Source organism: Qipengyuania aurantiaca (genome assembly GCF_019711375.1).
GTDB lineage: Bacteria > Pseudomonadota > Alphaproteobacteria > Sphingomonadales > Sphingomonadaceae > Qipengyuania > Qipengyuania aurantiaca.
Map to the genome: position 1 here is coordinate 2367769 of NZ_CP081295.1, position 57671 is coordinate 2425439.

Sequence of the window (57671 nt, forward strand, 5' to 3'; positions counted from 1 at the left end):
GTTGTAGACGTAGCCGCTGTCGTTCAGCGCGCCATCGGGAACAGGCAGGCCCGCTTCACTCGGCGTGCTACCCTGCAGCAGCGCCAAACGCGCCTGCGCCATCGAGCGATAGGCGGGCGAAACGCGCACGATTTGGCGCGTCGCGGCTTCGAGATTGCCCTGCCACAGCAACGCGTCCATACGTGCGTCCTGGTCGGCAGGCGTCAGGTTCTGGGCGAAAAGCCCGGCCATATACGCTTCGGCCGGACCGCTCATGGTCCCGCCGCGCCACGCTTCGCGTGCCACATCGTTCGCCTCGGGGCGGCTCATGGCGGCAAGCGCCAGCGCATAGCGCGCTTTGGCCGCATTGGTAATCGGCGGATGCGCGTCGAAGAACTGAACCAGCGCCTGCGGGGTCACCGCATCGCGGTCGAGCGCGTTCTCGGCGCGGCGCTGCAACAGCTCCTGCTTGGGGAAGCCGGGATAATCCGTAATGAAGCCTGCGTATTGCGCGAAGGACAGGTTGTCGGCCTTGGTGAGGTACTCCCACCGGTCGACCGCCTGGCCGATCCTGCTCGGCTGCTGGGCCACCATGCTGTTGCCCCGATCCGGCCAGCTGGTCGGCGTCTGCGCCTGCGCGGCGAGGGGGAACGCCAGCGAAGCGCCAGCCATAAGTGCGAGTGAGAAATAAGTTTTTCGGCCCATGCTGGACATACTGCCCGGCCCCTCCTTATCAGGCGGTGAATGAAATGTGTCGGCGGGTGCCTAAATCGCCCGCTTTTCATACCTCTAACGCAGGACTGACGTAAATGTTCTCAGGCTCGATACCGGCTCTGGCGACTCCTTTTCGCGATGGATCGTTCGACGAGGCCGCTTTTCGCAAACTCGTCGACTGGCAGATCGAAAACGGCAGCAAGGGACTGGTGCCCTGCGGCACGACCGGCGAGGCTTCGACCATCTCCAACGCGGAGCATCACCGGGTCATCGAAGTCTGCATCGAACAGGCCGCGGGCCGCGTGCCGGTGATCGCCGGTTGCGGCAGCAACGATACGCGCAACGCTCTCCTCCACATGCAGTTCGCCAAAAAGGCCGGTGCGGCGGCGGGTCTGTGTGTCGCGCCCTATTACAACCGCCCCAGCCAGTCCGGCCTGATCGCCCATTTCAGCCATTTGGCCGAGAACAGCGATTTGCCGATCGTGCTCTACAACGTGCCCAGCCGCACCGTGACCGACATTGAGGACGAGACGGTGTGCGAACTGGTCAACAAATACCCCGACCGTATCATCGCCATCAAGGATGCAAGCGGCGACCTGTCGCGCGTGGCCGACCATCGCATGGGCATCGGGCGCGACTTCTGCCAGCTATCGGGCAATGACGAGCTGTGGCTGCCGCACTCGGCGGCGGGCGGTTCGGGCTGCATCTCGGTGACCGCCAATGTCGCGCCGAAGCTGTGCGCCGAATTCCACGAGGCGATTGCGGCGGCGGACCTCATCAAGGCGCGCGAGATCAACGACCGCCTGTTCCCGCTGCATTACGCCATGTTCTCCGATGCCAGCCCCGCACCAGTCAAATACGCGCTCAGCCGCGTTCACGACTGGTTCTCCGAAGACGTCCGCCTGCCGCTGTGCAACGCCAGCGAGGCTTCCCGCAAGCAGGTGGACGAGGCGCTGGAGCACGCCGGGCTGATCTGAGCCAGCCCGGCGCGATCCGGTCTTATTCCGCCGGGTTGTGCTTCTCGACGAAACCGACGGCCGCCTCGAGCATCTGCAGGCGCGTTGTCGATAGCGAGAGCCAGTGGTCCTCCCCTTCCAGGGCGATCAGTTCGTAAGGCTTGCCCGCATCCTTCAGGGCGTCGGCCATCTTGTGCGAGTGCACATAGGGCACCACCGTGTCGTCCTTGCCGTGGATCAACATGATCGGCGCGTGAGCGCGCTCTGCGTGACGGCGTGGAGACACGTCATCCCAGCCTTCTCGCGGCCCGAGCTGCTCCAGGAGGGCGGCCCGTGTCAGGCGGTTGTTGCCGGAGGCACGATAATCTTCGGTGTACATGGACTGGAGGTCCGACACCGGAGCCACAGCGACAGCACAGCGATAGATGTCCTGCTGCAGGGTCACACCCGCAAGCGCGGCATAGCCGCCATAGCTGGCGCCGACGATGCAGGCGCGTGACGGATCGACGATCCCTTTTTCGGCAAGCGCTGCAAGGCCATCCGATATGTCGGTCTGCATCTTGCGACCCCACTCGCCATAGCCAGCCTTGCGGAAGGACTGTTCGCGGTGGGTCGAGCCGCGGAAATTGGGTTGGAAGACCGCATAGCCGCGCGATGCAAACGCCTGGGCCCACCAGTCGAACTGCTCGTGATCGAAGGAGTGCGGGCCCCCGTGCGGCAGGAGGACCACCGGCAGACCAGCGGCTTCGCGGCCCGGAGGCAGGGTCAGGATGCCATCCATCTCAAGACCGTCGGAGGCGACATAGTCGAAGGTAGAAATCGCACCGACTTCCTCGAGACCGATGGCCATGCGTTCGTAGGCGAAGGCCTCAGCCTGTCCGGTTCCGAGATCCACGACATACCACGAACCGCTGTCCTGGTTGCCGCTGGTGCGGACCAGCACTTTGCTGAAATCGGGCGTCCAGTCTTTCATCTGGACGTCGAAATCGGCGAATGCGGCGCGGATTCCCTTGGCAGACGCCTCTTGTGACGGATCGACGAAGACCGGTCCTTCGTCGGCATCGAGATAGCCCATGAGCTGCCCGGTCAGATCGTTGAAATAAAGCCGATCGATATCCTTGCCCTTCAGGAAGGGCTGCGGGGTGCCTCCCGCTAGCGGCACTTCGAACCATTCGCTGATCGCTTCATCGTTGCGCCTGCCATAGATCACCGTCTTTCCGGCGGAACCGAGACCGACAAGCCATACCCGTCCGTTGCCCTTTTCTCCCGAAACAATTTCGGACCCGTTGGCGCCGTGCAGCGCCCACATGCCGTTGTTGCCGTCGATATCGAGGCGGACCACGATCTCGCCTTGGTGGTCGAGAAGCCAGTCGCGACGCACGCCTTCGTTGGCGGCCGGGGCGAGACGGGTTGCTCTGTTCTTCTCCGCATCGACGGCATAGAGATAAGGCCGACTATGCTGGAAACTGTAGCCGCCCAGCCGAGAGCCAACGCCTCCCTTTTTCAATTCGAGCGCGCCGAAGTGGAGCCGCCATTTCCCGTCGATGAATCGCTTGCCGTAGTTTCCGTATATGGAGTCGAGCAGGTGGGCTTCGTTCGAGAAAATGATCTCGGCCGGGCCGGAGCTGGTGACAGGCACCAATTGCGCAACGGCGAATTCCGCCTTGTCGGTCGTGAAGCCCCTTAGGTCCTCAGTCTGGCTGGTAACCAGAAGCAGGTCATCTTCGCCGACCCATTCGAAATAGCGAACCTTAATGTCCCTCATCCCCATCCTTCGGAACACCTGCATTTCGGAGTTGAGGAAGATGAACTGGCGCACGCCATCTTCGGTCAGCAGGACCGCGATACTCTCGCCGCTTGGCGAAATCGCGGCATTTTCTACCTCGGGCAGCATTCCGTAGGCCGTGAGCGGAACCTGCTTTTGTGCGAAAGCCGCCGGGCTAACGAGAACCAAAAGAAATGCCGTAAAGGCAACGCGCAAAATATTCATACCAGACATAAGACCCCTTTTAGACCGGGCTACGCTATCATTTCAGTATTGCCGAAGTCACCGGTCGTAATTCCGACGGTTTTCGTCAATTCGCCGGATTGTGCTGTTCCACGAAGGCGACCGCTTCCTGCAGCATCCGCATCCGTGTGGGCGAGAGCGAGAGCCAGTGGTCCTCGCCTTCCAGTTCCACCACGCGGTAGGGCTTGCCGCTGTCCTTCAGCTTGTCGGCCATGGCGCTGGTGTGCGAATAATCGACCACCGTGTCGTCGCGGCCGTGGATCAGCAGGATCGGCGCGTCGGCGCGGTCGGCCAGCCGCCGGGGCGAGACGGCGGCCCAGCCTGACTGGGGGCCGAAGCGGCGCAGCAGGTCGGTCTTGTCGGTCTTGCGCCGTCCGACGTCCTCATAGCCTTCCTCGAAGATCGCGTGGAGATCGCTCACCGGAGCGACCGCCACGGCGCAGCGATAGAGGCCTTTCTGCACCGTCACCCCCGCCAGCGCAGCGTAACCGCCGTAGCTGGCGCCGACGATGCAGGCGCGCTTCGGATCGACGATGCCTTCTGCGGCGAGCGCGGCGAGGCCGTCCGAGATGTCGGTCTGCATCTTGCGCCCCCATTCGCCATAGCCGGCGAGCATGAAGGGTTGGTCGCGATTGGTGGAGCCGCGGAAATTGGGCTGGAACACGGCGTACCCGCGCGAGGCGTAGGCCTGCGCCCACCAATTGAAAGCGGCAACGTCATGGCTGTGCGGGCCCCCATGGGGCAGCATGACGACGGGCAGGTCTTTCGCCTCGCGGCCCGGGGGCAGGGTGAGGATGCCGCTGAGCTTCATCCCGTCGCCCGCCTCGTAGGCGAAGGTGGAGATCGGGCCGACGTGCTGCTTCTCGATCTTGCCGCGCTCGAAAGCGATAGCGGCGGCCTGCATGGTGGCGACATCGACGATGTACCAGGTCCCGCTGTCGCGATTGCCGCTGGTGCGGATGAGGATCTTTCCGAAGTCGGCGCTCCAGTCCATGACTTCGAGATAGGAGCGCGAGAAGGCGGTGCGGACCTTGTCAATCGCAGCCTGGTGCGCTGGATCGTTGAAGTGCAGCTGCCCCGCCGTGTCGCGATGGCCGATCAGCCGGCCAGTGCCTTCTTCGTAGAACAGGCGATTGATACCGGTGCCGGTAAGGAAGGGGACGGCGTCTCCGCCACCAAGCGGGACTTCGTACCACTCGATGATGCCGTTGTCGGCGCGCTCCTGATAGATCACCGTGTCGCCGCGGTAGCCAAGACCCACCAGTGCGGCAGATCCGGTTGCGTCCCGGCCCTGGGCCAGGGTTTGTGCGCTCCCGTTCGAAACCGTCCAGCTCCCGCTATCACGGTCGACGTCGATGGTCGCGGCGACCGCGCCATTGGGGGAGAGCACCCAGTCGCGCCATGTGTCGTCATTGGCGCGATTGGCGATGCGGCGCGCCTTCCCGGTGGCGACGTCGACTTCGTAGAGGTAGCGGCCCGACCATAACAGGCCCTGCACCTGGCGGCGGTTGCGCTCCCACGCGCCGAAATAGGCCTTCCACTGGTCGCCGTGGCGGCGGGTGCCGAAAGAGCCGAACACCGCGTTGAACAGCGACTTGTCGCCCGCGAACACGGTCTGCAATTCGCCGTCGAAGGTGGCGGGCACGATATGGGCGGTCCAGGCTTCCATCTTGTCCTGATTCATGAAGCCCCAGATTTCGGCGGTGCTGCTGGTGACGAGCAGGATGCGATCGTTGCCGATCCAGTCGATGCTGCGCACCTTGGCATCGTCCAGCGTCATCTTACGCATCAGCTGCATGTCGGGGCCGACGAAGAGGATCAGCCGCTCGTCGCCGATAGTGGTGATGAGCGCAAAGTTCTGCCCGTCGGGCGAGATCGCTGCGTCCTCGACATCGGGCAACTCGCCATAGGCCGACAGCGGCGGCGGGCTGGACGTTTGGGCCTGCGCGGCCCCGATACCGGCGATGCCAAGCGCAATGGATATGGCGAACGAAAAGAAACGACCCAAGATAGACATACGACCCCCAAAGTAATCGCCTGTCTTCTCGCGCATAAATGGTAAGCGTTCAACCTCTGTGCGCCTTGCCCCTTTCCCTTTTGCCCAGCCTCGACTAGACGCGCCCATCCTATGGCCAGACCCAAGCCCGCCACCTTCGACAAGCAGAAGACCGTCGCCGACAACCGGCGCGTGCGGTTCGATTACCATGTCGAGGAGACGTTCGAGGCGGGTCTCGCGTTGCAGGGCACCGAGGTGAAGGCCCTGCGCGCGGGCGAGGCGAGCATCAAGGAAAGCTACGCCGAAGTGCGCGACGGGCAGGTGTGGCTGATAAACGCCAATATTCCCGAATATTCGCACGGCAACCGCCTCAACCACGAGCCGCGCCGGCCGCGAAAGCTGCTGCTTCATTCGCGCGAGATCGAAAAGCTGTTTGGCGCGGTCGAGCGCAAGGGCATGACGCTGGTCCCGCTGTCGATCTATTTCAACTCGACGGGCCGCGCGAAGGTCGAGCTGGCGCTGGCCAAGGGCAAGCAGGCGCACGACAAGCGCCAGACGATCAAGGATCGCGACTGGAAGCGCGACAAGGCCCGGTTGATGCGGGAAAAGGGCTGAGAGCGCTCCGCTACCCCTTTCGTAACGCCTTCGTGCTAACCACATCGACTGTCATGCAAGTTTCGTCGTACACTCCTTGCAATACGCCCTTGCGCGCGCCAGTTGGGCGGCGCATGGCAGGATCGTGGCAGTGAGCGGGTTCAAGTCCAAGACTTTCCTTGCGGATTTCCTCCGCAAGCACATGCCCACGCGCGAAGAAATGGCGAAGAACCGTTTCCTCAAGCCGATCGCCCACCGTTTCCTGACACCCGAACTCTGGCGCTTCACCCGGCGCAGCGTACCGCGCGGCGTGGCGCTCGGACTGTTTGCGGCCTTCATCGTGCCGATCGGCCAGATCTTCCTCGCCGCCTTCCTTGCTCTGCCGGCTAGAGCGAACGTGCCGCTGTCCGCGCTTGTGACTTTCGTCACCAATCCCTTCACGCTGCCCTTCTGGCTGATAATCGCCAACAAGACAGGGCGGTTGGTGCTCAACATTGACGCGGCCATGGGAGCAGGCGCCGGGCAATTGGCCGATGATGGCGGCGCGCTCGCCCGCTGGCTCGAGGTCGGAGGGGTGACCGCTTTCGGCTTCCTCGTCCTCGCCATCGTCAGTGCGGCGGTGGGATACCTCCTGTCCAGCTTCATCTGGCGCATCGTCATTGCACGCCGCCGCACGAAGCGCCTCGCCAGGATGGAAGCGCGGCTCGACGAACGGCTGCGGGAGCGGGGCGAGTGAGCCTGCTTACCGAAACCGAGAACGAGGGCTTGCCGCCGGTCCCGCTGTTGCTGGGCATATTGCTCGCCTTCGCGGTGTCGGTCGGCCTCGTCTGGCTGGCCGCCGACAGTTCAATCACCGCGCTCGCCTATGGCGGGGCGCTTATCGCCATCGTTCTTGCGCTCTTGCTCGCCCCGCGCTTCCGCCCGGCGCAGGCTGCCGACGGATTCCAGCAGCCCGACTGGACGGTGACCGCCGCCGCGATCCAGAACCGCCGCCGCGCCGTGGCGGTGCTCGACCGCGCCAATCGCCTGACCTGCGCCAACGACACTTACGAGAAGTGGTTCGGCGGCGACCTCGCCCCGCACGAATTGCCTTTCGACGAAGAGGCCAAACGCAAGCTCGCCGAGGCCGCCCGCTCGGCCTGGCGTGAGGGCGAGGGTTCCAGCGGCGAGCTCGCGCTCGAGGGTTCGGACCGCCGCTTCGAACTCGCGATCGAACGGGTCGGTCGCGGCGAGGACTACCTCGTCTGGCGTTTCAGCGAAGTCGTGCGCACGCGCAGCTATGACGGGATGAACGAGAGGATTTCGGGTCCGCTCGGCCAGATCATGTCGCGCTCCGGCATCGAACTCGCCATCGTCGCGCCCGACGGCATCGTGCAGTCGGCAACCCCGGGCCTTGCCGAGCGCGCGCTGGGCGAACGCGGCGCGAAGCTTGCTGGGCAGGAATTCGTCCAGCTTTTGCGGTCCGATGATCGCGATCGCATCTTCTTCGCGCGCGAGGGGCAGCAGGGCTCGCCGCAGACGCTGGTGCATGTTCCGCTCGATCCGCCCGGCGGCAAGGACGCGCAGGGAGGCGAAGCGGCGCCTGCGCTCATGCTGCTGGTCGACAGCACCGTCGGCATCGGTGGGGGATGGCAAGGCAGCGGCAAGGCGGCGATTCCGCAGCTCGAAGCGCTCCTGTCCGCGCTCCCGCTTGGCCTTGCCCTGACCGACCGCGACGGGAGGTTCCTTTTCGCCAACAAGGCTTTCCTGCGCGCGGTGGAACGCGAAGGATCGGGCTTGCCGCAATTCCCCTCCGACCTCGTGGTGCGCGAGGACAAGGCGGCCATGGCCGATACCGTCCGCCGCTTCGCCAAGGGTGCGACGGCAAGCGGCGACATGGCGGTGCGCCTCGCCAACGACAAGGAAGAGCCGGTCTCCATCGGCCTAGCCGGCGTGCGCGGGCTGGGCGATGCCGCTGTGCTCCTGTCGATCAGCGATTCCACCGAGGAAAAGCGCCTGCGCCGCCAGGTTGCACAGGCCACCAAGATGCAGGCCGTCGGCCAGCTTGCCGGCGGTGTCGCGCACGACTTCAACAACGTGCTGACCGCCATCATCGGCTATTGCGACCTCATGCTGCTGCGCCACACGCCGGGCGACAGCGACTATGACGACATCCAGCAGATCAAGGCGAACTCGAACCGCGCCGCCTCGCTGACCCGCCAGCTGCTCGCCTTCTCGCGCCAGCAGACGCTGCGCCCCGTCGTGCTGCAAATGCCCGACGTAGTGAGCGAGGTGAGCCAGCTGCTGAAGCGCCTGATGGGCGACAAGATCGAGTTCTCCGTCCGCCACGACCGCGAATTGGGCCCGGTCCGCGCCGACCCGCAGCAGCTCGAACAGGTCATCATCAACCTGGCCGTGAACGCGCGTGACGCGATGCAGAGCCATGCCGCGCGCCTCGGCAAGCAGGACTGGAAGGGGCGTCTGACGCTCGCCACCCGCCGCGTGTCGGCGCGCGACGTGCGCAAGATGGGCATCGATATCATGCCCGCCGACGACTATACCGTCCTCATCGTGCAGGACACGGGCGGCGGCATCCCGGGCGAGCATCTCAACAAGATCTTCGAACCCTTCTTCACCACCAAGGAGCAGGGGAAGGGCACTGGCCTCGGCCTTTCCACGGTCTACGGCATCGTGAAACAGTCGAACGGCTTCATCTTCGCCGACAACGTCACCGATTCCAGCGGCGAGGCGGCCGGCGCGCGCTTCACCATGTACCTGCCGGTCCACAAGGGCGAGATGCCGGCCAACCAGCGTGGTGAGGATCGCGAGGATACCAAGGCCAGCGAATGGGCCGGCGGCGGCACGCTGCTGCTGGTAGAAGACGAGGACATGGTCCGCGCCGTGGCCGAACGCGCGCTCACCCGCGCCGGCTATTCGGTCACGACCGCGCGCGATGGGGAGGAGGGCCTCGCCCAGATCGCCAATGGCGAGATCGAGTTCGATCTGATCGTGTCGGACGTCGTCATGCCGGCGATGGACGGCCCGGCGATGGCGCGCGCGATCCGCAAGGTGAAGCCCGATGTGCCGATCCTGTTCATGTCCGGCTATGCCGAGGAGCAGCTGCGCAACGACATCGATATCGACAATATGTACTTCATTCCCAAGCCCTTCAGCGTTCAGCAGATCAACGCGAAGGTCTCGGAAGTTTTGCAGGCGCAGGCCAAGGTCGACGCCTGACAGGGTGCGGAAGCCCCAGATTTCTGCGCTTTTTGACCCTGTTGAAGAAAATTTCGTTCCACTCTTGTTCTATGAGAACAAATTGGGTACACCTCTTCGCAGTTGATGAGTTGGAAACGGCTCTGGAAATGCGAAAGGGGAATATGTCATGGCGGCCAGTCTGAAGCTTGTAGGGGATAAGAAAGTGGACGCAGACCGCCAGAAGGCATTGGACGCCGCGCTTGCGCAGATCGATCGCGCATTCGGCAAAGGCTCGGCGATGAAGCTGGGCCAGAAGGAAGCGATGAATGTGGAGGCGATCTCCACCGGCTCGCTCGGCCTCGATATTGCATTGGGCATCGGCGGCCTGCCCAAGGGCCGCGTGATCGAAGTCTACGGTCCGGAAAGCTCGGGCAAGACCACGCTGGCGCTGCACGCCATCGCCGAAGCGCAGAAGGCGGGCGGTACCGCGGCTTTCGTCGATGCGGAACACGCTCTCGATCCGGTCTATGCCAAGAAGCTGGGCGTCGATGTGGACGAGCTGATCGTCTCGCAGCCCGACACCGGCGAACAGGCGCTCGAAATCACCGATACGCTGGTGCGTTCGAACGCCATCGACATCCTCGTGGTCGACTCGGTTGCCGCGCTGGTTCCCCGCGCCGAGATCGAAGGCGAGATGGGCGACAGCCACGTCGGCCTCCAGGCGCGTCTCATGTCGCAATCGCTGCGCAAGCTCACCGGTTCGATCAACCGCTCCAAGTGCATGGTGATCTTCATCAATCAGCTGCGCATGAAGATCGGCGTGATGTACGGTAACCCCGAAACCACCACGGGCGGCAACGCGCTCAAGTTCTACGCCTCGGTTCGTCTCGACATCCGCCGCACCGGCCAGATCAAGGACCGTGACGAGGTGATCGGCAACTCGACCCGCGTGAAGGTCGTCAAGAACAAGGTCGCCCCGCCGTTCAAGCAGGTCGAATTCGACATCATGTATGGCGAAGGCATCTCCAAGATCGGCGAGATCCTCGATCTGGGCGTGAAGGCGGGCCTGGTCGAGAAGTCGGGCAGCTGGTTCAGCTATGACAGCGTCCGCATCGGCCAGGGCCGCGAGAACGCCAAGACCTTCCTCAAGGAAAACCCCGAAATGTGCGCCAAGTTGGAAGCTGCGATCCGCGGCAAAACCGACGAGGTCGCCGAAGAGATGATGACTGGTCCGGACGCGGAAGACTGATCACATCGCTTCAAGCGGGGGCGCGTGCGGCACCTCATTCCCCGCCGCACGTCACAGCCGGACTGTCCCCCGGCGCTCCCGGAAACACGGAAAGCCGGTGCGCGCGCTCTCTCCTATTGCCGCCGCACCGGCTTTTCGTGTGTCTGGGCCTGATCCCGAATTGAGGCTGGCCTAGTGCGCTCCGTCTCCCTAGGCAGGAGACAACCAGCAGGGGAGAGCGCATGACTATCACCGTCCACCACCTCAACAACAGCCGCTCGCAGCGGATACTGTGGCTGCTCGAGGAACTCGGGGCCGATTACGAGATCGTGGCCTACCAGCGCGATGCGACGACCAATCTCGCGCCGCCCGAACTCAAGCAGGCGCATCCGCTGGGCAAGTCGCCGGTCATCGAGGACGATGGCCGACGGGTCGCCGAAAGCGGTGCGATTATCGAGTATCTGTGTGAACGGCACGGCGGCGAGAGCTGGCTTCCCGATCGATCGTCCAACGCCTGGATCGACCACCTCGAATGGATGCAGTTCGGCGAAAGCTCGTTTTTCGTGCCCGTCATGCTAAAGCTGGTCGCCGGCCGCCTGGGCGAGGCTGCAGCTCCGGCCATGCCGCGGATCGACGAGCAGCTTGCCGCGCATATCGAGTACGCCGAGAACAACATCTCCGACGACCTCCATTTTGTCGGCTCCGACTGGTCCGCCGCCGACGTCATGATGAGCTTCCCTGCCGAAATCGCGGTGATGCAGGGGTATGGCGAAAAGGCGCCCAAGCTGGCCCGTTTCGTCGAGGCGATACATGCACGCCCCGCCTGGCAACGCGCCCGCGAACGCGGCGGCGCCTATTTCGGATGGTGAGCGAATGACTTCGGGTTCGGAATGGAAAGACCGTGTCGGCCAGAGCTGGGCGAGGGAGTGGTAGCGAACGGATCGCAGTTTCGGTGAGCTAACCTCTCGGCTTCTCGAAACGGCAGTGGCCCACTCCTATGAAAGGGCGCTCGATATCGGTTGCGGTGCGGGCGAAATTACCCTCGAACTGGCTCAGGCGAACGCCGCTGCATCGCATCTGGGCATCGATATCAGCCCTGAGCTTCTCGTAGTCGCGCGCGAGAGAACGACCGGCCTTGCCAACACCGCATTCGAACTTTGCGATGCATCCGGTTGGACCTCGGACACCGGTCGAAAGCCCGATTTGCTGGTCTCCCGCCATGGCGTGATGTTCTTCGGCGATCCCGCAAAGGCGTTCGATCACCTGCGTTCGCAGTCAGAACCAGATGCCCGCATGGTTTTCAGTTGCTTCCGCACTCCGGCGGAAAACGGATGGATCCGTGAACTCGCTGCCATCGTCCCTCCCGGTGGCGAGGCGCCTGACCCCCGTGCGCCGGGACCCTTTGCTTTCGGGGAAGCCAACTATGTCAGGGATGTGCTCAACGAGGGAGGGTGGCAATCCGTCGAGCTCACTCCGGTCGATTACGCCATGATTGTCGGAACGGGCGAAGACCCGGTTGCGGACGCGGTATCCTACTTCCAGGCGATCGGCCCCAGTGCCCGCGCCCTTGCGGAAACGGAAGGCGAGGAGCGCGAAGCCATGCTTGCCCGTCTCGCAGACATGGCCGCAGCGAACCGTGATGGCGACACCGTCTCGCTCGCGGCAGCTTGTTGGATCGTTACCGCCAGCGCTGGCTGACCATCGCCGCTTTCGCCCACGGTAAACGGGCTTTTGCGGCTTGTCGGGCGGGCCGCGATTGCCTAACTGCGCCCGCATGACGTCGACCAATGAAATCCGCCGCTCCTTCCTCGATTACTTCGGCAGCAACGACCATGCCGAGGTTCCGAGCGCGCCGCTCGTGCCTTTCAGCGATCCCACGCTCATGTTCGTCAACGCGGGCATGGTGCCGTTCAAGAACGCCTTCACCGGCCTCGAAACCCCGCCCGCACCGCGCGCCACCAGCGCGCAGAAATGTGTGCGCGCCGGCGGCAAGCACAACGATCTCGACAATGTCGGCTACACCGCGCGGCATCACACCTTCTTCGAGATGCTCGGCAATTTCAGCTTCGGCGACTATTTCAAGGAACAGGCGATCGACCACGCCTGGACGCTGCTGACCAAGGAATGGGGGCTCGACAAGGACCGACTGCTGGTCACGGTCTACCACACTGACGACGAAGCCTTCGACCTGTGGAAGAAGCGCACCGGTTTCGCCGACGAGCGCATCATCCGCATCCCGACCAAGGACAATTTCTGGGCCATGGGCTCGGACGGTCCGTGCGGCCCGTGCTCGGAAATCTTCTACGACCACGGCGACCATATCTGGGGCGGCCCTCCGGGATCGCCCGAGGAAGACGGCGACCGCTTCGTGGAGATCTGGAACCTCGTCTTCATGCAGTTCACGCAGGAAAACGACGAGATCGTTGGCGACCTGCCCAAGCCCAGTATCGACACCGGTATGGGGATCGAGCGCGTCGCGGCGGTGATGCAGGGCGTCCACGACAATTACGACACCGATACTTTCAAGGCGCTGATCGGCGCGAGCGAGGCCCTGACCGGCGTCAACGCCGAGGGCGACCAGACCGCCAGCCACCGCGTTATCGCCGACCATCTGCGATCCACCAGCTTCCTGCTCGCCGACGGCGTGCTGCCCAGCAATGAAGGCCGCGGCTATGTCATGCGCCGGATCATGCGCCGCGCCATGCGCCATGCGCACCTCTTGGGCGCGAGCGAGCCGCTGATGCACCGCCTGGTGCCTGCGCTCGTCACCGAGATGGGCGCGGCTTACCCCGAACTCGTGCGCGGACAGCCGCTGATCCAGGAAGTGCTCGAACGCGAGGAAACGCAGTTCCGCCGCACGCTCGACAAGGGTCTCAAACTGCTCGACGAAGCCACCGGCGACATGGGCAAGGGCGGCACGCTCGATGGCGCGACCGCGTTCAAGCTCTACGACACCTACGGCTTCCCTTACGACCTTACCGAAGACGCTCTGCGCAATCGCGGGATCGCGGTCGACAAGCCCGGCTTCGATGCCGCCATGGCCGAACAGAAAGCCGCCGCGCGCGCCGCGTGGAAGGGCTCGGGCGAGGCGGCCAGTGAGGAAGTCTGGTTCGACATCGCCGAGCGCGAAGGTTCGACCGAATTCACCGGCTACAGCTCCGACACGGGCGAGGCCGCAGTGGTCGCACTGGTGAAGGACGGCAAGGAAGTCGACAGCGCGGGCGAGGGCGACGATGTAATCGTCCTCACCAACCAGACCCCCTTCTATGGCGAAAGCGGCGGCCAAACCGGCGACGCCGGACGCATCTGGACGCCCGAAGGGCTGGAAATCGCGGTATTGACCACGAACAAGCCGCTCGGCCGCCTGCACACGCATATTGCGAAGATCGCCAAGGGCAGCGTGAAGGTGGGCGATGCCGTCCATCTCGAGATCGATGCCGAGCGCCGCGATCGCATCCGTGCCAATCACTCGGCAACGCACCTTGTTCATGCCGCGCTGCGCAATCGCCTTGGCGGCCATGTGACGCAGAAGGGCTCGCTGGTTGCGGACGACCGTTTCCGCTTCGACTTCTCGCATCCCAAGCCGCTGAGCGACGAGGACATCGCCGCGATCGAGGCCGAAGTGAACGAGGAAATCCGCGCCAACGAAACCGTCGGCACGCGCCTGATGACGCCCGACGATGCTGTGGCCGCAGGTGCACTTGCCCTGTTCGGCGAGAAATATGGCGACGAGGTCCGCGTCCTGTCGATGGGCCGCAAGGGCGGCGAGGGCAAGAACTACTCGGTCGAACTGTGCGGCGGCACGCATGTCGAGGCGACGGGCGATATCGGCCTGTTCAAGATCGTCTCCGAAAGCGCCGTAAGCTCTGGCGTACGCCGGATCGAGGCGCTGACCGGCGAAGCCGCGCGCCTGTGGCTGCTCGCCCGCGACGAGACCGTGCGTGCCATCGCAAGCGCGCTCAAAACCTCGCCCGACGAGGCGGCTGCGCGCGTCTCCGCACTAGTCGACGAACGCAAGAGGCTTGAGAAGGAACTCGCCGAGGCCAAACGCGCACTGGCGCTGGGTGGCGGCGGCTCGGGTGATGCCGGACCCGCGGATGAAGATATCGGCGGTGTGAAATTCTCCGGGCAGGTCATCGATGGCCTCAACCCCAAAGAACTGCGCCCGCTGCTGGACGAGGCAAAAACCCGCATCGGTTCGGGCGTGGCCGCGATTTGTGCGGTCAACGATGGTAAGGGGGCCTTCGCCGTCGCCGTGACGGACGACCTCACCGAGCGGTTCAGCGCGGTCGACTTCGTGCGCGCCGGTGTCGAGGCATTAGGCGGAAAGGGTGGCGGTGGCCGTCCCGATATGGCGCAGGGCGGCGGTCCGGACGGATCGAAAGCCGACGAAGCCATCGCCGCCGTGCGTGAGGCGCTCGCAAAAGAAAACGCCTGACCGGCACGAGACTGGTCAGGCGCTGATTCTCCTCTCCGGAGATAATCAGGCGTTGGGCGTGCTCTTGGTGACGCCGCTCGAGCCCTGCTCGATGTCATAGCCTTCGGTGTCGCCCGGAGCGCCGCGCTGGTCGGTCGGTGCTTGGTCCATCTGCGGCTCGGCCACGTTTTGCGGCTTGAACTTCTCGTCGTTCGGGGTCGGCTTGGTCGGGTGTTGTTGGCTCATATTCGCTCTCCTTTTGCATAATCAACGGCTTGGGAGAGCGATGGTTCAACCGTTCGCCGTGCTTGAGCGTAGCTTCGGCTTGTAGCCCAGTGCGCCCTCTTCCTCGATCTGTTCGCGAAACTCGTCGCGCTTTTCGTGGATCGAGGCGATGACCGGCCCCATCGGGACGCCGATATCCACCAGCACGGCTTCCGACAGTTGCAATGTGGCTTCCAGCGCCTCGGGCACGGCGTGGCTGGCCCCGGCGCGGTAGAGTTCGGCGGCGTGCGCGATGTCGCGGGCGCGCGCGACGATGAGCAGGTCGGGGTATTCGCTCCGCAGCTTTCGGACCAGGCGTTCGGCGAGGACGGGCTCGTCCATCGTCAGGACCACGGCGAGCGCGTCCTCGATACCGAGATGATGGAGCGCATCGCCGCGCGCGGCATCGCCGAAAGTGGCGCGATATCCTTCGCGCTTGGCGTATTCGATCAGGTCTGCATCGGAATCGATGGCGACATAGGGCTTGTCGTGTGCCTTGAGCATTTGCGCGACCAGCCGTCCGACGCGGCCGATGCCGACGATGATGACCTTGGCCTCGCCCTCGTCTTCGGGGGGCAGTTCGGGGGCGGGCTCCACCCGGCGCGCGACCACGCGGCCAAGGCGCGCCAGCAGCGGCGTGATGGTGAGGCCGATGGCGGTCACGATCTGCCAGAACTGCGCCGTGCCGGGCTGGATCAGCAGCGCCGAACTCGCGGCGGCGAGCACGATCAATGTGGTTTCCGAAGGGCTCGCCATGAGAATACCGGTCTCGGCCGCCGTACTGCGGCGCGCGCCCATGAGGCGCAGCAGGACGCCCGTTAGCAGCGCCTTGAAAACGAGGACCCCGATCACCGCCGTCGCGATGGAGCCGAGATATTCCCAGATCGTGGCAAGGTCGATGCTCATGCCGACGGTGATGAGGAAAATGCCAAGCGCGAGGCCCTTGAAGGGCTCCATGATGCTTTCGACTTCGGTGTGGTATTCGGTCTCCGCGATCAGCAGGCCTGCAATTAGCGCGCCGACGATGGGCGAAAGGCCGACCGCGGCCGTGGCAAGGCTCGATCCGATCACCACTAGCATGGCGGCGGCGAGGAACAGCTCCGGGCTCTTGGTGCGGGCGGCCTGTGCGAAGAGGCGGGGAAGGGCGTAGCGCCCCGCGATCATCATCACCGCGATGACCGCTGCGCCCTGCCACATGGTCGTCAGCAGTCCTTCCCAGCCTTCCGATGCGGCGTTGGGAGCCATGGCGCCGAGAATGAAGACGATCGGCACGATCATGATGTCCTCGAACAGCAGCATCGACAGCGCGGCGCGACCGACGGGACTGGTGCTGCCCGAAATCGGCAGGACGATGGCGGTGGACGAGAAGGCGAGAGCAAAGCCCAGCGCCAGTGCGCCGATCCAGTACTGCCCCATCATCGAAAGCACGACCGCAAGGCAGAGGCCACCGATGAGCAGTTCTGCCGCGCCGAGGCCGAAGACGAGCCGGCGCAATTGCCACAGTCGCTTGAACGAGAGTTCGAGCCCGATGGCGAAAAGGAGCAGGATGATCCCGAATTCGGCGAAGAGGTCCAGGGACCCGGGATCGGATATGGTTATGTGTTCCAGCCATGGTCGCTCGAACACCATCTGCCCGAGGCCATAGGGGCCGACGAGGATGCCGATCAGGATAAAGCCGATGACCGGCGTAATGCGGAACCGCGTGAAGACGGGAATGACCAGCCCCGCCGCGCCGAGAATGACCAGCGCGTCCGAAAGTGCAGGTGATGCGAGTTCGCCCGAAGCCATGGGGTTGCTCTAGCCAGCCTTTTCTAAGGTGTCACCAAGCCGCAGGCGCTTAGCCACCGCCTGGCCCGGTCGGACCGAGCGGTTCGCGGCGCGGGCGCGGCTTGCCGGGGTGCTTCCCGTCTTCGTCCCACTCGATGCGGTAGAGGTCGAACCGGCGGTCGGCGAGGTTGCGCACCGTGCCTTCCGCGCGCGCCCACTGGAGGTCGGCGAGGTTGATGTCGCTGATGGTGAGCGTTTCCACGTTCTCGGTCGCTTCGGCGGCGATACCGTCACGCGCGAAGGGAAAGTCGCAAGGGGTCAGGATACAGCTCTGGGCGTACTGGATGTCCATATTGCCGACATTTGGGAGGTTGCCGACATTGCCCGAAAGGACCACGAAACACTGGTTCTCGATGGCGCGCGCCTGACCGCAATAGCGGACGCGCAGATATCCTTGGCGGCTGTCGGTGCAGAAGGGCACGAAGATAATCCGCGCGCCTTCGTCGGCAAGGCGCCGGCTGAGTTCGGGAAACTCGCTGTCATAGCAGATCTGCACACCGATCGGGCCGCAGTCGGTCTGGATCACCTCGACCTTGTCGCCGCCCTTGATGTTCCACCAGTAACGCTCGTTGGGAGTGGGGTGTATCTTCTCCTGCGCGTGGACCGAGCCATCCCGCAGGCAGACATAGGCGACGTTATGGATGTCGCCATCCTCCATCCGCGTAGGGTGGCTGCCGGCGATGATATTGATGTTATAGCGCATCGCCATTTCGGAAATGTCGGCCTGCAGGCGCGGCGTGTATTCCGACAAGCGTTCGATCGCTTCGACGGGGGAGAGTTCCTTCTCCTCGAAACTCAACAGCATGAGCGTGAAGAGTTCAGGAAAGACTATGAAGTCTGCCTCGTAATCGCTTGCAACATCGACGAAATAGGTGACGTGGCGCATGAACTCGTCATAGTCGGCGACCTGCCGCGCCTGCAGCTGGCAGGTGGCCACGCGGACCGCCTCCACACCGCGAGGGAGGCGCTTCTTTACGGGCTGGTCGCGCTCCACATAGGGGTTGCGCCAGACCATCATGATCGCATTGGCCATGCTGGCCTTGTCTTCGGGCAGGTAGCCTTCCATCACCCGCTCGGGCTCGAACCCGTTTGCAAGCTGGAAACGCAACACGGGGTCGTGCAGCTTCCCGGCGACCACTTGGTCGAGATAATCTTGCGGGCCATCAACCTTACGGCGCAGGCGCCGATAGTTCGGCATCCGTCCAGCAAAGACGATGCCCGTCAGATCCTTCTCTTCGGCCAGTGCGCGGCGCTCTTCGTAAAGGCGGCGCCCGATGCGCACGCCGCGGACCTTCGGGTCCACGCACATTTCGTAGCCGTATAGCCAGTCCCCGGTCGGATCGTGACGGCTGCCATAGCCATTGCCGGTGATCTCGTCCCAGTCATGCTCCTGGAAGGCCAGCGCTTCGGCGAGCTGCATCGTGGCGCAATAGCCCACCACCTCGTCATCGAGCAGCGCAACGAAGCAGCCTTCGCGGAAATTGTTGATCTGGCCGCGGATCTCGCCGTGGGTATAGGCGGGCATGTCCTCGTAGACCCGGCGCACGAGGTTCGCGATGCCCGGAATGTCCTTGATCATCGCGCCCCGGACATCGAGCCGCTTCTGCCCGAACTTTTCCGAACCCTTGCGGCGAGTGGTGCGCTTTTTCGCTGGCTGCTTGGCCATCAATACCCCGTCTTCAATGTGTCGACCCCAAACGAAAACGGGGCCGGCTTTGCGCCGACCCCGATGATCTGGCTTATCCGGGTAACGAGCCGGACAGCATAGGGTTTCAGCCCCAGTTCGCCATTTCGGCTTCGAGGCCTTCCACGATGGCTTCGAAGAATTGTTCGGTGGTCATCCAGCTCTGGTCCGGACCGATCAGCAGCGCGAGATCCTTGGTCATCTTGCCGCTTTCGACGGTCTTGATGCAGACCTGCTCGAGCGTCTCGGCGAACTTCACCACCTCGGGCGTGTTGTCGAACTTGCCGCGATACATGAGGCCGCGGGTCCAGGCGAAGATGCTGGCGATCGGGTTGGTCGAGGTCGCCTTGCCCTGCTGGTGCTGGCGATAGTGACGGGTGACGGTGCCGTGCGCGGCTTCCGCTTCCACCGTCTTGCCGTCGGGCGTCATCAGGACCGAGGTCATGAGGCCGAGCGAGCCGAACCCTTGCGCGACGATATCCGACTGCACGTCGCCGTCGTAGTTCTTGCAGGCCCAGACAAACTTGCCGTTCCACTTGAGGGCGGCGGCGACCATGTCGTCGATCAGGCGGTGTTCGTAGGTGAGGCCGTGCTTTTCGAACTCGGCCTTGTATTCGGTGTCGAACACTTCCTGGAACAGGTCCTTGAAGCGGCCATCGTACTTTTTGAGGATGGTGTTCTTGGTCGACAGATACACCGGCCACTTGCGGTCGAGACCGTAAGCGAAGCTGGCGCGTGCGAAGTCGCGGATGGAGTCGTCGAGGTTGTACATCGCCATGGCGACGCCGGGGCTCTGGAATTCGAACACGTCGAGATCGATGTTCTCGCCGTTCTCGCCTTCGAAGACGAGGCGCAGCTTGCCGGCACCCGGGATCAGCGTGTCGGTGGCGCGATACTGGTCACCGAAAGCGTGACGACCGACCACGATGGGATCGGTCCAGCCCGGCACGAGGCGCGGGACGTTGTCGATGACGATCGGCTCGCGGAAGACCACGCCGCCGAGGATGTTGCGGATGGTGCCGTTGGGCGAGCGCCACATCTTCTTGAGGTCGAATTCCTCGACGCGCGCTTCGTCGGGAGTGATCGTCGCGCACTTCACGCCGACGCCGTGTTCCTTGATCGCGTTGGCCGCGTCGACCGTGATCTGGTCGTCGGTCTCGTCGCGCTTCTCAATCGAGAGGTCGTAATATTTGAGGTCGACGTCGAGGTAAGGAAGGATCAGCCGTTCGCGGATCCACTTCCAGATGATCTTCGTCATTTCGTCGCCGTCGAGTTCGACGACCGGGTTGGCTACCTTGATCTTGGCCATGGTTTTCCTGTTGTTTCGAATGCAGTTGCGCGCGCTCTAGCAGAGTGGCGCAAGAGGGCAAGGTGGGGGCGGCCGGCGCACCGTTGCAGTAGCGTTAACCCTATGGGCTTTTAGCAAATTATATTGCGTCGGGCCGTGACGCTGAGTAAGACTGCGCGAGAGTGGGGCGCGCTATTCGCCCATGTTTCTTAACAGCGAATGGACCCGTCCACGGGCCGGTTTGAACCGGAACGAAGCATGCCTTTGAAAGACTTTATCGAGCAAAACCAGCGGCCGGCGATGGAGCATCGCCGGATACAGCTTTACGCAGCGCTATTCCTGTTCGACATCGCGATTCTGTTTGGCAGCTTCTGGTTGTCGGCAGCTATCCTGGTTGGTCAGACACCATCGATGCGCGCGATCCAGGTGATGCAGTTCACGATCCCGATCTTCGTCGTCATCGCGATCTACAATCGCCTCTATTCGATCCAGACCCTCGAAAACCTGCGCCATGCCTTGACCAGGCTCGCCATGACGCTTGCTGTTTCGGCGATGCTGTTCCTGGTCATGACCTTCTACGTGGGATCGACCACTGACTTTGCGCGCCTGACCTTCTCGACAGCGATCGTCATGGCATTCGTCGCCATGTTGCTGGTGCGGAGCGTGTTTTACTGGAACGTGCGGCGCAATTTTGCCGGGAGGGTCTCCAACGTTCTCATTATCGAGGACGGCGGTCCCCACATCGACTTGCCGGGTGCCGGCCGGGTCACTGCTGACAGTGCCATGGTCGAGAACGCCCATACGGACCCCGAAGCGCTTGATCTGCTCGGGCGCACCATGCGCGATATGGACCGTGTCATCGTCAGCTGTCCGATCGAGCGGCGCGTGTTCTGGACCCGGATAATGCGCGCGGCCGGGGTGCACGGCGAAGTCGTTTCCGAGGCGTTGCAGGAACTCGGCGCGCTGGCGCTCGAGCGTGAGCACGGCTGGTCTTTCCTGGTCGTATCTGCAGGCCCATTGGGGTTGCGTGCGCGCCTGACCAAACGCGTGATCGATCTCGCCTTCACTCTGCCGGCGGTCATCCTGCTCTCGCCGCTCTTCCTGATCGTGGCGCTGTTGATCAAGCTGGAGGACGGCGGGCCGGTGTTCTTCGTGCAGCCGCGGATGGGGCAGGGCAATGTCATGTTCGACATGCTGAAATTCCGTTCGATGAAAGTGGCCAAGCTCGATTCGGAGGGCGCACGCTCGACTTCGCGCGATGACGACAGGGTGACGCGGATCGGCAAAATCATTCGCCGCACAAGTATTGATGAGCTTCCGCAACTGTTGAACGTGCTGCGTTCCGAAATGAGCCTTGTGGGGCCACGCCCTCATGCGCTCGGATCGCTCGCCAACGAGAAGCTCTTCTGGGAAATCGACAGCAATTACTGGCAGCGGCATTCGCTGAAGCCGGGTCTCACCGGACTGGCACAGGTGCGCGGATTCCGCGGCGCGACGGAGACCGAAGGGCATTTGACGGACCGCCTGGGAGCTGACCTCGAATACATCCGGAACTGGTCGCCGCTGGGCGATTTGAAGATCATATTCGCGACCGCTAAAGTACTCGTGCATCCGAATGCATACTAACCGTAAGGTGATGCAAAAATGTCAGTTTTCACTAAATTGTGAGAACTCAGGAACAATCCGGGCTTGGCATCTTTGGTGTCCTGTGCGAGCGCAAGGAAAGCGCTCGTAGTCGGAATTTAACCGGTTGCGCTTAGGGCGTAATGTTGCTAGCGAGCCAATTGAATTCTCGTAAGAAGAAAAAACTAGGAGATTACCTATGAAGACCAGCCGCCTTCTTTCGGGCCTCGGTGCAGTCGCAATGGCCGTTGCGCCCGTCGCGGCTCAGGCCGGTACCCGTGCTGCCGACACCGGCGCCATTGCTGTCCAGCCCGTCAAGATGTCGAGTGTTGAGCGTGGTGCCGAAGCTGCGACTTCGGAAAGCGAACTTGGTGGCTCGGCCACCATCCTCGCTGTTCTCGCTGCTGTCGCTGTGATCCTCGGCATTATCATCGCTGTCGATGACGATGACACTACCGATTAATTGAACGGTTTTCGATTCGAACCCCGCTGGTTATAGAAACCGGCGGGGTTTTTTATGCCCGCTAGCAACGTCGGCGATAATCAAGTTCAGAACGGGTTGATGCGAAGCAAATCGTCTTCAGATCGAATCTATGCCCAGATCAGGGAATTCGGGTTTTCGCTCGCTATATTTCTTTTGATTGCACTTATTTTGGGTGGTGGTGGAATTCGTCATGGTCTGACCAATCTGTTCGTGCAGCTTGGTGGGCTTGCGCTTCTTCTGTTGTGGCCGGACAAGATCGGTCAATTCCTTTCAAAAGCGCCGAAGGGCCTGATTGTTCTCGTTGCAGCCACAGTGCTTTTGCCTGTGATGCAATTGGTGCCTTTGCCGCCTGAGGTCTGGAAGGCGCTGCCTGGGCGTGAAATGGCGCTTGAAAGCCGGGCACTTGTCCATGCCGAAAACGACTGGTTCCCGCTCACGCTCGACCGAGGGCGAACTATAACAGCCTTATTTGCGCTGGCGGGTCCGCTGGCAGTGATAGTAACGTATCGCTTTGGCTCGAAGAAAGCGTCCCATGCGGGGCTGGGAATTTTGGCCGGACTAGCAATTCTGCAGCTGGCATACGGGGTTCTTCAGCTTGCCGTGGGCGGAGACGCTCTGTTGCTCTATGAAACGAATAGCGAGGGCCGCTTTTATGGCTTCTTTGTGGGCCACATCGCCAGCGGTCTTTTCCTGGTGATCGGCTTGTGCGCGCTCATCGGCCTGTACGAGGTTTCGAATAAATCCACAGTGCGGACCACGTTGTTTATTGCCTTCAGCATTTTGCTGGTGATCGGGGTCATTTTGACGAATTCTCGATCGGCTGTTGCCTTGCTGTGCCTGCCAGGCCTTTGGGCTCTGATAATCGCGGTGCGGCGCGTTATGGCCTTACCTTCCAGAAAACGATGGGTCTCACTTGGCGCAGCTCTATTTGCTTTAGTCGGGGCGGGAATGCTGATGGCAACCAACAACCGATTGGATCAGACGTGGGAGCGCTTCGAAGACTTCGAAGATTCGCGGCCCGACATCTGGGCAGATACAGTGGTGGGAATTGAGCGTTACTGGCCTGTCGGAAGTGGAATGGGCACCTTCGACGAGGTATTTCAGGTGGAAGAATCACTCGAGGCGCTAATCACCAAAAAAGCGGCTCGGGCCCATAACGAATATCTGGAGATATTGCTCGAAGCGGGCATTTTCGGAGTAGCACTCGTCATCGCTTGGCTGCTTTATCTGCTTTACGCGATCATCTGCGGTTTGAGGACTGTTCAGGCTCCCGTCACGCTTGCGGCGGCATTGGCTGGATCGTGCATCGCGCTTCAGGCTCTGCTCTATTTCCCGCTGCGGAATATGGCCGAGTTATGCGTTGCAGGACTCCTCGTGGCTCTGCTAACGGCGCCATTGACGACGAAGAGGGATCGTAAAATTGCCTAAGACTACCCGCGCTGCTCTTGCCGCATCGACACTGCTGCTTGCTGGCTGTTTTAGCCCGTCCAGCGACTTACCGAAGGGCGAACTCGCTTATCGGACCATGCCCGCTGCGAGTGATAAGATCGGGGCTCAGGAGTACAGGATTGGTGTGCTGGATACCCTCTCTATACGCGTCTTCCAAGAGAGTGAGCTTACGTTTGACGAGCTCTCAGTCAATTCGGCTGGAACGATCAACTTCCCTTTCATTGGCGAAATGACCGCGATCGGTAAAACGCCAATCGAACTCAGTCGAGAAATCGAGGCGGGCTTGGGGTCCCGTTACATTCGCGACCCACAGGTCGTGGTTGGCGTGGTCAGTTCCGCGGCGCAGCGTGTGACAGTAGACGGTGAGGTGGAGCAGCCTGGTGTCTACGAAATTGCAGGTACATCCTCATTGCTTGAATCGGTGGCGCGTGCGCGAGGGATAACTTCAGTCGGAGTAGATGATGAGGTTATCATTTTCCGCATGATCAATGGTGAACGTCATGGAGCCATCTTCGATCTGAAAGCAATTCGTGAGGGGCGGGCAGACGATCCCGAAGTGCTGGGTGGAGATCGTATTGTGGTTGGCTATTCGGCTCTGCGGGGAACTTGGCAAAGCTTCCTGCGAGCTGCACCGCTTTTCAACGCGTTCACAAGGTTCTGATAATTGACAACTGGCTATCTCATCGAAAACTCGCAGGGTCACGATCCTATGAGAGATGGAAGTGCTCGGGATTCAAGTGGCTCGGCCGGGGTGACTGACGATGTCTTTTTCGACATCGATTTGCGCCGCGTCGGTGCTGCGGTGCGTCGCAACATTCTCGGTATAGTTGCGTTCATCGTTCTCGCACTCGTTGCTGGGGTTTTGGTTACCCTATTGATGCGTCCGCAATACGTTGCAACCTCGCAGGTCCTGATTGAGCAAACTACTGACGCGATTATCGAAGGGGCCGAAACACAATCTAGTGTTCCAATGCAAGAAACCGAAAGGTTCCTGCAGACGCAGGTCGATGTGATCCAAAGCCGAAGTTTGGCGGAGCGGGTTGTCGAGGCTGAAAACCTCGCTGCCAGGGAAGACTTCTATACCGCTCAGGGCAAAGACATTCCACAGTTGGAATCGCTTCCAGGAACTGGTTATGGTGGCAGCGAAGGTCTCGCTCGCTTTCGTCGTGATATGGCGACTGATATGGTGCTGGAAGGCCTTACTGCTACTTTGCCGATCGACAGTCGTTTAGTATCAATCAATTTCCAAAGCGGTGACGCTGCGATCGCAGCTGAATTGGCAAATTCGATTGCGCGGAATTTTATCGAAAGTAATCTAGCCCGTAAATTCGACAGTAGCGCATATGCGCGCGAGTTTCTCGCGCAACAGCTCGAGGACGCTCGCAATAAGCTCGAGCAGAGCGAAAAAGATCTTAACTCCTTCTCCCGCGCGGCGGGCCTGATCCGCATAAGTGGCAGGGGGCAGAACGCTGACCAGGAAACCACTCTTTCGGTTACGAACGAGACATTGCAACAGCTCAACTCCGCTGCTGCACAAGCAACCGCTGATCGCATAGCGGCCCAGAACACATGGGAGGCGATTGAAAGTGAGCCAATTGGTTCGATACCGCAAGTTCTACAAAATCCAGCGTATAGCCAGTTGGTACGCGAGCGCGCCGTAGCTGAATCACGCCTCGCCGAAGAGCGGACGCGACACCTAGATGAACATCCGAATGTCCAAGCGCTGCAGGCGCAAGTTGACCAAATAAATAGGCAGCTACAACAGGTCGGAACTTCGATCAAAAATTCGGTTGAATTAAATTATCGATCCGTTCGCGATCGAGAATCGCAGATCAAAAGTCAAGTCTCGGAAGTACGCGACTTTGCTCTCGATGAACAGGATCGGGGAGTACAGTACAACGTTTTGAAGCGTGTCGCTGAAACTGACCGCGCGCTCTACAACACTTTGCTAACCCGATTTAATGAACTAAGTGCCACAGCAGGTGCGACGTCGAACAACGTTTCGTTGGTGGACTCAGCCCAGACGCCACGGGTACCCTCCTCACCGAGCCTCTTGCTTAATATGCTGATTTCCTTGCTTGGCGGGGTAATGCTGGCAGCCGCGTTTGTTTTCTTGCGAGAGCAGTTCGACGAGGTCCTCCGCACACCGGAAGATGTTGAACGCAAAGTTGGTATTCCGCTGCTCGGGCTGATTCCCTTGGTTCAAGGTGGTAATCCGGCCGAGGATCTTGACGATCCCAAGTCCCCGGCCAGCGAATCTTATCAATCACTCGTTACGAACCTTCGGTACAGTACGGGGGAGGGCATACCGCGCACGCTTATGGTCACCTCGGCGCAAGCTGGGGAGGGCAAGACAACTTCGGCAGGAAAGCTCGCACTGGAATTTGCGGAGTTGGGCCGTAAGACGCTGCTGCTCGATGCAGATTTGCGCCGACCGACCCTTCATCGCAAACTGCCGAACAAGGACCAGGTGGGTTTCACCACCGTTCTTGCCGGAGAACGGACTATCGACGAAGTTCTTGTTCGCTCGGACAATCCGAACCTGACCTATATGACAGCGCTTCCTATACCGCCCGATCCAGCCTCTCTGCTTGCCAGCATCAATTTCAATGAATTAATTGCCGATTTGCTCACGCGTTTCGACAGCATCGTTTTTGACGCTCCGCCGATGCTCGGACTGTCTGACGCACCCACTATTGCCGCTCATACCGATGCTGTTCTTATCGTGATTGACGCTGAGAAGGGCAATCGCGGCGCGGTCAAGACAGCGCTCGGCCGCCTGGCTATGGTCAAGGCGAACGTGATCGGCGCTATCTTAACCAAATTCAATCCGCGCAATGTTAGCGGCGAATACTCTTATTACGGCACCGATTACTATACATATGAATCGATGGCGGACGAACGGTGATCGAGGGCCGGAGCTGGCTTGGTTGGGGCTCAAGAGTAGCAATCTTTTTGGTGTTGGCTGCGGTAGCTGCGGTCTTTCAGATCGACCGTCATTCCAACACACGGCCAACATTGATGGTTTACGTGCCTCCAGGGATTGGTGGCTTTGCCGACGCAAAAATTGGACGCTTACTCGCAATGCCTGCACCTCAGCTTGCGCTGGAGCGAACAGAAGCCTCACTTCGTCATCGTCCGATTGATGCGGGCACGCTGGCCGCCTTTGCCATGGCTGCTGTCGAAGCGGACGATCCCGATAGGGCTGGCCGTGCCTTAGGGTATGCAGCGAGCCGAGGCTGGCGTGATACCTACACGCAAATTATGGTAATCGGCAGCGCGATTTCAGAAGAAAACTGGATCATCGCTGCGCAGCGAATTGACGCTCTCACCCGGCTGCAGCGAGAGAAAGAAGCTATCTTTGCCTCATTAAGCATGATGCTTCCGTCCGCGCATGGGCGAGAGGCACTAGCAGCACGGCTCGAGGGAAGTAACACGCTTATGTTTGCGCTTGCCGATTTTCTCGGTGCCTACCCTAATTTCAGCGCGGAAGTGGCGGATACCCTAATCACCGCACGCGAGCGAGCGCCCCAAATGCCCTGCGCGCGGTTTGCTCGTGTTACGCGTACATTGCTGGCTCGCAACCGCGGGGCACTGGCGATCGCTGTGTGGCCTGAGGGCTGTATGGGTTCGGAGGGTCGGGGATTGGCATTCACTCCAAGTCTCGGGGAAAATTACCCTTTTTCTTGGATCTATCCTCCTTCTCCCGGGGTCGTGGTTCGCCAAGTCGACACAAGCGGTGTCCTAATAGTGCAAAACCGTGATCGCCTCCGGCATCCCTTCGCGACGCGTTATACCGTGTTGGAACCTGGGGAGCGGCGACTTACGCTGCAGAAAGATGAGCAATCCGACGCGCGACTTGGAGCTTATCCACGAGCAGGTGATCTCCATATCGAACTTCGCTGCGATCGAAGCAGCAAGAGCCGGTATTCGGCTCTGGTCTCCCAAGTTTACAGCGAGCCGATTGCATTCAAAGTGCCCGCTGACTGCCCAACCCAATTTTTGACCCTATCGATCTCCAGCGGATCGGCCAAAAATCTTTCGATCTCGATCGATTAGAAATGAAAGTCTCTACCTCTTTGCCTTTGGCTTTGGCGATGGCGGTGCCTCGGACTGCATTCAGTTACGCTGGCTATGTCGCTGCACCGCTATTTATGATAAACTGGTTGTCTTCGCGGACATACGCGAAAGCTTCTTTTCTCTTCTCAATTCTCGCCATTTCAGCGATCGTCAATCTGTCACTTGGCCTCAGCTTTTCGATTACCGCTTGGGCACTAGAGCTTCTACTCCTGTTTCCTTTCATGGCCGCAGCGCTCGGATTTTTGGCGGTCAGATACTTGAATGGGCGGAAGTTCATCCGAATTCTAAATACACTGGTATTCGTTACTAGTATTTTCAGTTTGGTACAGCAAGGTTTCCCCTTCCGGCTTCCCTACATCCACTATCTGCCGGACTTCTGGAACGGGGGTTTTGGCAATGGCGGAGCGAAGATTGTCACAATCATCGGTTTTTTCGGCATCGTCGAGGCGCTGACTCGCAACCGCACTTTAAGAATCGTCAAAAACTATTCCTTGATCATCGCACTAGCAAATTTCCTCGTTCCAAATTTCATCCTCGGTATGCTAGCTGGGTTCGCCGCGCTGGTAATCTTCGTTCGTAAGAATCGTGCATTACTTTTTGCAGGGGCTGCGCTGGCATTGGTTTTGGTGCCGTACGTGCAGTATCGAATTGAACAGAAAAACGACGCTTTCAGTGAGGCCTACGGCTCCAGTCCAAAAGTTTACGCTTTTGCCGCGGTCGGGCAATTATATTTAAACGAACCTCACGCGATCATTGTCGGGACAGGTCTTGGACAATTCACGAGCCAGCCAGCAATTTGGTCAAGTCCCATCAATAGATACATCAGTTCGCATGACACCCCGCAATTGCCGGGAATGTTTTCGGCCGAAGTTCATGACGAGTATATTGCGCCTGCTATGTTGCGGTTCCGTACGCAAAAATGGGCCGTGCTGTCTTCCGCGAACAAACCTTATAGTGGACTTAGTCAAGCGCTCGCCGAGTTGGGTGTCCCTCTTACTTTCCTACTCTTTTACTGCTTATACCGACTTTTCTGGCGGGGTGGCACAGGTGAGTTCGGCAAGGCGGTTTTTCTCTTTGCCGTATTTGTCAATTTGCTCGATCCTCAGATCGACTCGCCTTGGTTCGGCGTGATGATGATCGCGTCGCTAGAGGTTATTAGGCGGACACGAGCTAAAGAGGTTCTTGATCTACGACCGCAAGGGTTCGACGCCGGGAAGCGCGCACCATTAACGGACCGTATGTCGCCGAACCGATATACGGCGACGCAAATGCGGTGAGCCCCCTGCGCGCTCATCGAGAGCATCCGGTCACGCGCTATTTAGGGTCGATTGGAAGCGGCGTGATAGGATAACCAGGTAATTGGACTGCCAAGTCTTAAGTTCATCAGTTAAACGGCTTACCTTGCTATCACTATCCTTTCGCCGCTCGTACTTCCTCGCGATTAACTTTTAAGATACTAAGATTCCGAGATGCCGAGGTCATCGATGGTTGTTGAGGGATTTAACATTTCGCTAGCCATCGACAAGATTACCGTGTGACGATTCGCGGGGATCCGTCTGTCCCCACAACCATGAGCAGGCGATTAGTGTGGCCAAAGATCGTTCGAGTTCTCTGATCCATGCACGGAGGTGAAATGCGCGCCTTCAATCCGTGACCACGGCCCTCGTTACCGGTGCGCCAAGAAGCGGCACCAAGGCTGTTGGTGAACTTCTGAGCCCCGTGCCTCGCGCGGTTGAGCCTTACGAGCCAACGAGTGATATTGTCGGTGATAGTGCCGTGCCCGATCGGTTTCCAATTTCAGGCCAAAATGGTTTTGAACTCCCGATGGTCGATGATCTTGTCGATTGCATTCTGCGGCGCCGACTGCGCATCAGTTGGCGACTGGAGGCGATACAGGGTACACAAGGTCGCAATCGCTATCTCAACCGGACCCGCAGGACCTGTGCGCTTGCGCGACTCCAACCATCGAAGGTATTTCACGGATGGAAAGATCCTACCGCGCTGATGCTGACTCCGCGTCTTGCAGCCCATTGTGACATTCCGATTATCATCACTGCGCGTGACCGGCTCAGCTTCGCATCTAGCTATAAGCGAATGGGCTGGCTTCCCCCTGTGGAGGGGCTAGTTCATAGTATCGAAATAGTCGGACTGCGCGTTGATCGGCGCATTCCGGAGATCTTGAAGAGTGACGTCGCTCCCGTACGGGCGGGCGCCTTGGTATGGAAGCGGCTGGCTGAGGTCACCGGCCTGGTAGTGCCGCACAGTGCGTATTGCTAGGAAAACACGAAGTAGAAGTCAGCGAACAGCCAAAAAAAAGCGCATTTCGTAAATTGCTCTAATGCCAGCATTACGTAAAACTGGAGGAGGAACCTTTCAGAAAGCGAGGAAGAGTTTGTGCGTGAACTGAACGACTAGCTTTGTAGCGAATTGGAGGACGATTTCCGCCGACAGCGCGAGAGTTGGTAAATTGCTGTCGGACATATAAAAAGCCCGCCGGGAACGGCGGGCTTTTGCTCGATGGTGGGCGTACCAAGGTTCGAACTTGGGACCCCTACGATGTCAACATAGTGCTCTACCGCTGAGCTATACGCCCACTCTATCGAACATGCCGTTTCTTGCGGCAGGCGCGCCAATTAACGAGGGAAGTTCCCCCAAGCAAGCTAAAAGTTTCGTCAGCAAGAATCTTTTTCAAGCGGCCTGATTTTCGCCAGTTCAGGACGGATGAGAAGCGCCCCCAGAACTCCTATTCACAGCTCAAAGCGCCATTCTGATCAAGGACAAATACGCCCGAAGTTTCGTAGGTGTTATAGGCTCGGGACTAGCCATACGGTTCCCCTGTAGGGCGCTATCATTTGTGTTTCTTAACGTGGTCGAGCAGACGCAGCCTCCATACGGATGTCAGAAAATTAAAATGCGGTATCTACCGCGCTACGGTCGTCGCCTTCACGTCGAACCTTGGACAGTCGAGCGCGCTATTCCCGCTATACCACGCGATGGCTGGACGCGCGGGACAAGCGGCAGCGTGGCAGATTGCAGGTCATGGATTTGTGCTCGCGTCACTGGAAGCATTTATAGTCTTCGCAATCGGGCTAATTTAAGCTTTGAGAAATGTGCGGGGATTTGACAAAGGTACAATTACCTTAGTGGCGCCTTCTCAGCTTCTCGACAATGCGGATCCCACCTTATCGCGCGCCTGACGGCATCAGCATGGTGCTTTCACCGCGCGCAATTCTGTGGTGTCCACTAGCTATCGCCGTATCGACAACCCTTACCGGTCCGGCGTGCTTGGCGGCAAGCGCTCTCCTGGCAATGGACGGTCTAGTCTGCGCAGGATCAGCTTTGCAACGGGATCGGTGACGTTATCAACCGGGCTAATAGGCCTCATGATCATCGTTCGGCACGGACAGCGCAATCATGGGCTTGCATTCTGGGTCAGATTAGCTTCGAGCGCCGTTCCATTAGCGATACATAGCGGGCTCGAGGGTTTGATTGTTACTCGACGATGATCATCACATTTAATCTGCATACACGTCTTGCAGCCGGTCAATTTCTGAATTCAGCCTAGCGCGGTGATACGAGTTTGCGGCCCTTGACTGATTAAGAGCTAGGACCAAGCTCTGACTTGATCGATGTGGTGGAAATTTCAGGAGTGCGTTCCAGATAGACCACCTCGCAAAGGTCGGAGAGAAAATCGAATTCACCCTTCCAGTCGTCTCCCATAACAAAAACGTCGACTTCGTGTGATTTTATGTCATGGCGCTTTTGATCCCAACCGCTTTCACGGATTACTAAGTCAACATAGCGGATCGCTTCAACCATATGTTTGCGTTTCTCGTAGGAGAAATAGCATTTCTTCCCTTTGATTGCATTAAACTCGTCGTCCGAGATCGCTACGATAAGATAATCTCCACGCGCTTTCGCCCTACGGAGGAGGTTTACGTGCCCGTAATGCAGGAGGTCGAACGTGCCGTAGGTAATGACTTTTTTCATTGTCCGAATTCCAGAGTTTTGAGTGGGTGCTTAGGTTTACGCTTTTGCTCTGGCGGAAGCTCCATGAAGTTGTCACCATAAAGGTGGCGAAGGTACTCGTCTATCGGATGGGGACAGGGAAATTCCCCGCCCTCAAAAGCGATTGGTTTTGCATCGCGGATCCAGCGCTTCTGGAGCGTCTCCTTCTGCAATGAATAGGAGCCGGCTATCGCGATGACCTGATTGCCCGGCGAGTGGCTTGCCCGTTTAACCACTCGCTGAAGCATGTGTTTCAGGCGCTGTGCGCTCAGTGGGATGGCAAAAATCTTCGCTGCTATATCACCAAGAACTAGCGGAAAACCGAGGTACTTGGTGGAATATGATAGCTTGTGTCTTAACGCGCGTTTTAGGAATGTGACTTGTGCGTGGAACAGCTTTAGCTCGCGGCGCGAGGTCGGGACCGTGTCGAGCGGAAAAATATCGATGAAAATACCTTTGTGGCCACCGACATCCTTGGACGACATTTCCACCATCCGAGTGCCGTTTTTGCGCAATTTGGCAATTGGAGCAGGTAGGTATTCGTCCTGCATCCAATCCTGAAAGTAATAACCATCGGGAAAATGGCTCACGAGCTCCACGAACCTGTCATAATCGGCGCGCAACATACCCACGTCGATATCATCGTCCCACGGAATGATGGCCCGATGCCGACGAGCTCCCAATGCGCTGCCCGCAAGCAGGCAGAAATGGAGGCCGTGCGCGGAACAGAATGTCGAGAACGCTTCGAGAATTTCGAACTGGACCCGGTGCAATTTTTCGAGGTTGCTCACTTCCGCAGTCATCAGGCACTCTTGTCAAAGCGTGTGGTCGACATCGTACACCTTCGTAGTTTTATGGTTTGCGCCCGAGCGCGCTGAGATTCTGTAGATATGCAAACAGTCTGACCTCAACCCTAACGCTCAGGCATACGAACACACAAGTCCATTTGGTATTCGGCGATTCCTATCAAGATATCGGCTGTAGTCGAGGCGATTAGCCTTACGAATTCACAGCTGCGCGCTGACCTTTTCTTCCAGCACGCGCTCGACTTCCATCACCAGATCGCGCAGGTGGAAGGGCTTGGAAAGCACTTTGGCGTGCGGCTGTTCGCGGCTTGCCTTCAGGGTCACGGCAGCGAAGCCGGTGATGAACATAACCTTGGTGACCGGGCTGATCTCATTGCAGCGCTGCGCCAGCTCGATGCCGTCCATTTCGGGCATGACGATATCCGACAGCAGCAGGTCGTAATGGTCGTTCTCGAGCAGGGGGATGGCTTCGGTCCCGCGATCGACCGCATCGACGCTGTATCCGGCCTGATCGAGCGCGCGCTCCAGATAGGTGCGCATGGCCTCGTCGTCTTCGGCCAGCAGGATTCGTTTGTGGTGCAGCTCACTCATGCGGTCCTCCATAGCCCAAATCGCTTAACAAATCTTCCGTTCCATCGAAGATTGTCTCTTATTGAGACCGCAGGGCTTTGACTTAGCTTTCGCAGCGCGACACACTTGGCCGATGGAGCCCGGACAGGACAGCCAAAACAGCAGCGATTCTCCCTTCGGGCAGCCGATTGCCTTCACGCTGACGCCGCCCGACGACGCTTCGCTTCCGGTCCTTATCGCCGCCCCGCACGGTGGCCGCGCCTATCCCCCCGAAGTCATGGAGAATTTCCGGGCGCCGGAAGCGCGCCTGCGGCTCGAGGATCGCTATGTCGACGTGCTGGCGCAGGAAGTGGCGCGCCTGACCGGAGCCGCTTTGCTGACGGCGCATACGCCGCGTGCGGTCATCGATCTCAACCGCGCGCCTGACGATGTCGACTGGTCGATGATCCGCGGCGCGAAGCAGGGGCCGAGGCGTCACTCGCTCGCCAACCGCAGGGCGCGCAGCGGGCTGGGCCTCGTCCCGCGCAGGCTGAGCGGGCTTGGCGAACTGTGGAGGCACCCGATCACGCAAGCCGAACTCGATGCGCGGATCGAGCGTGTCCACCGTCCCTATCACCAGGCTCTGGGTGACGCGCTGGAACGCGTGCGCGATCGTTGGGGCGCTGCGCTGCTGCTCGATTTGCATTCCATGCCGCCGCTGCGCCGCCGCCACGAAGGGGAGGCCGTGGCCGAGTTCGTCCTTGGCGATCGGTTCGGATCGAGCTGCGACGGACGCCTGGCGGCCGCGGCGCTGGCGCATCTTGGGGACGAGGGGAGGGTGGTTGCGCACAACCGTCCCTATTCCGGCGGCTACGTGCTGGACCGGCACGCAGCCCCGCGGCGTTCGATCCATGCCATGCAAATCGAGGTGTGCCGCTCTGTCTATCTCGACGGCCGGCTGGCGGAGCCGGGAGTGCGGCTGCCCGCCATTGCCCGCTTGCTCGCCCGCATGGTCCAGCGGCTTTCGCGCGAGCTGGCCGACATGGGCACGCCCGGCGATATGCTGCAGGCGGCCGAATAGGCGATAAAAAACCACCCCGTGCGTGTCGCACGAGGTGGCCAAGGTTCAGGGAGGAGATGCACCTATGTGCATCGTGCCGGCAGGCCATGAGGGGAGCGCCGCCGGCTCAACTGAAATGGGTATTCGCCCAATCGCTTTCAAGCATAGAAAAAGTGGCGGAACCGGTCGGATCGACGCGGTTCCGCCACTGTTTGCCGGTTGGCTTCTCCTATCCGGGGAAGGCGCCCTGTCAGGCTGCTGCGTTGGCCTTCGGCGCGGTGCCCTGCTGGACCTGGCGCGCGAAGATGACGCGCATCAGTTCGAGCGAGAAGATGTGTGCATTCACGAGCATCATCAGGCCGCTCTTGTTCCAGGCTTCGACCTTGTCTGCGGGAAGCTCCTGCAGCTTCTTCTGGTCGACCATCTTGAAGCCGCGATAAACGAAGGGCTTTTCTTCGCCTTCGCGCTGGATGGCAACTTCGCCGTCCATGAGGAGATCGGCATCCTTGAGTTCGGTCAGGAAGGCCTGCGTACGCTGGGCCGACTGTTCGAAGTGCTGGCAGAATTCGAGGACGCGCTTGGTCGTGTCGGTCGTGTTGCCTTCGTCGTCGAACATACGCTCGCCTTCATCGAACTCGCCGATCGCTTCGCTGGTCGGGTCGAACATCAGCGACAGGTCGGTTGCGTCGGGCCTCATCTTGGCGAGCATGAAGGGATAGCGGCGGATGTAGGCGGGGAGGTAGACCTGCTCGGTGACCTTGCCGTCTTCGCCGACGAAGGTGTTCACGCCTTCGTTGAGGCCCATGAGCGCCAGCGGAAGCGGGTTTTCCCCGCTCGAGAAAACGATCGGGAAATCGCGCTGCGCCTGGACGAACTCGTCCACCGTCAGGGGAATCGCGTGCGCCTTCGCAAGCCAGGGAGCCGATTCAATGCTGCGGCTGCGGAAATTCTTGTGATCCCGGCTGTTCAGCGGCATCAGATCGTTGAAGAAGAGGGGCAGTTGAGGCTGCTGCGGCGCGCTCGCCATGAGATGTCTCCGAAAGTCTTTTCTTGAATTGAAGGATTAGGCGAAGGCTACCCGGGCGGGCATCACGCGCCAGAAGCTGCGCCCCTTACGGAATAGCGGGGTCTTGCGCAAGCGGGACGAGCTTCCCGGGGTTGAGCAATCCACGAGGATCGAGCGCGTGCTTGATCGCCCGCATCAGGGCGAGCGCCGAAGGATCGCCCAGCCGGCCCAGCTCGTCGCGTTTGATCTGGCCGATCCCGTGTTCGGCGCTGATCGAACCGCCCCATTCGGTCACGAGATCGTATACGAAGGCGCTGATCGCCTTGCCCTCGCTGTTTTCCCATAGGCCGCGTGTCGCGCCGGAGGGCGCAAGGACATGGAAATGGACATTGCCGTCACCAAGGTGGCCGAAAGCGATGGCCCGCGTGCCGGGAAAGCGCTCCTCCACTTGTGGGGAGGCCGCTTCCACGAAATCGGCCATTCGCGCGACGGGCACGGAGATGTCGTGCTGCATGGCGGGGCCGATGGCACGCTCGGCCGGCGCAATGGAATCGCGCAACTGCCAGAAGGCTTCGGCCTGGGTCTCGCTGGCGGCGATGACCGCGTCTTCGAGCAGGCCCTCCTCCATCGCGCTGGCGAGCAGGTCTTCGCACAGGGCGCCAAGTTGCGCGGCCTCGGATGGTGATGCGACGAGTTCGATCAGGGCGTTCCAAGCGTGCGGCTCGGCCAGCGGCGCGCGCGCGTCGGGCAAATGGTCGAGAACCGCGGCGAGGCTGTGGGCCGGAACGACCTCGAAGCCTTCGAGCGCATCGCCAGCCGTCGCCTCACAATGAAGCAACAATTTGCGGGCCTGCTGGAGCGAGGTAACGCCCACCCACACGACACGCCGCTCGGCAATTTCGGGGACCAGAGCGAGAGTACCGGCGGTGACGATGCCCAGCGTGCCCTCAGACCCGATGAGAAGCTGTTTCAGGTCGAAACCGCGGTTGTCCTTCTTGAGCGGAATCAAGGTGTCAAGCACGCTGCCGTCCGCCATCACGGCCTCTAGGCCGAGGACCTGCGCGCGCATGGTCCCGTGGCGCAGCACCTGCGTGCCGCCTGCGTTGGTCGATATAAGGCCGCCCACCGTCGCCGATCCCTTGCCGCCGAGCGTTAGCGGGAACCGCAGGCGATGCTCCTGCGCCGCATCGTGCAGGTTCTGCAGCACGAGACCCGCCTCGCAGGTGATCTGGCGCGCGGCGGGGTCGAAATCCCGGATCGCATCCATGCGCCGGAGCGAGAGAAGGATGGCCTCGCCCGACCCATCGGGCGTTGCGCCGCCCGACATGCCGCTGTTCCCGCCCTGGGGGACAATGGGAACACCGTGCCTCGCGCACAGCTTCACCAGTTCGGCGGTCTCCTGCGTGCTGGCGGGAGAGCACAGGGCGAGCGCCTTGCCGGTAAAGCGGCCGCGCCAGTCGGTCAGCCAGGGCTCCAGCAGGTCCGGATCGCGGGTGAAGCCGCGCGGGCCGAGAAGGGCGCTGGCGTCGGACAGGAAGGTTTCTTGATCGGTCATCGCGGCGCCCATGCCACACACAGGCGCAATCAGGCTAGCTCTTGCCAAGGCGCTTCAATCAATTAAGCCGATATTCAAACGTCGGGGGGCATAGCGGCATCTTCTGATCCGCCGGCACTCCAATCGCACGGCCAAGAGGAGCGAGACCGCACTCGTAATGCCCAGCCTGCCCGCCCTGCTTGCGCCGCTTGCGCTGCTGTTTCCTCTAGGCATGGTCGGCGCGCCGGGCCCCGAGGCGGGCGAACTCAAGCCGGTTGCGCAGCAGGCGAAGGAGGGCGACAAGCGTATTACGCCGCTTCCCCTTTCGGATAGCGCGCCGGGCTGGTCCCCGCTTTTCGATGGGATTGCGCCGCAGCCGAACGAACAGGTCCGCATCGAGCGTCGCGTGATCCTGCGTATCTCGCCTGCGCCCGCGAACGCCCGGCAGAACCTTACCGCCGACGCGCCCCGCTCGCAGCCACGCACCCGGATTGTCGAGCGTGCGGCGGGCAAATGCCTTGACAGCGCCGACATCGGCGGGGTGACCGACCGCGGCAACCACTTGCTCATTTTCCTGCGCGACCGGCGCACCATCGCCGCGCGGCTGGAAAAGGGCTGTTCGCCGCGCGATTTCTACCGCGGTTTCTATGTGGAGCGCAGCGAGGACGGCAAGCTGTGCGTCAAGCGCGACCGCATCATGAGCCGGGCGGGGGCCAAGTGCCAGGTCGAACGCTTCACCGAACTGGTGGTCGAAAACGTGGACTGACAGCGCTTCGGAAGCGCTTTCCCTTGACTTTATGGCCCGGATTGGCGAAGGGCACGCTCGCTAAAGGCCGCGACATTGCGGCCTTTTTCGTATTTCCAAATCAGGGGCGTTTGACCACCGCATGAGTTTCGCCGATCTCGGCCTATCCGAAGACCTTCTGAAAGCCGTCGAAGAGGCCGGCTATACCGAGCCGACTCCGATCCAGGCGCAGGCCATCCCGCCGATCCTGATGATGAAGGACATCATCGGAATCGCCCAGACGGGTACCGGCAAGACCGCCAGTTTCGTGCTACCCATGATCGACGTGATGGCTTCCGGCCGTCGCCGTGCGCTCATGCCGCGCAGCCTCATCCTCGAACCGACGCGCGAACTCGCGGCACAGGTCGCGGAGAATTTCGAGAAGTACGGCAAGAACCACGATCTCAAGATGGCGCTGCTCATCGGCGGCGTGCAGATGGGTGACCAGGTGAAGGCGCTGAACGAGGGCGTCGACGTCCTTATCGCAACGCCGGGCCGCCTCATGGATCTGTTCGAGCGCGGCAAGATACTCCTCAACGGCTGCGAACTGCTCGTCATCGACGAGGCCGACCGTATGCTCGACATGGGCTTTATCCCCGATATCGAGTTCATCTGCGACAAGCTGCCCGAGAACCGGCAGACCATGCTATTCTCGGCCACCATGCCGCCGCCGATCGAAAAGCTCGCGAAGAAATTCATGAGCAATCCCAAGCGCATCGAAACGGCGCGCGCGGCGACGACGAACAAGGACATCACCGCGTTCAAGATCCCGGTGGAAACGCGCAAGAAACGCGAGACGCTGCGCTGGCTCCTGAACCACGACCATGTCGAGACCGCGATCATCTTCGCCAACCGCAAGACCACGGTGCGCGAGCTCAACAAGAGCCTGCAGCGCCATGGCTTCGCCAGCAGCGAAATCCACGGCGACATGGATCAGGCCAGCCGGATCAAGGAGCTCGACCGCTTCAAAAAGGGCGAGGTGAATATCCTCGTTGCCTCTGACGTTGCGGCGCGCGGGCTCGACATCAAGGGCGTGAGCCACGTCTTCAATTTCGACACGCCATGGCACCCGGACGATTACGTCCACCGTATCGGCCGCACGGGCCGCGCCGGGGCCAAGGGCCGTGCTTTCACCTTCGTTTCGAAGGAAGACGCCGAGGCAATCCAGAATGTCGAGAAGCTGACCAAGAACGAAATCTCCGTCTTCGGAAAGAAGGACGTGCGGGTCGATCTGGTCGAGCCTTCGAAGAAGGACGAGGCCGAGGAACGCCCCGCCAAGCCGAAGCGCGCCGAGCGTGAGGATCGCTCGGAGCGCAAGGAGCGCGAAGACAAGCCGAAGCGCGCACGGGACAAGGCCGCGGACGAGTCGCGCGCCGAAAAGCCTAAGCGCTCGCGCCGCCGGGACGAGCGTGACGACGAGCCGACCAAGCCGGGCGAATGGAACGGGCCGGTCCCGACCTTCCTCGAGGTTTCGGCGACCTGACTTAACGCTTTCCTTACCATGTCGCGCGCATGATGCGCGGTATGGAAATCTTCGCCAAACCGGCCCTGTCCACCTTTCTCCTGCTGGCGATGACCGGTCTGGTCTTCGGCCTGCTGGCGCTTGCCACCAAGCGGCGGGCAATCGGGGCGGCCGTGGCGCGGACACGCGGGGAATTCGTCACCAATCTCGGCCTCAGCGGGATCAACATGGTGCTGCTTGCGCCGCTGTTCGTATTTCCCGACGGAGCGCTGCGCGATGCCATCGGCGCACCAACTGCGTCCGTGGGAATGTGGGACCATGTTCCCGATGCGCTGGCACTCGTTGCCGCCATCCTGATCTTCGATTTCGTCGTCTACTGGCGCCACCGGCTCGAACACACGCGCCTGCTGTGGCCGATCCACGCCACGCATCACGCCGACACCGCGCTTCACTGGCTGTCGATCCTGCGCAAGCATCCGCTGAGCAAGCTTTTGAGCACCTGCGTGGACATCGCTCTGCTGCTGCTCTTGGGCGTGCCCGAATGGGCGGTGGGGGCTGCCGGTATCATCCGCGGCTGGTGGGGCTTTTTCATTCATGCCGACGTGCCCTGGACGCTCGGGCCGCTCGGCCATGTGCTGATTTCGCCGGCCGCGCACCGCCTCCACCACATCCGTGATGAGACGCTGATGGGCAGCAACTACGGCAACACCGTCACCCTGTGGGACAAGCTTTTCGGCACCTATGTCGACCCAACGCCGCATCTCAATTGCGAGACCGGCATTGCCGAAGGCACGCGGGGGCTGGGCGGGGAACTGCTGCGACCGTTCGAGAGGCGCTATTGGCGCAGGCCCGCTAAGGAAGCGGTGGAGGGCGAAGTCACCGCCTAATCGGCGGCAAGCTTCACGAAGCTGTCGAGCACCCGCTTGGTGCCGGCCTTCTCGAATTCGATTTCCAGCTTGTTGCCTTCCTGATCGGTGACGAAACCGTAGCCGAACTTGTCGTGGAAGACGCGCGCGCCGATGGCGATGTCGGTGCGCGGCTTGGCGGCGAAGCTGGCGGCGCTCTTGCCGGTCTCGGCGATCCGCTTGGGGCTGGTGTCGTAGCCGCTCGACAGGGCGCGCTGCCAGCCGGGACCGCGCGCGGTGCTGCGGTCGGGCCGCGCGGTCGAGACATGGGCGAAGGGGTCTTCATTCTCGCTCCAGTTCGCTCGCCAGAGGGAGGCGCCGCCACTCATCGTGGTCTCGCTCTCGATATGCTCGTCGGGCAGTTCCTCGATGAAGCGGCTCGGGATCGAGCTGGTCCACTGGCCGTAGATGCGCCGGTTCGCGGCATGATAGATCGTGCAGCGACGCTTGGCGCGGGTGATCGCGACGTAGGCTAGGCGACGTTCTTCCTCGAGGCTGGCAAGCCCGCCTTCGTCGATCGCGCGCTGGCTCGGGAAGACGCCTTCCTCCCAGCCGGGCAGGAAGACATGGTTGAATTCCAGTCCCTTGGCCGCGTGCATGGTCATGATGGTGACCTTCTCGCCATCGTCGGCGCGGTCGTTGTCCATCACGAGGCTGACATGCTCGAGGAAGTCGGTCAGCGTCTCGTATTCCTCCATCGCGCGGGCGAGTTCGGTGAGGTTTTCGAGGCGGCCCGCGCTTTCGGCGCTGCGGTCCTTATTGAGCATGTCCTCATAACCGCTTTCGACCAGCACGATGCGCAGCAGTTCGGATGGCGTGACCTGTTCGGCCAGCTCGCGCCAATGGACGATTTGGGTGAGCAGGCCGCCCAGCGTGTTGCGCGCGCGGGCGGGAAGCTCGTCGCTGTCGGCAAGGTCGAGCGAGGCGGCCGCGAGCGGCATCTGTGTACGGCGCGCATGGCGACGCATGGCCTCCAGCGTCTTTGCGCCAAGCCCGCGCTTGGGCTGATTGTAGATGCGCTCGAAGGCAAGATCGTCGGCTGGCTGCGCGATGGTGCGCAGATAGGCGAGAGCGTCGCGGATTTCGGCGCGCTCGTAGAAGCGGAAGCCGCCCACGATGCGGTAGTTGAGGCCGATCTGGATGAAGCGGTCTTCGAATTCGCGGGTCTGGTATTGCGCGCGCACGAGAATGGCGACCTCGTCGAGCGGCGCGCCTTCGCTTTCCAGCCGTTCGATCGCTTCGCCGACCCGCCGCGCTTCTTCGGGCGCGTCCCATACGCCGACCACGCGGACCTTTTCGCCCGGCGGAAGCTCGGTCCACAGCGTCTTGCCGAGCCGTTCGCTGTTGGCGTTGATGAGGCCCGAGGCGGCCGCGAGAATCTGGGGTGTGGAGCGGTAGTTCTGCTCCAGCTTGATCACCGCCGCACCCGGAAAATCCTTTTCGAACTTGAGGATATTGGCGACTTCTGCCCCGCGCCATGAATAGATCGACTGGTCGTCATCCCCCACCACGCAGATGTTCTTGCGGGTCTGGGCGAGCAGGCGCAGCCACAGGTACTGGACCTGGTTGGTGTCCTGGTATTCGTCGACGAGGATGTATTTGAAGCGCTGCTGGTACTGCGCCAGCACGTCGTGATGCTGGCGGAAGATGTTCAGCATATGCAGCAGCAGGTCGCCGAAATCGCAGGCGTTCAGCGCCTTCAGCCGGTCCTGGTAGAGCGTGTAGAACTGCGCGCCCTTGCCGTTGGCATAGGCTTCGTTCTCCACCGCATCGAGGTCGCCGGGGTTGAGGCCGCGGTTCTTCCAGCGGTCGATTAGCCCGGCCAGCTGGCGCGCGGGCCAGCGCTTCTCGTCGAGGTCGTTTTCCTGGATCAGCTGCTTGAGCAAACGAAGCTGATCGTCCGTGTCGATGATCGTGTAATTGCTCTGCAATCCGACCAGCTCGGCATGGCGGCGCAGCATCCGCGCGCCGATCGAGTGAAAGGTGCCGAGCCAGGGCATGCCTTCGACCGCATCCCCGATATGCCGCCCGACGCGCTCACGCATCTCGCGCGCGGCCTTGTTGGTGAAGGTGACGCACAGGATCTCGCTCGGCCAGGCGCGGCGGGTTGCGATGAGATGGGCAAGGCGTGCGGTGAGCGCGGCAGTCTTGCCCGTGCCGGCACCGGCCAGCATCAGCACCGGCCCTTCCGTCGTCAGCACCGCCTCGCGCTGGGGCGCGTTGAGCGGCGCCGCATAGGGCGGAATTGCGCCGTCTTCGGCGGAATTTGTAGGGGCAGGGAGGTCGGACATGGTCATGGAACAGCTAGGGAACGCGGGGGCGCAGCACAACCCCTATACCGACCCTTTCGGAACTATCGCCTTGATCTATGAGTAATATTGGCAATGACACTCCTAGGAGGAACACGAATGAAGAACCTTATTCTTGCCGGCGCAGCCGCTCTTGCCTTTACCGCCGTGCCTGCCGCCGCAGACCACCACATGGAAGGCGAAGTCACCACATACCAGCTCGGTGAAGACCAGGTGGTGATCTACGAAGGCTGGCCCGAAGACCGCCGCGTGATTTACGATGCTTGGCCCTATGGCGTGCAGGAGTATTACTGGACGCTCGAGCCGGCGCAGACCGAAGGCTGGTGGGTCCTGACCGATCCGCAGCGCGTGCGCATCTACGAAATGACGCCCGACCAGCGCGCCATGGCCTGGCAGCAGATCAACGCCCAGATGAGCGGCGACAACAACGCCAGCACGACCGGCACGACGGCGCGCACCACGGCCGCTACCACGACCTCGGCCTCGCCGCGTTTCGTGCGCAGCGAAGTGACGCAGACCACGCCGGCTGGCTACACCGCCGCAGCTTCGGGCGATGACCTGCCCGTCTGCACGCCGAACCAGCAGGATGGCTGCATCAACAGCTGGGAAAAGAACAAGACCGGCAATCGTCCGCTGGAATATTGGCCCGGTCGCCCGGCCAGCGAGATCGACGGTCCGCTGCCCGCGACCCAGGCTGAATACGACAGCATGAATAGCGACGACGACGACGATAACTAATCGGAACGTCCAGCCCCGCTGGCTTTGCTAGCGGCGACGCTTGGAGGGGGCGGTTCTACCATGGTGGAGCCGCCCCTTTTCGTGCGCTCAGTCTTTCAGGCGCAGCAGCGTGAGCTTGGCCTTGCCGACCTTGCGTTCGGCCTCGATCGCCAGCGCCTTGACCGCGATATCCTCGTCCTTACGGGTTTCCAGCGCGATCCAGCTCGCCGGGCCGAACCAGCCGAGCCGCGCCATGCGATCGAGCGCGACCTGTCCTGCGCCGGTGTCGTAGGGCGGGTCGAGGAGGATAAGGTCGTGCGGCGCCTTGGCCGGGGCGAGGCCCATCACCGAAGCCTGCTGCACCTGCGTCCGCACACGGCAATCGAGCGCGTCGATATTGGCGCGGATGGCCTTTACCGCATCGGGCTCCTGTTCGACGAAGAGGCAATGCGAGGCCCCGCGGGACAGGGCTTCCAGCCCCAGCGCGCCCGATCCTGCGAAGAGGTCCAGCACCGAGAGGCCCTCGAAACTTCCCAGGCGGCTGGCGAGCATGTTGAACAGCGTCTCGCGCGTGCGGTCGGCGGTCGGACGCGTGCCTTCGCCCTTGGGAGCGACCAGTTTACGACCGCGCCAGTCGCCTGCGATAATCCTCACTGGCGGCCACCCCGGCCGAGTTCGCGCTTGAACGCCTGCACGTCGCCGCGCTTGAGTTCGACCGCCTGACCGCGCGGCAAATCGCCGAGGTGGAAGGGGCCGTAACCGATGCGCAGCAGGCGGTTCACTTCCAGCCCGAGATGCTCGAGCACGCGGCGCACTTCGCGGTTCTTGCCTTCGCGCAGGGTCATCTCGATCCAGCGGTTGCGCCCCGAACCGCGTTCGAGGTTGGCCTCGATTTGGCCATAGCGAATGCCGTCGATCTCGATGCCTTCGATGAGGCTGTCGAGCTGGTCCTGCGTGATGTCTCCGAAGGCGCGTGCGCGGTAGGTGCGCGGCACGCCGGTGGAGGGCAGTTCCATCGCGCGCTTCATCTCGCCATCGTTGGTGAGCAGCAGCAGGCCCTCGGTGTTGAAGTCGAGACGCCCCACCGGCATCACGCGCCCAGCATCCTTGGGCAGGGCGTTGCGCAGGGCGGCGTAGATGGTCGGGCGGCCCTTGGGGTCGCGCTCTGCCGTCAGCAGGCCGGAGGGCTTATGGAAGGCGAATAACCGCGTCTCTTCCGCTTCGCCGACGGGCTTTCCGTCCACGGTCACGCCGCGAAGGCTTTCGAGCTTCACCGCGGGCGTGTCGAGCACCTTGCCATGGAGCGACACGCGCCCGGCTTCAATCATACGCTCGATCTCGCGGCGGCTGGCCACACCGGCGCGCGCAAGCAGCTTGGCGATACGGTCGCCGGCTTCGGGGAGTCTGTTGTCGGACATGGATGCGCGGTTAGGCGCTCAGTTGGCGGCGCGCAAGGCTTCCTCGACCGTCTCGTGATAGCGGCGGATGCCGCCTTCCATCGTGCCCAGCGTCAGGTGCGGCACCGCACCGGTCGCCAGACCCTGCTGGCCCAGTTCTGCGGCGCGGAAGTCCTCGCTGGCGAATACACCGCCGTCGAGCAGCGCCCAGCTGCGCTCCCAGTGATCGCGCGCCTTGTCGGTGCTGGGATGCTCGGGAATCAGCATGAAGTCCTCGACCAGCGTGCGGTCGTGCGCCTGCGGCATCATCACCATGAGGTTGATGTAGTCGGGGCTGGGGATGACCAGCGCCCCCGGCATTAACTGGTAGGCAAAGGTGATGACCTTGCGCATCTGCGCCATGTCGGTGAGGTCGACGCCTTCGAGTTCCTCCAGCCGCCCGACCGCGCTGCGCGAGTGCGGGCCGATCATGTCGCCGCTGGTTACGCCGTCCTTGAAGAAAGGGCCGATCGTCTGCGCATGGAGGCGCGTCACATGGTAGCTTTCGAGGAAGGCATCCATGATGAGCTTCCAGTTCCCCGCCACCTCGTGCGTCTTGCGGCGGAAAAGGACATGGTCGGCCACGCCGAGCGCATCGAAATCCTCGCCCAGCTTTTCAGCCAGGGAGAAGTCGGCGGTGCCCTCGCGCGGGGAGAACCAGATCATCCCGCCCGCTTCTTTCGACGGCAGCTCGACCAATCCCATTTCTCCCTTGTCGAGATCGGGGAAGGTGTCGGGACGGGGCAGAGCGAGGAGGCGCCCGTCCACCGAATAGGTCCAGGCGTGATAGGGGCAGACCAGCTTTTTCGTGCAGGCGACCTCGTTGCCTTCGACCAGCCGCGTGCCGCGATGGCGGCAGACGTTGAGGAAGACATGGACCACGCCTCCCGCATCGCGCGTGATCAGGAGTGGGCGCCCGGTCGGATCGTGCGGCACGGCCATGCCCGCTTCGGGAAGAAGGGCGCTGGGGCAGAGGATTTGCGGCAGCCGATCGTAGATCGCCGCCTTTTCGCGGACCCAGTAATCGGGATCGGTATAGACGTGTGCGGGCACGGTGGACTGCTTGAGCCCTTCGTGCTTCTTCTCCTCGGCGATATCGCGCGCCAGCCTCAGCATGCCGTCCGTGGGCCGCCGTCCGTCGAGCAATGAAGTCGGAACTCCCATCGCGCCTGTTCCTTTCTCTCTCTTGGCGCTAGTGTCGCAAAAAATATACGAAAACGGAAGGACGCTAGGGCATGGCCGAAGCGGTTGAAGAAAAGAAAAAATCCGCTTGGAAGGTTCTCGCGCTGGCGCTGAGCAACCGCAAGACCGGCTTCATGCTGATCTTCGGCTTCGCCAGCGGCCTACCTTTCGCGCTGTTCCTCGGCACGCTGTTTGCCTGGCTGACCGAGGCCGAAGTCGACCTCGAGACCATGGGCATCTTCAGCCTCATCGGGCTTGCCTACGCCTTCCAGTTCCTGTGGTCGCCGCTGATCGACAAGGTCAACATCCCCATCCTGCGCAAGCTGGGGCGGCGCAAGCAATGGATCGTGCCGGCGCAAGTCCTGCTCGGGACGATCCTCATCACAATGAGCATCCTCGATCCCAAGAGCCAGCTGGGCATGTTCAGCCTGCTCGCCGGGATTGGCGCTTTCGCCAGCGCCACGCAGGATATCGCCATCAACGCCTGGCGTATCGACGTGGCCGACGATGTGGCGACGATCGACATCCTCTCGACCGTCTACCAGATGGGGTATCGCCTTTCCTCGCTGGTGGGCGGCGCGCTGGGCCTGATCATCGCCGCGCGCATCGGCTGGCCGGAAACCTACGCCCTGATGGGCGCGATCCTTCTGTCGGTGGGCTTCGTGGGCCTCTGGGCTCCCAACGCGAGCGAAGTCGACGCCGATGTCGCGACGGAAAGCGAACTCCAGGTCCGCGCGCTGCGCAAGTCGGGCGAACTCGCACCCGGCATCCGCAACCGTGCTCTGCTGCTGGTCGGCCTGTTGTGGGCAGGAGCCATCGGCACCGTGCTGACCTTCATGGTCCTGTCCATGGCCAACGCGCCGGAAGATCGGCCCAACCCCACCGAATTCACCGCCACTTTCGGTCCGCTGATTATCCTTGCGACCATCATCCTGCCCGGCCTTATCGCCGGCTGGCTCGCCGCGCAGAAGAAGAAAGGCAGGCACGTCCTTGCCTCTGATGCGCCGGAGGCCACGGGCGGGGATTACGCGCTCGACCATCTTTACCGCGCACTTGTCCTGCCGCTGGTGGAACTGGTGGGCCGTGTCGGCTGGGCGCTGGTGCTGATCCTCGCCGTGGTGCTGACCTACCGCATTTGCGATGCGATCTGGGGCAGTTTTGCCTATCCATTCTACCTTGGCGAATTGGAATATACGAACGACGACGTTGCCTTCGCGTCGAAGTTCTTCGGTGTGGGCGCGATCATCCTTGGCCTCGCGCTGGGCGGCTTCATGCTCACCACCATCGGGCGCATGGCTACGCTGCTCATCGGCGGGATCCTCGCTGCGCTCACCAACCTGCTTTACGCCGATATGGCTGTGGGTGGGCATAACATGGCCGCGTTCAGCCAAGCCGTCGGGTTCACCTATCTTATCGAGCAGGTGCCGGGCATCGGCGATGCGGACCTTGCCAAGCTGACCATAACCATCGGCTTCGAGAACCTCGCCATCGGGATTGCCGGAGCGGCCTATATCGCCTGGCTGTCGAGCATCGTGTCGAAGAAGTTCAGCGCTGTGCAGTATGCTCTGCTGGCTTCGCTGACCTTGCTCGTCGGCACGCTGGGGCGCGGTGCGCTGGGCGAGATGATCGAGAACCAGGGCTATTACGACGTCTTCATCCTGACGACGTGGATCGGCCTCGCCGCTGCCGTGCTGGTGTGCTTCGAATGGTACCGCGAGAGCCGGGGCAAAAAGGAAGCGGGCATCGTCGCGCCCGAAGCTGGCGAAGCCGTCCCGGCGGAGTGAATTTCCTGACAGCCGTTCGGGCTGAGCTTGTCGAAGCCCTGTACTTTTCTTCTAGCGCCAAATCAGAAGTGAAGTGCGGCCCTTCGACAAGCTCAGGGCGAACGGATCATTGAGGTATCTCATTGTTGAGGCGCAAAGCTTCGCCCGCGAGATAGAGGGATCCGGAGACCAGTGCCGGAAGGCCGTCGTCGGGGAGGGCGGCGAGGGCCGAGGTCACGTCCGCGGCTGGCTTTGCTGCGGGACCGAAGGCGGCGGCCGCGTGCCAATTGTGGCCGGGCACGGGGACTACCGCGATGCTGGCGATGGAGTCGGCCAGCGGCTCGACGATGGCGCGCGGGTCCTTCGCGTCGAGCATGCCGACGATGAGATGCAGCCTCTGTCCGGCAAAATGCTCGCCAAGGATCGCTCCGGCGGAAGGATTGTGTCCGCCGTCGAGCCAGACTTCGCGGTCGCCCGTCAGCGGTCCTGGCGCGAGGCGCTGGAGCCGCGCAGGCCAGCGGACGGCGCGAAGGCCTTCCGCCATCGCGTCTCGCGACACCGAGATGTAATCCTGATGGCGCAGCATGGCGACCGCCAGCGCCGCGTTCTCCGGCTGGTGCGGGCCGGGCAGGACGGGAAGTGGGAGGGCGAGCTCGCCATGCCGATCGGCGTAATGCAGACCCGTCTCGCTCGCGCTGATCGACCATTCGCGACCGCGCATCGCGAGCGGTGCGCCGTTGCGCATGGCGGCGGCTTCGACCTCCAACGTCGCCTCATCCGGATAGGACAGCGTGACGAGCGAAGAGCCGGGTTTCGCGATACCCGCCTTCTCGAAGGCAATGCGGGCGAGAGGGATGTCCGGCACTCCGTCCTCGGGCGCGAGCAGGAAGCGCTCGTGGTCGATCCCCAGCGCCGCGATGCCGCAGGCGGCGGGCTGCTCGAGCACATTGGTCGCATCGAAGCGGCCTCCTAAGCCCACCTCGACCACGCAGGTATCCGCCGGGACGCGCGCGAATTCGGTGAAGGCGGCGGCGATGGTGACTTCGAAGAAGCTGGGATTGAGGTCCGCGCCCGCATCCAGCACCTCGGCCAGCAATTCGGCCAGGCGCTCGTCGGAAATCAGTTCGCCAGCCACGCGGATCCGCTCGTTGTAGCGCACGAGGTGGGGGCTGGTGGTGACGTGGACCTTGTAGCCTTCCGCCTCCAGCATCGCGCGCAGGAAGGCGCAGGTGGAGCCCTTGCCGTTGGTCCCGGCGACATGGAACACCGGCGGCAGCTTACGGTGCGGATTGCCGAGCCTTTCCAGCAGCGTGCGGATCGTCTCCAGCCCCAGCCGCCCTTCGGGCACACTCAGGGCCGCCAGCCGGTCCAGCTGGGCCTGCACGGCGGAATTATCGGAGCGGGCGAAGTCCCGCATGGCGCGCGTCAGGCCGCTTCGGCAGGCGCGAGATAGTCGATGATCGTCGCCAGTGTGTCCTTCAGGTCGTGGCGATGCACCACCATGTCGACCATGCCGTGCTTGTGCAGATATTCGGCGCGCTGGAAGCCGTCGGGCAGCTGCTCGCGGATTGTGTCCTGGATCACGCGCTGCCCGGCAAAGCCGATGAGCGCGCCAGGTTCGGCGATATGCACATCGCCCAGCATGGCGTAGCTTGCGGTAACGCCGCCCGTGGTCGGGTCGGTCAGCAGGACGATATAGGGGAGGCCTGCCTCTTTCAGGCGGCGCGTCATCACGGTCGCCTTGGGCATCTGCATCAGGCTGAGGATGCCTTCCTGCATGCGCGCACCGCCAGCGGCGGTCACGACGATATAGGGCGCGCGCAGCGTCAGCGCGCGCTCGGCGCCCTGGCAGAAGGCGGTGCCCACGGCCATGCCCATGCTGCCGCCCATAAAGGTGAAGTCCTGCACGCCGACGACCGCAGGCTTGCCCTCGATCGCGCCTTCGCCAACGAGGAAGGCGTCCTTATGCGGGCTCTTCGCGCGGGCCTGCTTGAGGCGGTCGGTGTATTTCTTCGAATCGCGGAACTTGAGCGGGTCTTCCTTTACATCCGGCACGGGAAGCGTCTGGAAGCCTTCGTCGAGCAGCATGGCGAGGCGCTTGTCCGCGCCGATGCGGCCGTGATGGTCGCAGCGCGGGCAGACATCCATGTTCTCGGCGTATTCCTGGCCGAAGACCATTTGCTGGCATCCCGGGCACTTGACCCAGAGATCCTTCTCGGTGGTGCGCTTGGGCAGCCAGCTGATATTGTTACGGACGCGTGTAAACCAGTTCATGGGGCGCCCTTTGCCGCCGAATGCACCGCCTTTGCAAGACTTGCCGTCAATTCGCGAAGCTTTTCCGGAGCGTCGGAGCCGTGTTCGCCGACCAGTTCGACCAGCGCGGAGCCTACGACAACACCGTCGGCGACCTTGGCGATAGCGCCCGCCTGCTCGGGCGTGCGGACGCCGAAACCGACCGCGATGGGCAGGTCGGTGGCGGCCTTCAGGCGGGCGACCGAATCCTCGATGGAGGTTTGCGCGGCCTGCTGCTTGCCGGTGATGCCCGCGACCGAAACGTAGTAGAGAAACCCGTCTGAGCCTTCCAGCACCTGCGGCAGGCGCTTCGCATCGGTGGTCGGCGTGGCGAGGCGGATAGGCGCGATGCCCGCAGCGCGCAAATCGGGGCCAAGCGCGTCGTCTTCCTCGGGCGGGATGTCGACGCAGATCACGCCATCGACGCCGGCGTCCTTCGCGGCGGAGGCGAACCAGTCGGGCCCGCGCCGGATCATCGGGTTGGCATAGCCCATCAGCACCAGCGGCACGTCCGGATGACGCTGGCGGAACTCGGTGGCGATGCGCAGCACGTCGGCGGTGGTCGTCCCCGCACCGAGCGAGCGCAAATTCGCGTTCTGGATCGCGGGACCATCGGCCATGGGATCGGTGAAGGGCATCCCCAGCTCAATCACATCCGCGCCGCCCTCGACCAGCGCGTCGAGATTGGCCGCCGTGTCGCCATCGCCTGCGGTGATGAAGCAGACGAGCGCGGGGTGGGGCTTGGAGAAGGCGTTGGAGAGGCGGCTTGGGGCGCTCATGACTTGGGCGGCAATCCTACAGCTTGGAACGGATGGAACACGGTCCTGGCGGAAAACTTCTCGGGGCCGTGAGAACGCAGGAAACCGGGCGTTTTGATGAGTTTGGAGGCGGTCATTCGACGCCCATGCCAGACCTACGTCGGTGTAGGACAGAGCCGTCTGACGAATTGAGAAGGGGGGAATGAACTCCACCGTCACCCCGGCCGCTGAGCCGGGGTCCCGCTGCCTCTCGCGCGCGGTCAGAAGAAGCGGGACCCCGGATCAAGTCCGGGGTGACGCAAGAGGGGCGAGGTTTGCAGAGGGTGTTGTGCAGGTTGGTCAAAATGGAATCCGCTCAGAAAACAGTCCGATGAGTCCTGCAGTGGCGGACAAACAGACGGCCACGACAATCGCGTTATCGGACAAATTTAGTTCACCAGTTTGAAACCACCACAACAGAGGCAGAATTACCAACGCAGAAAAGAAGACACTCAATCCGCGAGCAAGATTGAATCGCTTTTTCAGTTTGCCCAATTTCGATTGATCGCCACCGATGATCGGTCCGTCACCATCGTAGATCACATCTCCACTCCCAGCCGTTCGGCGACGGTGAAGATGTCCTTGTCCCCGCGTCCGCACAGGTTGGCGAGGATCACGCTGTCCTTCGGCATTTCCTTCGCGCGTTTTGCCACAGCCGCGATGGCGTGGCTCGGCTCCAGTGCGGGGATGATGCCCTCGGTGCGGCAGAGGAGCTGGAAGGCCTCCAGTGCCTCCTCGTCGGTGATCGCGGTGTATTCGACGCGGCCCATGTCTTTCAGCCAGGCGTGTTCGGGGCCGATGCCGGGATAGTCGAGGCCGGCGCTGATCGAGTGGCCTTCGGTGATCTGGCCGTCCTCGTCCTGCAGCAAATAGGTCTTGTTGCCGTGGAGCACGCCGGGGAAGCCGCCGAGCAGGCTTGCCGCGTGCTCGTCACCGTCGAGACCGTGGCCTGCCGCCTCGACGCCGAGCATCTTCACGTCCGGATCGTCGAGGAAGGGGTGAAACAGGCCAAGCGCGTTGGAGCCGCCACCGATGGCCGCCACCAGCAGATCGGGCAGGCGGCCGATGCGGTCCTGCATCTGCTGGCGCGCCTCCTTGCCGATCACGCTCTGGAAGTCGCGGACGAGCTCGGGGTACGGATGCGGGCCGGCGGCGGTGCCGATGATATAGAAGGTGTCGTGGACATTCGCGACCCAGTCGCGCAGGCCTTCGTTCATCGCGTCCTTCAGCGTGCCGCGTCCGCTGGTGACCGGCACGACTTCTGCGCCGAGCAGCTTCATGCGGAAGACATTGGGCGACTGCCGCCGCACGTCTTCTGCGCCCATGTAGATCACGCAGGGCAGGCCGAAGCGCGCGCAGACGGTGGCTGTGGCCACCCCGTGCTGGCCCGCGCCGGTTTCCGCGATGATGCGCGTCTTGCCCATGCGGATCGCGAGCAGGATCTGCCCGATGCAATTGTTGATTTTGTGCGCGCCTGTGTGATTGAGCTCGTCGCGCTTGAACCACACCTGCGCGCCGCCAAGTGCTTCCGTCAGCCGCTCCGCGAAATAGAGCGGGGAGGGGCGGCCCACGTAGTGCTCCAGCAGGTCGTCGAACTGCGCCTGAAATTCGGGATCGGCCTGAGCCGCGCGGTATTCGCGCTCGAGGTCGAGGACCAGCGGCATCAGCGTTTCGGCGACATAGCGTCCGCCGTAATCGCCGAAGTGGCCGCGCTCGTCGGGCTGGTTCTTGTAGGTGTTCGGATTGCTCGCCATGCCTCCCCCATGCCGAGGGATTGCGGACAAGTCGAGAGAGGCTTTGGTTTGTCCTCGACAAGCCGCATTCAACGCGCCATTCGCCCCGTCCATGGACGAGAATTACAAGCTTCCCGAAGATTGCGAGACCATGGCCGAAGTGCGCAAGGGCGTGGACGCGACCGACCGCGAACTGATGGCGCTGCTCGACCGCCGTTTCGGCTACATGCGCGCCGCAGCCCGGATCAAGACCGACCGCAGCGTGGTGCGCGACGAAGCGCGCAAGGCGGAGGTTATTGAAAACGCCCGGACCGATGCAGAAAAGCGCGACCTTCCGCATGGGAAAATCGCGCAAATCTGGGAGGTTCTGGTCGAAACCTCGATCGCTTACGAACTGGTCGAGTGGGACCGCATCCGCAGCTAAATTAGGCTCACGGCCTCAATTGCCGTTGTTGAACGCGATCCAGCCTTCTTTCGTCAGACACACCTTTTCGCGGCGGCGGCTGCTGGTGTCCATCTGGACGAAGCGGCAAATCTTCTTCTCTTCGGTCTTGGCCGGTTCCTGCGCTTCGGGCTTCTCGTCCTTCTTCTCTTCCGGCTCGTTCGCGAAAGCAGGTGCGGCGAACGTGGCAAGGGCGAGTACGGGCAATGCGAAACGCATGATATTTCCTCGAGTTGTTGGGAAGAAAGGTTCGCGGCCGGACTAATGCAAGCCCGATGAACCTACTATAAATATTCGACTAACTGCTTTTGGGGTTCCGCTGGAGGCTCGACAGCACGCCGCGCAAGGTGCGTACCTCCAGGTGATTCCAGCCCGGCTTGGTCAACACGCCCCGCAAGGTCCGACGCGTGGCGTCGGCGCGCGGTTCGGGGAGGAAATAGCCCTTGGGCTCCAGCATGGTTTCGAGATGCTGGATGAGACCTTCCAGTTCCTCCTGCGGGGCGGGGGGAAGCAGGTCCTCCTGCGTCGGCTGGACGAGGCTTTCGTGCTTCGACCACTCATAGGCACAGAGAATGACCGCCTGCGCGAGGTTCAACGAACCGAATTCCGGGTTGATCGGCACCGTCAGGATGGCGCGGGCCAGCGCCACGTCCTCGGTCTCCAGGCCGGAGCGTTCGGGGCCGAACAGGATCGCGCTGCGTCCTTCGGCCTGCGCCATTTCCCGGCTCGCTTCTTCGGGCGTGTAGACGGGCTTGGTCACGCCGCGCTTGCGCACGGTGGTGGCGTAAACATGGGCGCAGTCGGCCACGGCCTCGGCAGTGCTGTCGAACACACGCGCCTTTTCGAGCACGATATCTGCCCCGGCTGCGGCAGGCCCGGCATCGGGGTTCGGCCAGCCATCGCGCGGAGTGACCATGCGAAGCTCGACCAGCCCGAAATTGAGCATGGCGCGCGCGGCCTTGCCAATGTTCTCGCCCAGCTGCGGCCGGACAAGGACGATGACCGGCTTTCTCGCCTCAGCTGCGCTCATTGGCGGCTTCCTGCACCGTGCTGGCGAATTCCTCGAAGTCGCGCGCTTCGCTGAAGTCGCGATAGACGGAAGCGAAGCGGATATAGGCGACGCTGTCGATCTGGCGCAGGCCGTCCATCACCATCTCGCCGATCCGCTGCGAAGGGATTTCCGGCTCGCCTGCGGTTTCGACCTGGCGCTGTATGCCGCTGACGAGCTGGTCGATCCGTTCGGGCGCGACATCGCGCTTGCGGCAGGCGAGCGAGATCGACTGTTCGAGCTTGCTGCGGTCGAAAGGCTGTCGACGGTCCCCGCTTTTCACAACGGTGACTTCGCGCAGCTGGACGCGTTCGAAGGTGGTGAAGCGGGCGCCGCAGCTGGAGCACTGGCGGCGGCGGCGGATCGAGGTAGCGTCCTCGGTCGGCCGGGAATCCTTCACCTGGCTGTCGTCATGGGCGCAGAAAGGGCAGCGCATCGAATATCCGTGTGATCAGGGGCGCAGGCGCTTGTAGAGCGCCACACCGGCGCCCGCGAGACCACCTAGGACCGGGCCGACGGGCACAATGAGGCCCGCGACGATGCCAATGGCCGCGCCGGTCAGCACCGGCTTTGTCGAGGGATGTTCAAGGCCATCGACCGCCATCGCCTTGATCTCCGCCGTGGCGTCGGGGATCAGGTCCGGATCGCCATAGGGCTTGCGCGGTTCGCGTGGCTCGCGATCCTCGCGGCGCGACGAAAAGCGTTCCTTCTCTTCCTTGCGATCCGTGCTCGAGGGACGGAAATTCGTCGGCTCGCGGTCGTCGGGGATATTGCCCATGAAACGCTCTCCTTACCTTCCGGGATAGACCGGGAAGGCCTTGCACAATTCGGCGACGCGGTCACGCACGCTCTGCTCGACCTGGCCGTCGCCCTCGGCGCCGTTCTTCGACAGTCCGTCGACGACTTCGCAGATCAGCTTGCCGACCGTTTCGAACTCGGCCTCGCCGAAGCCGCGCGTGGTGCCTGCAGGCGTGCCGAGGCGGATGCCGCTGGTCACGAAGGGGCTGCGCGTGTCGTAGGGGATGCCGTTCTTGTTGCAGGTGAGCCAGGCGCGGTCGAGGCCGGCTTCGGCGGCCTTGCCCGTCACGTCCTTTGCCGTGAGGTCGACCAGCATGGAGTGGTTGTCCGTGCCGCCCGACACGACGCGCAGGCCGTTCGCCTCGATGCTCTTGGCCAGCGCGCGGGCGTTGGCGACCACCTGCTTGGCGTAGCTCTTGAATTCGGGGCGCAGTGCCTCGCGGAAGGCGACGGCCTTGGCGGCCACGACATGCATCAGCGGGCCGCCCTGCATGCCGGGGAAGACCGCCATGTTGATCGGTTTGGTGAACTCGTCCTCGTTCCACAGGATCACTCCCGAGCGCGGTCCGCGCAGGCTCTTGTGCGTGGTGGTAGTCACGACATGGGCGTGCGGGAAGGGGTTGGGGTGTTCGCCGCCGGCAACGAGGCCGGAGATGTGGCTCATGTCGACCATGAGATAGGCGCCGACTTCGTCCGCAACCTTGCGGAAGGCCTCCCAATCCCACACCCGGCTATAGGCCGTGCCGCCCGCGATGATGAGCTTGGGCTTGTGCTCTTTCGCAATCGCCATGACCTCATCCATGTCGATGAGTTCATCGTCCTTGCGCACACCATAACTGACGGGGTTGAACCACTTGCCGCTCATGTTGACCGGCGAGCCATGGGTCAGGTGCCCGCCCGAATTGAGGTCCAGCCCCATGAAGGTGTCGCCGGGCTGCAGCAGGGCGAGGAAGACCGCCTGGTTCATCTGGCTGCCCGAATTGGGTTGGACGTTGGCGAAATTGCAGCCGAACAATTCTTTCGCCCGCTCGATCGCCAGCGTTTCGACGACGTCGGCATAGTCGCAGCCGCCATAGTAGCGCTTGCCCGGATAACCTTCGGCGTATTTGTTGGTGAACACGCTGCCGGTGGCTTCGAGGACGGCGGTCGAGGCGATGTTCTCGCTCGCGATCAGCTCGATCTTGTCCTGCTGGCGCGCGAGTTCGTTGCGCACGGCGGCATAGACCTCGGGGTCGGCCTGTTCGAGCGTGTCGTTCCAGAAACGGTTGTCGGTCATGCGGGTCCTAGAGGCTGGGATTGGAGAGCTTGTCGACGCGGCGCTGGTGGCGCCCGCCGGCGAATTCGGTGTCGAGGAAAGCGGTGACGCAGGCCTTGGCCATGTCGACCCCGGTCAGGCGCGCGCCCATCGCGATGCAGTTCGCATCGTTATGTTCGCGGGCCAGGGCGGCGGAAAGTGGTTCCGAAACCAGCGCGCAGCGAACGTCTGGATTGCGGTTCACGCTCATCGAGATGCCGATCCCGCTGCCGCACAGGGCAATGCCGCGTGTCGCCGTGCCGTCGGCCACGACCCCGGCCAGCTTGTAGCCGAAGTCGGGATAATCGACGCTGTCGGTGGTCTCCGGCCCGAGGTCGGCGACCTCGTGACCCTGTTCGATAAGCCAGTCGCGCAAGGCTGCTTTGAGCTCGATTGCGGCATGGTCGGAAGCAAGGGCGATACGCATGGCCGCCCCCATAGGGACTTGGCGCGATTCTCTCCACCCCGTTTGCCCCTTCGTGCACACGAATTAACGCCGCGCGCAGAACGCGATGGGCGAAAATATTAAGCATTAACGGCTAGGTGCTTGCCTCATGCACATGCCAGTCAACTCTTCGATGATTCCCGCCGCAGTCGCCGGGATTTCGTCCGAGCCGATCGAGAACGGGTCGATCGACCGCATCCTTCACGCCGTGCGCCAGCACCTGGGGACCGAGATCGCCTTCGTTTCGCGCTATGTCGAGAACGGTGAGAAGGAACTGACCCACGTCGATTCCGATCTCGAATTGCCGATGGGGCCGGGCTTTCGCGATCCGCGCGAGAACAGCTATTGCTGGCACATCGCCGAAGGGCGCCTGCCCGAACTGATCCAGGACCCGGCGGATCATCCCTTAACACAGGATATTGCGATTACGCATTTCCTGCCCGTGGGCTGCCATTTGAACGTGCCGCTGCGCCTCTCGGACGGGTCGCTCTATGGCAGCTTCTGCTGCCTCAGCCGCTCGCCCGATCGCACGATGAACGAGCGCGATATCGGCGTGTTGCGCGCTTTTGCCGCGCTTGCGACCGAGCAGATCGAGACGCATCTCGACACCGACTACCGCCTCAGCCGCATCGACAAGCGTATCACCAAGCTGATCGGCGACCGCGCGATGCAGATCCACCAGCAGCCGATCCATTCGATCAAGGAAGGCAAACCGGTCGGGGTTGAGTGCCTCGCGCGCTTCCCGGATGCGATGATGCGCGGACCGGACAAATGGTTCGAGGAGGCGGCCGAGATCGGTCGCGGGCTGGAGCTTGAGCTGCTGGCGGTCGAATGCGCCCTTGAAAGCCTCAAGCAGGTGCCGAAGGACTTCTATGTCTCGGTGAACGCGTCACCCGACACGATCATGTCGGGCGCGCTCCACCAGGTGCTGGAACGGGCGGGCAAGAAGAACCTCGTGGTCGAGGTGACCGAGCACCAGCAGGTCGACGATTATGCGGCGCTCAAAAAGGCCTTGAAGCCGATCTCGAAATACGCCCGCGTTGCCATCGACGATGTGGGTTCGGGCTATGCCGGCTTGCGCCATCTGGTCGACCTTGGACCCGACATGCTCAAGCTCGACATGACGCTGACGCGCGACATCCATCAGGACCTCGCGCGCTGTGCGCTGGTCGGCGCGATGGTGCGCTTTTCGGAGGCGATCGGCTCAAAGCTGATCGCCGAGGGTGTGGAGCACGCGGAAGAGGCCGAAGTGCTGAAGAAGCTCGGCGTCGAGTACGCGCAGGGCTATTATTTCGGCAAACCGATGCCGGTCGAGGACGCGGTCAAGCACCTCAAGAAGGGCTGAATTTCCCGGAAGCCGTAAAGCGCAGCAGACACAGAAAAGCCCCGGCACCCTAAGGTGTCGAGGCTCCTGATGATGACTCCGTAAAGAAGCTCATCATAACCAGATGATTTTTACATCGTCTGATACTGTACCAATGATCGGGAGCCGTTCGGGTTCCCGACTTTAAGCAAAATCCCCGTTACTGATCG

50 protein-coding genes, 1 tRNA gene and 1 pseudogene (2 of these 52 only partly in view) are annotated in these 57671 nt (G+C 61.9%); 23 read left to right on the top strand and 29 right to left on the bottom strand.

Annotated features, from left to right (window positions below):
- A protein-coding gene (locus K3148_RS11570) for a lytic transglycosylase domain-containing protein (protein ID WP_221424926.1) crosses the window boundary here: on the bottom strand, positions 1–651 show its 5' portion. Its footprint begins 1272 nt before the window's first position; 651 of the gene's 1923 nt are visible here — the first part of the coding sequence; it begins with the start codon at positions 649–651; its stop codon lies beyond the left edge, outside the window.
- Between the two features lie 137 nt (positions 652–788).
- On the opposite strand from K3148_RS11570, the gene dapA reads away from it, so the two are divergent.
- Entirely contained in the window at positions 789–1670 is an 882-nt protein-coding gene (gene dapA / locus K3148_RS11575; protein ID WP_221424927.1) for a 4-hydroxy-tetrahydrodipicolinate synthase, read from the top strand.
- Between the two features lie 22 nt (positions 1671–1692).
- Here dapA and K3148_RS11580 read toward each other — a convergent pair whose 3' ends face one another.
- Both K3148_RS11580 and K3148_RS11585 read right to left on the bottom strand, forming a co-directional pair.
- Complete coding sequence (locus K3148_RS11580; RefSeq protein ID WP_247711566.1) at positions 1693–3543, bottom strand: alpha/beta hydrolase family protein; 1851 nt, start codon at positions 3541–3543, stop codon at positions 1693–1695.
- A gap of 181 nt (positions 3544–3724) precedes the next feature.
- Positions 3725–5674: an alpha/beta hydrolase family protein gene (locus K3148_RS11585; protein ID WP_221424929.1), complete on the bottom strand. Its 1950-nt coding sequence runs from the start codon at positions 5672–5674 to the stop codon at positions 3725–3727.
- A gap of 111 nt (positions 5675–5785) precedes the next feature.
- On the opposite strand from K3148_RS11585, the gene smpB reads away from it, so the two are divergent.
- The 7 genes and pseudogenes from smpB (at position 5786) to alaS (ending at position 15090) form a co-directional block, all read left to right on the top strand.
- On the top strand, positions 5786–6268 hold the full coding sequence (smpB, locus tag K3148_RS11590; RefSeq protein WP_006831961.1) for an SsrA-binding protein SmpB: 483 nt from the start codon (positions 5786–5788) through the stop codon (positions 6266–6268).
- A 130-nt stretch (positions 6269–6398) separates the two neighbouring features.
- The gene (locus K3148_RS11595; RefSeq protein ID WP_247711567.1) at positions 6399–6983 is read left to right on the top strand and encodes a DUF2062 domain-containing protein; all 585 of its coding nucleotides are present in this window, start codon (positions 6399–6401) and stop codon (positions 6981–6983) included.
- On the top strand, positions 6980–9463 hold the full coding sequence (locus K3148_RS11600) for a hybrid sensor histidine kinase/response regulator (protein ID WP_221424930.1): 2484 nt from the start codon (positions 6980–6982) through the stop codon (positions 9461–9463). The genes K3148_RS11595 and K3148_RS11600 overlap by 4 nt, the downstream gene beginning before the upstream one ends.
- A 148-nt stretch (positions 9464–9611) precedes the next feature.
- Entirely contained in the window at positions 9612–10673 is a 1062-nt protein-coding gene (gene recA, locus K3148_RS11605) for a recombinase RecA (protein ID WP_221424931.1), read from the top strand.
- A 221-nt stretch (positions 10674–10894) separates the two neighbouring features.
- Positions 10895–11521: a glutathione S-transferase family protein gene (locus K3148_RS11610; RefSeq protein ID WP_221424932.1), complete on the top strand. Its 627-nt coding sequence runs from the start codon at positions 10895–10897 to the stop codon at positions 11519–11521.
- A gap of 97 nt (positions 11522–11618) precedes the next feature.
- A pseudogene (locus tag K3148_RS11615) lies at positions 11619–12350 on the top strand (class I SAM-dependent methyltransferase); the annotation flags it as partial.
- A gap of 76 nt (positions 12351–12426) precedes the next feature.
- A complete protein-coding gene (alaS, locus tag K3148_RS11620) occupies positions 12427–15090 on the top strand; it encodes an alanine--tRNA ligase (RefSeq protein WP_221424934.1) in 2664 nt (887 codons plus the stop codon).
- A gap of 45 nt (positions 15091–15135) precedes the next feature.
- Here alaS and K3148_RS11625 read toward each other — a convergent pair whose 3' ends face one another.
- The 4 genes from K3148_RS11625 to K3148_RS11640 form a co-directional block, all read right to left on the bottom strand.
- The gene (locus K3148_RS11625; RefSeq protein ID WP_221424935.1) at positions 15136–15315 is read right to left on the bottom strand and encodes a hypothetical protein; all 180 of its coding nucleotides are present in this window, start codon (positions 15313–15315) and stop codon (positions 15136–15138) included.
- Positions 15316–15360: 45 nt separating this feature from the next.
- Positions 15361–17121: a cation:proton antiporter domain-containing protein gene (locus K3148_RS11630; protein WP_221424936.1), complete on the bottom strand. Its 1761-nt coding sequence runs from the start codon at positions 17119–17121 to the stop codon at positions 15361–15363.
- Between the two features lie 49 nt (positions 17122–17170).
- Entirely contained in the window at positions 17171–18826 is a 1656-nt protein-coding gene (locus K3148_RS11635) for a bifunctional GNAT family N-acetyltransferase/carbon-nitrogen hydrolase family protein (protein ID WP_221424937.1), read from the bottom strand.
- A 106-nt stretch (positions 18827–18932) separates the two neighbouring features.
- Complete coding sequence (locus K3148_RS11640) at positions 18933–20153, bottom strand: NADP-dependent isocitrate dehydrogenase (RefSeq protein ID WP_221424938.1); 1221 nt, start codon at positions 20151–20153, stop codon at positions 18933–18935.
- Positions 20154–20390: 237 nt separating this feature from the next.
- Between K3148_RS11640 and K3148_RS11645 the strand changes: the two genes are divergently transcribed.
- From K3148_RS11645 to K3148_RS11675, 7 genes are all read left to right on the top strand, one after another.
- On the top strand, positions 20391–21758 hold the full coding sequence (locus tag K3148_RS11645) for an exopolysaccharide biosynthesis polyprenyl glycosylphosphotransferase (protein ID WP_247711568.1): 1368 nt from the start codon (positions 20391–20393) through the stop codon (positions 21756–21758).
- 196 nt (positions 21759–21954) lie between these two features.
- Positions 21955–22218, top strand: coding sequence for a hypothetical protein (locus K3148_RS11650; RefSeq protein WP_221424939.1), 264 nt, complete (start codon positions 21955–21957; stop codon positions 22216–22218).
- 54 nt (positions 22219–22272) lie between these two features.
- Complete coding sequence (locus tag K3148_RS11655) at positions 22273–23667, top strand: O-antigen ligase family protein (RefSeq protein ID WP_221424940.1); 1395 nt, start codon at positions 22273–22275, stop codon at positions 23665–23667.
- Positions 23660–24349 (top strand): polysaccharide biosynthesis/export family protein, encoded by a 690-nt coding sequence (locus K3148_RS11660; protein ID WP_221424941.1) that lies wholly within the window; start codon positions 23660–23662, stop codon positions 24347–24349. The genes K3148_RS11655 and K3148_RS11660 overlap by 8 nt, the downstream gene beginning before the upstream one ends.
- 90 nt (positions 24350–24439) lie before the next feature.
- Positions 24440–26596, top strand: coding sequence for a GumC family protein (locus K3148_RS11665; protein ID WP_247711569.1), 2157 nt, complete (start codon positions 24440–24442; stop codon positions 26594–26596).
- Positions 26593–27747 (top strand): hypothetical protein, encoded by a 1155-nt coding sequence (locus tag K3148_RS11670; RefSeq protein ID WP_221424942.1) that lies wholly within the window; start codon positions 26593–26595, stop codon positions 27745–27747. Before K3148_RS11665 ends, K3148_RS11670 begins: the two co-directional genes overlap by 4 nt.
- A 2-nt stretch (positions 27748–27749) precedes the next feature.
- Complete coding sequence (locus tag K3148_RS11675) at positions 27750–29045, top strand: hypothetical protein (RefSeq protein WP_221424943.1); 1296 nt, start codon at positions 27750–27752, stop codon at positions 29043–29045.
- Between the two features lie 1241 nt (positions 29046–30286).
- On the opposite strand, the gene K3148_RS11680 is transcribed toward K3148_RS11675, so the two are convergent.
- The 4 genes from K3148_RS11680 to cpdR form a co-directional block, all read right to left on the bottom strand.
- A tRNA-Val gene (locus tag K3148_RS11680) sits at positions 30287–30361 on the bottom strand.
- A gap of 1004 nt (positions 30362–31365) precedes the next feature.
- Positions 31366–31758 (bottom strand): glycerol-3-phosphate cytidylyltransferase, encoded by a 393-nt coding sequence (gene tagD, locus K3148_RS11685; RefSeq protein WP_221424944.1) that lies wholly within the window; start codon positions 31756–31758, stop codon positions 31366–31368.
- Positions 31755–32579, bottom strand: a complete 825-nt coding sequence (locus K3148_RS11690; protein WP_221424945.1) for a LicD family protein — start codon at positions 32577–32579, stop codon at positions 31755–31757. The genes tagD and K3148_RS11690 overlap by 4 nt, the downstream gene beginning before the upstream one ends.
- 204 nt (positions 32580–32783) lie before the next feature.
- Positions 32784–33173: a cell cycle two-component system response regulator CpdR gene (gene cpdR, locus K3148_RS11695; RefSeq protein ID WP_221424946.1), complete on the bottom strand. Its 390-nt coding sequence runs from the start codon at positions 33171–33173 to the stop codon at positions 32784–32786.
- 112 nt (positions 33174–33285) lie between these two features.
- Between cpdR and K3148_RS11700 the strand changes: the two genes are divergently transcribed.
- Positions 33286–34212 (top strand): N-formylglutamate amidohydrolase, encoded by a 927-nt coding sequence (locus K3148_RS11700; protein ID WP_221424947.1) that lies wholly within the window; start codon positions 33286–33288, stop codon positions 34210–34212.
- 229 nt (positions 34213–34441) lie between these two features.
- Here K3148_RS11700 and K3148_RS11705 read toward each other — a convergent pair whose 3' ends face one another.
- Positions 34442–35218, bottom strand: coding sequence for a SapC family protein (locus K3148_RS11705; RefSeq protein WP_221424948.1), 777 nt, complete (start codon positions 35216–35218; stop codon positions 34442–34444).
- Positions 35219–35303: 85 nt separating this feature from the next.
- The gene (locus K3148_RS11710; RefSeq protein WP_221424949.1) at positions 35304–36752 is read right to left on the bottom strand and encodes an FAD-binding oxidoreductase; all 1449 of its coding nucleotides are present in this window, start codon (positions 36750–36752) and stop codon (positions 35304–35306) included.
- A 157-nt stretch (positions 36753–36909) separates the two neighbouring features.
- Between K3148_RS11710 and K3148_RS11715 the strand changes: the two genes are divergently transcribed.
- The 3 genes from K3148_RS11715 (at position 36910) to K3148_RS11725 (ending at position 39864) form a co-directional block, all read left to right on the top strand.
- Entirely contained in the window at positions 36910–37497 is a 588-nt protein-coding gene (locus K3148_RS11715; RefSeq protein WP_221424950.1) for a hypothetical protein, read from the top strand.
- Positions 37498–37618: 121 nt separating this feature from the next.
- Positions 37619–38998, top strand: a complete 1380-nt coding sequence (locus tag K3148_RS11720) for a DEAD/DEAH box helicase (RefSeq protein WP_221424951.1) — start codon at positions 37619–37621, stop codon at positions 38996–38998.
- Between the two features lie 29 nt (positions 38999–39027).
- A complete protein-coding gene (locus K3148_RS11725) occupies positions 39028–39864 on the top strand; it encodes a sterol desaturase family protein (protein ID WP_247711570.1) in 837 nt (278 codons plus the stop codon).
- Here the strand turns inward: K3148_RS11725 and K3148_RS11730 are convergent.
- Positions 39861–42173 carry an ATP-dependent helicase gene (locus K3148_RS11730; RefSeq protein ID WP_221424952.1) on the bottom strand — a complete coding sequence of 771 codons (2313 nt, stop codon included), beginning with the start codon at positions 42171–42173 and terminating at the stop codon, positions 39861–39863. The genes K3148_RS11725 and K3148_RS11730 overlap by 4 nt on opposite strands.
- Before the next feature lie 117 nt (positions 42174–42290).
- Between K3148_RS11730 and K3148_RS11735 the strand changes: the two genes are divergently transcribed.
- Positions 42291–42929, top strand: coding sequence for a hypothetical protein (locus tag K3148_RS11735; RefSeq protein WP_221424953.1), 639 nt, complete (start codon positions 42291–42293; stop codon positions 42927–42929).
- A gap of 87 nt (positions 42930–43016) precedes the next feature.
- Here the strand turns inward: K3148_RS11735 and rsmD are convergent, their stop codons facing one another.
- From rsmD to K3148_RS11750, 3 genes are read right to left on the bottom strand one after another with little or no spacing between them, the layout of a single operon-like run.
- Positions 43017–43562: a 16S rRNA (guanine(966)-N(2))-methyltransferase RsmD gene (gene rsmD, locus K3148_RS11740; RefSeq protein ID WP_221424954.1), complete on the bottom strand. Its 546-nt coding sequence runs from the start codon at positions 43560–43562 to the stop codon at positions 43017–43019.
- Positions 43559–44326 carry a pseudouridine synthase gene (locus K3148_RS11745; RefSeq protein WP_221424955.1) on the bottom strand — a complete coding sequence of 256 codons (768 nt, stop codon included), beginning with the start codon at positions 44324–44326 and terminating at the stop codon, positions 43559–43561. The genes rsmD and K3148_RS11745 overlap by 4 nt, the downstream gene beginning before the upstream one ends.
- 18 nt (positions 44327–44344) lie before the next feature.
- Positions 44345–45508, bottom strand: coding sequence for an aromatic ring-hydroxylating oxygenase subunit alpha (locus K3148_RS11750; protein WP_221424956.1), 1164 nt, complete (start codon positions 45506–45508; stop codon positions 44345–44347).
- Positions 45509–45579: 71 nt separating this feature from the next.
- On the opposite strand from K3148_RS11750, the gene K3148_RS11755 reads away from it, so the two are divergent.
- Positions 45580–47310: an AmpG family muropeptide MFS transporter gene (locus K3148_RS11755; protein ID WP_221424957.1), complete on the top strand. Its 1731-nt coding sequence runs from the start codon at positions 45580–45582 to the stop codon at positions 47308–47310.
- A gap of 106 nt (positions 47311–47416) precedes the next feature.
- Here the strand turns inward: K3148_RS11755 and K3148_RS11760 are convergent, their stop codons facing one another.
- The 5 genes from K3148_RS11760 to trpB form a co-directional block, all read right to left on the bottom strand.
- The gene (locus K3148_RS11760) at positions 47417–48706 is read right to left on the bottom strand and encodes a bifunctional folylpolyglutamate synthase/dihydrofolate synthase (RefSeq protein WP_221424958.1); all 1290 of its coding nucleotides are present in this window, start codon (positions 48704–48706) and stop codon (positions 47417–47419) included.
- An 8-nt stretch (positions 48707–48714) separates the two neighbouring features.
- Complete coding sequence (gene accD / locus K3148_RS11765) at positions 48715–49563, bottom strand: acetyl-CoA carboxylase, carboxyltransferase subunit beta (RefSeq protein WP_221424959.1); 849 nt, start codon at positions 49561–49563, stop codon at positions 48715–48717.
- Complete coding sequence (gene trpA, locus K3148_RS11770) at positions 49560–50360, bottom strand: tryptophan synthase subunit alpha (RefSeq protein WP_221424960.1); 801 nt, start codon at positions 50358–50360, stop codon at positions 49560–49562. Before trpA ends, accD begins: the two co-directional genes overlap by 4 nt.
- Positions 50361–50678: 318 nt before the next feature.
- The gene (locus K3148_RS11775; protein WP_221424961.1) at positions 50679–50921 is read right to left on the bottom strand and encodes a hypothetical protein; all 243 of its coding nucleotides are present in this window, start codon (positions 50919–50921) and stop codon (positions 50679–50681) included.
- Complete coding sequence (trpB, locus tag K3148_RS11780) at positions 50918–52132, bottom strand: tryptophan synthase subunit beta (RefSeq protein WP_221424962.1); 1215 nt, start codon at positions 52130–52132, stop codon at positions 50918–50920. Before trpB ends, K3148_RS11775 begins: the two co-directional genes overlap by 4 nt.
- Before the next feature lie 91 nt (positions 52133–52223).
- Here trpB and K3148_RS11785 point away from each other — a divergent pair, with 91 nt between their 5' ends.
- Positions 52224–52535, top strand: coding sequence for a chorismate mutase (locus tag K3148_RS11785; protein ID WP_221424963.1), 312 nt, complete (start codon positions 52224–52226; stop codon positions 52533–52535).
- Between the two features lie 15 nt (positions 52536–52550).
- Here K3148_RS11785 and K3148_RS11790 read toward each other — a convergent pair whose 3' ends face one another.
- The 6 genes from K3148_RS11790 to rpiB form a co-directional block, all read right to left on the bottom strand.
- Positions 52551–52772, bottom strand: a complete 222-nt coding sequence (locus K3148_RS11790) for a hypothetical protein (RefSeq protein ID WP_221424964.1) — start codon at positions 52770–52772, stop codon at positions 52551–52553.
- A gap of 79 nt (positions 52773–52851) precedes the next feature.
- Positions 52852–53583: an RNA methyltransferase gene (locus K3148_RS11795; protein WP_221424965.1), complete on the bottom strand. Its 732-nt coding sequence runs from the start codon at positions 53581–53583 to the stop codon at positions 52852–52854.
- Positions 53570–54037, bottom strand: coding sequence for a transcriptional regulator NrdR (gene nrdR, locus K3148_RS11800; protein ID WP_221424966.1), 468 nt, complete (start codon positions 54035–54037; stop codon positions 53570–53572). The genes K3148_RS11795 and nrdR overlap by 14 nt, the downstream gene beginning before the upstream one ends.
- A gap of 15 nt (positions 54038–54052) precedes the next feature.
- On the bottom strand, positions 54053–54379 hold the full coding sequence (locus tag K3148_RS13925) for a hypothetical protein (RefSeq protein ID WP_247711571.1): 327 nt from the start codon (positions 54377–54379) through the stop codon (positions 54053–54055).
- Positions 54380–54391: 12 nt separating this feature from the next.
- Entirely contained in the window at positions 54392–55675 is a 1284-nt protein-coding gene (gene glyA / locus K3148_RS11810) for a serine hydroxymethyltransferase (RefSeq protein WP_221424967.1), read from the bottom strand.
- Between the two features lie 7 nt (positions 55676–55682).
- Positions 55683–56120, bottom strand: coding sequence for a ribose 5-phosphate isomerase B (gene rpiB / locus K3148_RS11815; RefSeq protein WP_221424968.1), 438 nt, complete (start codon positions 56118–56120; stop codon positions 55683–55685).
- Positions 56121–56271: 151 nt separating this feature from the next.
- Between rpiB and K3148_RS11820 the strand changes: the two genes are divergently transcribed.
- Complete coding sequence (locus tag K3148_RS11820) at positions 56272–57483, top strand: sensor domain-containing phosphodiesterase (RefSeq protein WP_221424969.1); 1212 nt, start codon at positions 56272–56274, stop codon at positions 57481–57483.
- Positions 57484–57661: 178 nt separating this feature from the next.
- Here the strand turns inward: K3148_RS11820 and rpoD are convergent, their stop codons facing one another.
- A protein-coding gene (rpoD, locus tag K3148_RS11825) for an RNA polymerase sigma factor RpoD (RefSeq protein WP_221424970.1) crosses the window boundary here: on the bottom strand, positions 57662–57671 show its 3' end. The gene runs 1994 nt beyond the window's last position; the window shows 10 of its 2004 coding nt (coding positions 1995–2004); the start codon falls outside the window, past its right edge; it ends in the stop codon at positions 57662–57664.

What these genes read in the sequence shown, in the direction of transcription:
- K3148_RS11705 (WP_221424948.1), bottom strand. Translation starts at nt 35,218, where the DNA reads ATGGCGAGCGCGCCGCAGCAGCCTCAACTGCCCCTCTTCTTCAACGAT.
- K3148_RS11635 (WP_221424937.1), bottom strand. Translation starts at nt 18,826, where the DNA reads ATGGCCAAGCAGCCAGCGAAAAAGCGCACCACTCGCCGCAAGGGTTCG.
- rpiB (WP_221424968.1), bottom strand. Translation starts at nt 56,120, where the DNA reads ATGCGTATCGCCCTTGCTTCCGACCATGCCGCAATCGAGCTCAAAGCA.
- K3148_RS11760 (WP_221424958.1), bottom strand. Translation starts at nt 48,706, where the DNA reads ATGCGGGACTTCGCCCGCTCCGATAATTCCGCCGTGCAGGCCCAGCTG.
- K3148_RS11625 (WP_221424935.1), bottom strand. Translation starts at nt 15,315, where the DNA reads ATGAGCCAACAACACCCGACCAAGCCGACCCCGAACGACGAGAAGTTC.
- K3148_RS11730 (WP_221424952.1), bottom strand. Translation starts at nt 42,173, where the DNA reads ATGTCCGACCTCCCTGCCCCTACAAATTCCGCCGAAGACGGCGCAATT.
- K3148_RS11745 (WP_221424955.1), bottom strand. Translation starts at nt 44,326, where the DNA reads ATGTCCGACAACAGACTCCCCGAAGCCGGCGACCGTATCGCCAAGCTG.
- K3148_RS11755 (WP_221424957.1), top strand. Translation starts at nt 45,580, where the DNA reads ATGGCCGAAGCGGTTGAAGAAAAGAAAAAATCCGCTTGGAAGGTTCTC.
- K3148_RS13925 (WP_247711571.1), bottom strand. Translation starts at nt 54,379, where the DNA reads ATGGGCAATATCCCCGACGACCGCGAGCCGACGAATTTCCGTCCCTCG.
- K3148_RS11795 (WP_221424965.1), bottom strand. Translation starts at nt 53,583, where the DNA reads ATGAGCGCAGCTGAGGCGAGAAAGCCGGTCATCGTCCTTGTCCGGCCG.
- K3148_RS11645 (WP_247711568.1), top strand. Translation starts at nt 20,391, where the DNA reads ATGCCTTTGAAAGACTTTATCGAGCAAAACCAGCGGCCGGCGATGGAG.
- K3148_RS11690 (WP_221424945.1), bottom strand. Translation starts at nt 32,579, where the DNA reads ATGACTGCGGAAGTGAGCAACCTCGAAAAATTGCACCGGGTCCAGTTC.
- tagD (WP_221424944.1), bottom strand. Translation starts at nt 31,758, where the DNA reads ATGAAAAAAGTCATTACCTACGGCACGTTCGACCTCCTGCATTACGGG.
- K3148_RS11715 (WP_221424950.1), top strand. Translation starts at nt 36,910, where the DNA reads ATGCCCAGCCTGCCCGCCCTGCTTGCGCCGCTTGCGCTGCTGTTTCCT.
- trpB (WP_221424962.1), bottom strand. Translation starts at nt 52,132, where the DNA reads ATGGCGAGCAATCCGAACACCTACAAGAACCAGCCCGACGAGCGCGGC.
- K3148_RS11650 (WP_221424939.1), top strand. Translation starts at nt 21,955, where the DNA reads ATGAAGACCAGCCGCCTTCTTTCGGGCCTCGGTGCAGTCGCAATGGCC.
- cpdR (WP_221424946.1), bottom strand. Translation starts at nt 33,173, where the DNA reads ATGAGTGAGCTGCACCACAAACGAATCCTGCTGGCCGAAGACGACGAG.
- glyA (WP_221424967.1), bottom strand. Translation starts at nt 55,675, where the DNA reads ATGACCGACAACCGTTTCTGGAACGACACGCTCGAACAGGCCGACCCC.
- K3148_RS11585 (WP_221424929.1), bottom strand. Translation starts at nt 5,674, where the DNA reads ATGTCTATCTTGGGTCGTTTCTTTTCGTTCGCCATATCCATTGCGCTT.
- K3148_RS11675 (WP_221424943.1), top strand. Translation starts at nt 27,750, where the DNA reads ATGAAAGTCTCTACCTCTTTGCCTTTGGCTTTGGCGATGGCGGTGCCT.
- K3148_RS11720 (WP_221424951.1), top strand. Translation starts at nt 37,619, where the DNA reads ATGAGTTTCGCCGATCTCGGCCTATCCGAAGACCTTCTGAAAGCCGTC.
- trpA (WP_221424960.1), bottom strand. Translation starts at nt 50,360, where the DNA reads ATGAGCGCCCCAAGCCGCCTCTCCAACGCCTTCTCCAAGCCCCACCCC.
- K3148_RS11700 (WP_221424947.1), top strand. Translation starts at nt 33,286, where the DNA reads ATGGAGCCCGGACAGGACAGCCAAAACAGCAGCGATTCTCCCTTCGGG.
- K3148_RS11580 (WP_247711566.1), bottom strand. Translation starts at nt 3,543, where the DNA reads ATGCTGCCCGAGGTAGAAAATGCCGCGATTTCGCCAAGCGGCGAGAGT.
- K3148_RS11735 (WP_221424953.1), top strand. Translation starts at nt 42,291, where the DNA reads ATGAAGAACCTTATTCTTGCCGGCGCAGCCGCTCTTGCCTTTACCGCC.
- K3148_RS11655 (WP_221424940.1), top strand. Translation starts at nt 22,273, where the DNA reads ATGCCCGCTAGCAACGTCGGCGATAATCAAGTTCAGAACGGGTTGATG.
- K3148_RS11790 (WP_221424964.1), bottom strand. Translation starts at nt 52,772, where the DNA reads ATGCGTTTCGCATTGCCCGTACTCGCCCTTGCCACGTTCGCCGCACCT.
- nrdR (WP_221424966.1), bottom strand. Translation starts at nt 54,037, where the DNA reads ATGCGCTGCCCTTTCTGCGCCCATGACGACAGCCAGGTGAAGGATTCC.
- K3148_RS11785 (WP_221424963.1), top strand. Translation starts at nt 52,224, where the DNA reads ATGGACGAGAATTACAAGCTTCCCGAAGATTGCGAGACCATGGCCGAA.
- accD (WP_221424959.1), bottom strand. Translation starts at nt 49,563, where the DNA reads ATGAACTGGTTTACACGCGTCCGTAACAATATCAGCTGGCTGCCCAAG.
- K3148_RS11610 (WP_221424932.1), top strand. Translation starts at nt 10,895, where the DNA reads ATGACTATCACCGTCCACCACCTCAACAACAGCCGCTCGCAGCGGATA.
- K3148_RS11725 (WP_247711570.1), top strand. Translation starts at nt 39,028, where the DNA reads ATGATGCGCGGTATGGAAATCTTCGCCAAACCGGCCCTGTCCACCTTT.
- K3148_RS11820 (WP_221424969.1), top strand. Translation starts at nt 56,272, where the DNA reads ATGATTCCCGCCGCAGTCGCCGGGATTTCGTCCGAGCCGATCGAGAAC.
- K3148_RS11750 (WP_221424956.1), bottom strand. Translation starts at nt 45,508, where the DNA reads ATGGGAGTTCCGACTTCATTGCTCGACGGACGGCGGCCCACGGACGGC.
- K3148_RS11710 (WP_221424949.1), bottom strand. Translation starts at nt 36,752, where the DNA reads ATGACCGATCAAGAAACCTTCCTGTCCGACGCCAGCGCCCTTCTCGGC.
- dapA (WP_221424927.1), top strand. Translation starts at nt 789, where the DNA reads ATGTTCTCAGGCTCGATACCGGCTCTGGCGACTCCTTTTCGCGATGGA.
- recA (WP_221424931.1), top strand. Translation starts at nt 9,612, where the DNA reads ATGGCGGCCAGTCTGAAGCTTGTAGGGGATAAGAAAGTGGACGCAGAC.
- alaS (WP_221424934.1), top strand. Translation starts at nt 12,427, where the DNA reads ATGACGTCGACCAATGAAATCCGCCGCTCCTTCCTCGATTACTTCGGC.
- K3148_RS11640 (WP_221424938.1), bottom strand. Translation starts at nt 20,153, where the DNA reads ATGGCCAAGATCAAGGTAGCCAACCCGGTCGTCGAACTCGACGGCGAC.
- smpB (WP_006831961.1), top strand. Translation starts at nt 5,786, where the DNA reads ATGGCCAGACCCAAGCCCGCCACCTTCGACAAGCAGAAGACCGTCGCC.
- K3148_RS11630 (WP_221424936.1), bottom strand. Translation starts at nt 17,121, where the DNA reads ATGGCTTCGGGCGAACTCGCATCACCTGCACTTTCGGACGCGCTGGTC.